This window comes from Pseudomonas sp. NY5710, assembly GCF_013305665.1.
GTDB classification, from domain to species: Bacteria; Pseudomonadota; Gammaproteobacteria; order Pseudomonadales; family Pseudomonadaceae; genus Aquipseudomonas; species Aquipseudomonas juntendi.
The window spans coordinates 1,317,140-1,374,810 of the sequence record NZ_CP045554.1 but is presented as its reverse complement, the minus strand read 5'-3'; the positions used below and the strand labels follow the sequence as shown (position 1 = coordinate 1,374,810).

Below are 57,671 nucleotides of genomic sequence, written 5' to 3'. Positions count from 1 at the left end.
CCCGAGCTCTCACCCATCCCAAATTGGCTATTTGACTATTACTAACTGTTTTAACTTCGGCACTGACTCGCGCACTGCATTCAACAAAGCCGTTAATGAGGTTGAACGGAGCCTTTTGTCCTCTGCAACACAGTTGGTGGCCCGCAAAAAACGCCCCATTCTGTTATGCGGCAGAAGCGTATGGCTAGACACATTACTCAGGTATCTTGGTCAAACCGGCCGCGAAAAACTATCAAAAATCGGCGTCCAGATACTAACAGTGAACGTGCAAGTCGGTCATAGCAAGGACCCAGTGAGGCCGCTTTATAATGGCACTAACTATTGTCGAGTATTTATTTCTGACGACGGTGACCAAAGCAAAATTTCCTCTGACCTACGTCAGAACCTTGCCAGTTACGGAACTGACCGCATCATATCTATCGCTTGGGAAGCGAGTTGTTTCGAGATCATTTCAAAACGAAATGAAACACCTCTCTCTCTGCATGATAAGAACTATTCAAAATCCAACTCCTCTAACTGCATAAGTGTTTTAGATGCCGATACGGAGCTTGGACCCTATGCGTACCCGACCTTCACTGGCCTTTTGAAGCTCTTTGATTCAATTTGATTCTTCTGCCCATCACACTTGTGGAGCTCAATAATATATCTATCCAAATAGCCATGGCCCGCCGAAAGATAGCAGCATGCAAGCTCTATTGTAAGGTTCCGTTTTCAGCTAGCCAGGTGCAGCTTTGTATTTGGAGGACCTGATAATAGCAATGTTCACCCGTCACCCATTATTTGGACGGGGCGACAGAGAGGATTCACCATGCAAGTACGCTTAATTGATCCGCAACCATTGATCGTCCTAGAGGTCAATAAGGTATACTTTTGCGGCAGGTTTCACTGCCGTTGAGGTCATACAAACATGGACATGAGAGCGCGTGGGCTCTATGACAATATCATAAGGTAGGAAAACTAGTGAAAATTTTAGTAACAGGTGGTGCCGGATTCATCGGCTCGGCAGTCATACGCCACATCATCACCCGCACGGATGATTCGGTCGTAAACGTAGACAAACTGACCTATGCAGGCAACCTTGAATCCCTGCACTCTGTGGACCATAACCCGCGGTATGCTTTCGAACACGTCGATGTCTGCGATCGCGCCGAGTTGGATCGTGTGTTCCAACAGCACCAACCGGATGCCGTGATGCATCTGGCTGCTGAGTCCCACGTCGACCGCTCGATCTCCGGTCCGTCCGAATTCATCCAGACCAACATCATCGGCACTTACAACCTACTGGAAGCTGCCCGGGGTTATTGGATTTCGTTGGATGACGATCGCAGAGCAACTTTTCGCTTCCACCACATCTCCACCGACGAAGTCTATGGCGACTTGGAAGGCCCAGAAGACCTCTTCACTGAAACCACCCCTTACCAGCCAAGCTCGCCCTACTCGGCCAGTAAAGCCAGCTCGGACCACCTAGTTCGCGCCTGGGCGCGCACCTATGGCCTGCCTACGCTGGTGACTAACTGCTCGAACAATTATGGACCGTTCCACTTCCCAGAAAAGCTCATCCCGCTGGTGATTCTGAACGCTCTGGAAGGCAAACCACTGCCTATTTATGGCAAAGGCGATCAGATCCGCGACTGGTTGTACGTTGAGGACCACGCCCGTGCACTCTATAAAGTGGTGACCGAGGGCAAGGTAGGTGAAACCTACAACATCGGCGGCCATAACGAGAAACAGAACATCGAGGTGGTACGCACGGTCTGCTCGCTGCTAGACGAGCTGCGCCCTGACTCCAAATTCCGCCCTCATGCTGAACTGCTGACCTACGTTCAGGATCGCCCAGGCCACGATCTGCGTTATGCAATCGACGCGAGCAAGATCCAGCGCGAACTGGGTTGGGTTCCAGAAGAAACCTTCGAATCGGGCATTCGCAAGACCGTGCAATGGTACTTGGACAACCCTGAATGGGTTGCACACGTCAAAAGCGGTAGCTATCAGCAATGGATTGACAATAACTACGCCACGCGTACAGGCCAAGCATGAAAATTCTGCTGCTCGGTAAAAACGGCCAGGTAGGCTGGGAGCTGCAGCGCGCGCTGATCGTCCTGGGTGAGGTTGTAGCGCTCGACCGACACCCAGCCTCCACACCCTACGGTGAACTTAAAGGTGATTTGTCAGATCTCGACAGCCTTCGAGCCGCCATTATCGCTGTGTCGCCTCAAGTGATTGTCAACGCAGCCGCCTATACGGCAGTGGATAAAGCTGAGAGCGAACGCGAGACTGCCCATATTGTGAACGCCTTGGCTAGCCAAGTGATGGCGGAGGAAGCCAAGCGCCTGGATGCATGGTTGGTTCACTACTCAACCGACTACGTTTTCGACGGCACAGGCACTACCCCGTGGAGCGAAACCGACAGCGTTGCGCCGGTTAACTATTATGGCGCTACCAAGCTCGAAGGCGAACAACTGATACAGGCTTCGGGCTGCAAGCATCTGATTTTCCGCACCAGCTGGGTGTACGCTGCGCGAGGTAACAACTTCGCCAAGACGATGGTGCGGTTGGCCAAAGAACGTCCAACGCTCAATGTCATCGCGGATCAGGTCGGTGTTCCCACGGGAGCAGATCTGCTCGCAGATGTGGCCGTTTTGGCGCTGCAGCAGGCGTTGCACAACCCGGATCTGGCTGGGGTCTACCACCTGGCTCCGTCGGGCGAAACAACATGGCATGCCTACGCCAGCTATGTTATTGAGTTCGCGCGGAGTCATGGCGAAGATCTCATGGTCGAAGCCGTGAATCCAATTGCCACTACCGAGTACCCTACCCCGGCCAGTCGCCCGTTGAATTCGCGCTTGGATACCGCCAAGCTTCGCAACTCGTTCACGCTGCACTTGCCAGACTGGCAAAGTGGTGTCACCCGTATGCTCATGGAAGCTCTGAATAAATGAACACAACCAATCGTAAAGGGATCATTCTGGCTGGTGGTTCCGGAACGCGTCTGCACCCGGCAACGCTTTCTGTTTCGAAGCAGCTCTTGCCTGTTTATGACAAGCCGATGATCTATTATCCGCTGGGCACTTTGTTGCTGGCAGGCATCCGCGACATTCTGATCATCTCCACCCCGCAAGATACGCCGCGTTTCGAGCAGCTTCTGGGCGACGGCAGCCAATGGGGCATCAATCTGACGTACGCCGTACAGCCGAGCCCGGACGGCCTGGCGCAGGCATTTACGATCGGGGCTGACTTCATCGGCAATGATCCCTCGGCACTGGTGCTGGGCGATAACATTTTCTACGGTCACGATTTCCAGTCACTGCTGCTGAACGCTGGTAAGCGCAACGCGGGTGCTTCGGTGTTCGCTTATCATGTGCAGGATCCTGAACGTTACGGTGTAGCGGAATTCGACGAGACCGGTCGTGTACTGTCGCTAGAAGAAAAGCCCGCGCTTCCGAAATCCAGCTATGCAGTGACCGGCCTCTACTTCTACGATAACCAAGTTGTCGACCTGGCCCGTGACTTGAAACCGTCCGCGCGGGGCGAGCTTGAAATTACCGATTTGAATAATCTCTACCTGCAGCAAGAGCAACTGCATGTCGAGATCATGGGCCGTGGTTACGCATGGCTGGACACCGGTACCCACGACAGCTTGCTGGATGCGAGCCAATACATCGCAACCATGGAGCGCCGCCAGGGCCTCAAAGTGGCCTGTCCGGAAGAAATTTGCTATCGCGCCGGCTGGATCGACGCCGAGCAGCTTGAGCGTCTGGCACAGCCATTGCTCAAGAACGGTTATGGCCAGTACCTGAAAAATCTGCTTAAAGAGAAGATCTTCTGATGAAAGCGATACCTTTGGCCATCCCCGAAGTTTTTCTGTTCACCCCAACGGTTTTCGGTGATGAGCGCGGCTTTTTTTACGAGAGTTTCAACGCGCGCGCGTTCAATGAAATAACCGGCCAACAAGCAGAATTTGTTCAAGACAACCACTCCCGCTCGACAAAGGGCGTACTGCGCGGCTTGCACTATCAGTTGCCGCCCCATGCTCAGGGCAAGCTGGTACGGGTGGTGCAGGGTGAGGTATTTGATGTCGCAGTTGATATCCGCCGCTCATCGCCCACCTTTGGTAAATGGGTGGGCGCTGTGTTGTCTGCGCAGAACCATAACCAGTTATGGATCCCGCCAGGGTTTGCCCACGGTTTCGTCACGCTAAGCGAGACAGCAGAGTTTCTCTACAAGACAACCGACTTCTATTCACCACAAAGCGAGCGCTGCATCGCTTGGGATGATCCAGAAATCGCAATCGAATGGCCTATTGAATACACACCCTCGCTCTCCGCTAAGGATTGCTTGGGCGTGTCGTTGAGTAAGGCAGAGCACTTCGATTGAGGTGATCGCTTGGCGTGGTCGAGATAACGACTAATCGAAGATTTCGACCACGCCTACCACTGCACCCTCCGCACTGGTGACCGCCAGAGCCCTGATTTTATTGTCCAGCATGTAAGACTCCGCCTCGGAGAGCTGCGCATTTTCAAAAATGGTGTGCGGCTTCCCAGTCATGAACTGAGCAACAGTTTCTTGAGTGATGCCTGGGTTTTCCAGCAGCGCACGGCGGAGGTCACCGTCAGTCACGATGCCTACCAACTGATCCCCTTCCAACACAACAGCCAAGCCGAGACGACTGCGCGTCATCACCAACAGGCAATCGTGGAATCCGGTAGCCCGCGTTACAACCGGGGCCGGTGAATGCATCACATCTTTGACCCGGGTGAGCAGTTTACGGCCAAGGCTACCCCCGGGGTGGTAACGGGCGAAGTCCATAGGTTTGAACTGGAGAGCTTCGATTAACGCAACCGCGAGCGCATCCCCCATGGCCATCGTTGCCAAGGTGGACGTGGTCGGTGCCAGGTTATTTGGGCAAACCTCACGTTCAACCGAGATATCAAGCCAAATGTCGGCGTGCGTCGCCAAGGTGGATTTGCCATTGCCTGTCATGGCAATGATCTTGTTGCCGAATGACTTGAGGCTTGGGATGAGCTTGATTACTTCCTCAGTTTCGCCGCTATAGCTGATGAGAATCAGCACATCCACCGGCTTCAACATGCCCAAGTCCCCGTGGAACGCCTCCGCAGGGTGCAAAAAGAAGCTGGGGGTGCCCGTGGAGGCGAAAGTCGCGACCATTTTTTGACCAATCAGACCTGACTTGCCCATGCCGCACACTACAGCGCGACCTTGACAGCCCAGCAGAAGCTCCACTGCACTTTGAAACTCACCGTTCAAACGATCAGCGAGTTCGTTGACGGCGCGAGCTTGGGCGATGAGTGCTTGTTTGGCAATATTGAGGTGATTCATATTCTTCCATGAAGGATTTGATTAATGGCAAATATGTAAATTTTAAAGGCTTCACTACGCGGTGCAAAGCGGGACAGCTGACATACCCAAGCCCTCGTTCACGCAGGTTTAGCTTAACCTCCGCTTTGGACCCCTGCGCTGCCGTCAGCTGAACTAAAGCCCGTACAACATGAACAGAGCCAGCACCAGTTGGCGCTGGAGGCAGTGCATAACTCCACCAGCTGACGCATGACTGTGCCGCTTAGCTGGCTGAAAACCTGGGCTGCAAGCTAACCACCGCACAGAGCGCGGGGCCGTAAAGGCCCCGCACCGTTATGCTAGCGCGTGGGGGAAAATGCCCAAAGTTTCATGACTATGTAGTTGAGTACCGGCACCACAAAAATCACCATCAGCAAACCAAAGGCGTAATGCCACCCCAGGAACTCCACCAGCGAGGTGATCGCCAGGGTAAGGGCCAACGACACCAAAGAAACCAGCAAAAAGCGCCGATAGCCAAGAAAGCTGGCGGGCGTTTTGAAGGTGAAACGGCTATTGAGGATATACGACATCACGTTGGCAAACATGAACGCCACGCCATTGGCAACATAGGCCGGCGGTGCCAACAGTTCCATCAACGTGACCACGATTCCCGCATGCACTAGAGTGTTGGTCACGCCCACCAGGCCGAAGCGGATGAACTCGTGGTAACGTTGGGGGACTAGATTGATCACTTGATAACATCACGCACTATGTAAACCGGCCGTTTTTTCGACTCGGCAAAAATCCGCCCTACGTATTCTCCCAAAACACCAATGCCAATCAGCTGTACACCACTGGCAAACAATATGGTGATCATGATCGATGCATAACCCGGCGTGTCAGCACCAAAGAAAATGGTTTTGATCAGCAAGTAAGCGGCGTACAAGAATGACAACGCCGACACTGCACAACCGAGGTAGGTCCAGATGCGCAACGGCGCACTGCTGAAGCTGGTGATGCCCTCGATTGCAAAGTTCCACAGTTTCCAGGTATTGAAGCTTGAGGTACCGTGCTCACGCGGGGCTACTTTGTACTCCACGGTGGTGGTCCGGAAGCCCACCCAGGCAAATAAACCTTTCATGAAGCGTCTTGTTTCAGGGAGGGTTTTCAAGGCTTCAACGACCTTGCGGTCCATCAGTCGAAAATCGCCGACATCGGCAGGAATATCAATGTCGGAAATCCGGTTGTGCACACGGTAGAACCAGTTGGCCGTCAGCTTTTGCACAGCGTGGTCAGTGTCACGGTCGACCCGCTTGGCCAGCACCACTTCTGCACCCTCCTCCCACTTCTGAATAAGCTCGAGGATGACCTCTGGCGGGTGCTGCAGGTCAGAATCAATGGGGATTACCGCGTCACCAGTGGCAAAATCAAGGCCCGCAGATATGGCCGCCTCCTTGCCGAAGTTGCGCGACAGGTCGACAACGGTAAGGTAATGGTTTGCTGCTTTGGCTTTGACCAGCTCATCGTACGTGCGGTCACGGCTGCCATCGTTGATACCAATAACTTCGAGCTCGTAGCGGTCGGCGAGCGGTGCGAATACTTCGTTGATCCTGGCGAAAAAAGCTTGTACACCCTTTTCTTCGTTATAAAACGGCGAGACCAGGGAAACTTTTCGCTTTGGCAAAGGGGTCATTGAACTTTACTCCCTGTTGGCTGGAAGCTGCACACATGGGCGAAATCGATTTCTATGCACGCAGGTTGGCGGTCTGCCGGGAACAACGCTTTCACCTGTGCTACTGCAGGGAAATCGCCGCGGTTGAACACATACATCGAATTGGCCATTTGCGAGCCTGCAATTTCGGCCTGGGTGCTTTCCACTGCGCAGTTAGAAGCCGCTCGTGATACATAACCGGTGTTGATCTTCAGGTTATGCACGGAGGCAAAGCGCATGGTTGGCATCAGCGTGTTCAAAATCTGGTCGGCCCGACCGCAACGGAACTTGGGGAAAAAGTACAAGTACTGGGTGTCGGTAGTGAGTTGTTGGTCCCAGGTCGGCTGGGTCAGCACGGCCGCAGCAGGACGTTTGGCGGTATCGACCAGACGGTGGCGCAAGTTGGACAGGTCTGCCAATTGCAGGCCGATCAATACCACCATGCTGACGGCAAATACTTTGGCACCCAAGCGTTTATAGAGGCTCGCAATGGCAAATATCACCACGCAATAACCCACCGGCCAGAAGAACCTGCCCGAGGCACGGAACTGAGAGGTGATACGGTCCATGAACGAAGGATAGTGAAGCGAGACAATTTCATGCACGCCAAGGTAGATGGTGTCTGAAAGCGCGTAGGCGGTGAAGAGGAACATCAGCCATGTCAGTGCCCGGTGTTTGGCGAAGCTGCTCTCGGACGCACTACGGTTCAGCACCCAGGCAAGCGCAAAGGCCAGCAGCACACCCAGGCCAAGATAGTTGAAGCCTTCATACTGGCCAGGCATTTCAGGGTCGGGGAACTTGATGTACTTGCCACCATGAAACGGTGATAGCAAGTTCATTGAATAAGTACCGAAACCGGACTCTGGTGCTACTTCTACCCGCTCCATGGGGAAGATGGTAAGAAACAGGCTGGCACCGATTATCACGAAGGGAATGGCAGCTCGGGCCAATTCACGCGGTGCGCGCCACGACGGCTGGTGAAACAGCCCGGCAACGTAGATGGCGCTGGCCATTACACAGAGATAGATGTTGACGTAGAACGACGATACCAACAGCAACGTCCAGCCCAGCCGCTCTGGCGTGACCGTGCGACGGCTGCGGACATACAACGCCAGTGCGCAAAGGATAATCCAGTGCGACATCAGCGAGATATGCCCCAGGCGGGTAGTTAGCGCCGGGAACGTCAACAGGCACACCACCAAGGCCAACAGCGCCAACCAGGAATGCACCCGCAATTCACGCAGGATCCACCAGCCGCATACAGCCTGGGCGATGAAGGAAAGCGCGACCCACACACCGAACGGGTTGAACGGCGCGAAGCTAGAAGGTACGAAAACCTTTAGCAGCAACGCGTACAACGGGATCGCGTCAACAAAAGTGGCGCGCGTGCCTTGCGGATAGTTGATGCTGTCGAAAGCCAGTAGCGGGTAGCTGAATGGCGCATTAAAGAAGGCGTTGAACCCAGCGAAGTACTGAGTGACATCATCGACCTCGGTTAACCAATACGAGGATGTCCCAGTGATGAAGCCCGCGGGAAAGTAGCGCAGGACAAAAAACACCCCAATAGCCAGCGCGACCGCAAAGCCGGCTCTCCCCGTTGAGTCTAACTTCAAACGCATTTCCCTATATCCCAAATTTTCTGCTGTGTCGTGACTGGCTTATCAAAACTTGTACTTGTCGATCTCGCCAATGAGTTGCTGTGCGCTGGCCTTCCAGGTAAGCCAAGGCATCTGGCTAGACTGCGGGTGCCGCCCTTCGGCATGCAGCAACAACCATTCGCCAATACTGTCGGCAACTGCCTGGGCATCGGCACCCGAGAAGAACCACGCATGCTCACCCGCCACTTCGCGGAACACAGGGAGGTCGCGGGCAATAATGGGCAGTTGGTATTGCGCAGCTTCAATCAACGGCAGGCCAAAACCCTCACCGTAAGAGGCCGCTACCAGGCAATCGCAGTTGTTATACAGATATTCGAGGTATTCGTCGCTAGCCCCTTCCAGCCAGAGCAGCCGTTTGCCGGCCTCCGGATGGTTGCGCAGCTTGGCTGCCAGGTCGTCGACCAGCCAGCCGTGCTTGCCGACAATTATCAGGTTGGCCTCTACGCCGGCCGCCCAGAGGCGCTCGAACGCTTCCAGTGCCTGGGCATGGCCCTTGCGTGGTTCAAGGGTACCGACCATGAGGAAGTTGGTGTTGTCGGCCAAAGCTTCAAGGCGCTTGGCCGGGTCTTGCGGGAGACCGGTGGAAGGCATGGACTGGTCGATGTCCGCCCCCAGGTGGAACGCCCCAATACGGAACGGGCGTTCGCCTGCCAGGTTGTTTTCGGCCAGCCAGTCGCGCAACTCGTCCGCCACAGCGCGGGAGATGCACAGCGCACCATCGTATTCGGCAACGGCATGGATCCACGTGCGGTAGTGAGCTTGCAGGCTGTCGACGAAGCAGTGCGGCAACTGCAGGATCAGCAGGTCGTATACCACGAAGAAAATGTTCACCCCATGGCTACGCAAGGTATCGAGGTAGCTGCGCTTATGCGGCAACACGTCCATCAGCAGGTCAAGGCACAGGTATACATCGCCAGCGCGGTAGCTGATGGCTTCATCTTCGACGTGCTCGAACGCCTGGCCAAGGAACTTGGCGGTAAAGCGCGAGGCATGGCGGTAAAAAGCTTCGCCGGCGACGGTATATACAGGCCGCACGTCATACGCCGCAGGCGGGTTGGTCAACCATTCCAGCAGGATGCTGCGCACTACCCGTTGGATGCCACTCTTGCCGTCGTGCTTGCTCAGCTCGGAGATATCCACGAACAGTTGTGGCTTGCCAGCCGGGCCCTGTAGCGAGTAGTCAATGGCTTTTGCCAGCCGCTTGATATCCACTGCACCGGGCTGCAACAGGGCTCGGCCAGCAAGGCCGTCGATCAGCGCCTGCAGAGCGTCGGTGGCCTGTTCGACCGCGACCGGTTTATCGGCCTGGGCCAGTGCTTTCTCAAAGGCCTCCACGGCAGCCTTGCCGGTAAGATCCCACGAGAAAGCTTCAGCGCGCTGCAAACCATGGGCTGCCAAGCGCTCGCGGAAAGATTCATCGCCCAGTGCCTGACGCAGCTTTGCCACCAAAGACTGGGTATTGAGCGGGTCGAAAGTCGCTTCCTCCAGCCCGATGACCTCGGGCACGCTGGAAGTATTGGCACCGATAACCGGGGCGCCGCACTTCATCGCTTCCAGCGGTGGCAAGCCGAAGCCCTCGTGCCATGAAGGGAACACGTAGAGCTGGCATGCGTTATACAGTGCAACCAGTTCCTCATCGGTAATGTAGCCGGTGAAGACCAAGTCGGTGTCCCCCAGGCCTTGGCTGCGCGCAGCGGCGCGGTACTGGTCGATATGAAACTGCGGCATCTTGCCTGCAAAAACCAGCTGCACATTACCAGCTTCCTGGCGAACCTTGGCGAATGCCTCGATCAGCCTTACCAGGTTCTTGCGTTCATCGGCCCCCCCCGAGTAGAGCACGAAGGGGGTGCGCAAGCCGAAGCGCACGGCCAGGGCCTGACGCTGCGCTGCGTCCAGTTCGATGGGCCGGAATATCTCGTCGGCCGCTGTCGACACATTCACAACCTTGGCGGCCTCCAAAGGCAGCAGGGACAGTGCCTCTTGGCGGGCGAACTGGGAAATCGACAGCAACAGGCCGTACTGTTTGAACGCCTCGACCTTGTCCAGGTAGTGCGCCTTGTAGCCCGGGTTGGGGTCCAGGTACTGCCGGGGGCTGACCAGCGGAATCAGGTCATACAGGGTTGCACTGACCAGCGCCCGCTGATCCAGTTGCGGGCTGCCGATCACGGCATCGTCGATATAGCCTTCCACCGGGCTACAGACATGTACCACATCGGGTTGCAAGTCATCGATGCAGGCCTGGCGGATACGCTCGGCCACCTCGCGCCGCGCGCGGTTGGCCGGGTCGCGTGCAGACACCGGGCCTTCGGCGTACCACACGCGGATGTGGCTTTGCGGCAGCAGGCCGATGAACGCTGTGCGGATGCTGTCGATGCTGTCTGACAGCATGCCGTTGAGCAGCAGGTATACCTCATGGCCGTTACTGTTGCGCACGATGCCCTGCGCCAGGGAAAGGCTGTAGCGCCCGATACCACGGAAACGGCTCTCGGTTTGCGCGCCCTGCAAGTCAATTACGATACGCATTCAGTGCTTGCTCTTAATCATGGCTTCGCTGAGGGCGCTTTCAATCGAGCGCCCACGCGGTGTCAAGGGTGCGTGGTCGATCACGCCGTGTTGTGGGTCACTGGCCATTGCCACGGGTTCGGATGCCAGCACCCGGCGAATCTGCTGCGTCAGCCAAGGGCTACGGTGCAAAGCCGCCAGCGCCAGGCGTTTTACCGCCGGGCGGCGCTCTACCCAAAGCCGCGCATGCGGTGCCACGCGACGCAACGCAGCCTTGCCGTGCCGGGAAGGCCAGTACAGCACCCGGCCTATCAGGCGCAGCGGCGCGCTAACCCGCCACGAGGTGCTGGCAAGTATTGCCTGCAATTGTTGCTCAACGGCCAGGGCGCGCTGGAAGTGATGATGGCAATTTTCCAGCGCCACGTTGCGCTCTTGCTGCACTGCGCCAAACTGCTGCTGCAGGTCATTGAGAGCTGTCTGGTAGCGATCCTGGATCACCAGCAACTGATGGGTTTGCTGGGCCTGGACCTCGGCCATGATTCGCTGGAATTCAGCGGGTTCGAAGAATGTCGCTCGCACCGTTTCCACCGTGTTGTGCAGTTCAGCGAACCGGCGGTCGATCGCGCGATCGTAGCGGTGCGCCAGTTGGTCGAGTGAGATGCCATAAGCCGCCTCGAACATGTCGTCAAAGGGCTGCAACTGGCTTGGGCTAGCGGCTTTCTGCGCTACCACGGCGTAGTCCGGGCTGACGCTGAACAACACGTTCAACACGCCAAGGGGCGCTTGTTCGTCATGGACTTCAGGCGGTTCCTGCAACCGCACAATCTTGGCCCGGGCAAACCCGCTGTAATCCGCCAGAAACGACATCAGCAGGCTGGGCAAAGGTTGTTCGTGGGTTGGGTCAAGGTAGAAATTGTTGGTGCCAACCGTCACGTTTTCAGCGTTGGGGGTTTCCAGAATCAGCAGCCCGGCAGGGCGCAGTACCCGCAAAGATTCGGCAACCAGTTCCTGCAAAACGGCAAACGGCAGGTGCTCGGCGATATGAAACCCGCTTACCGCCACCTGGCTGTTATCGGGCAGCTTGCGCAGCGCGCTCAGCACATCATCCTTGTTCGCCGGCAGCTTGAGCGCTTCGCAGGCTTCCAGCATGCCGTCGTCCAGGTCGACACCCAGTGGTGAAAAGCCCTCGCGCACCATCAGCTCCAGCCACTCTCCACGGCCACAACCTAGATCAAGTACAGGGCAGTCAGCGTACAACGCCTTGAGCGGTTCGAGGAACGGCAGATAGGCCTGGAGCCGCTGTGTGATCGTCTCGCGCGAACCACGGTAACGGTCCTCGAAAGCCCTGTAAAAACCTGCATTCATCAATTGCACTCCACTGTAGGCGGTATCCACGCAAGGCCTACGAAGTTCTGTTCGGACATGTTCACCACATTGAACACCAACGCGAGGTCACGCCACTCATAGTTATCAGCGATATGGCTGTCGGTGGCGTGCAAGGCAACAGCCACCGAATAAGATCCCACCCCCAGGTTTGCCGGGAAGCGGAAGGCGTAGGTCAACCTTGTACCCGCCGCAAGGTCGGTGCGCACGCACTGCAGGTGGTGAGTGTTGGTACCAAAGACGTCCTGGCCAAGGCGGTCCTTGATCACATAACCCACCACCAATTCCGGCAAGCGTGCATGCACCTGGACGCCGATACTCAAGCAAACGGCCTCTCCGACCGTAATGTACTCAACCGGCGCGCCCTCGGCGTTAAGCAGTGCCACCTTGGCAATACTGGCCTTCCCGCTACCTGAACGCGTTTGCACGCTACCATCCTGCAAGGTCTGGACCTCGACCGTGGCGTTTTCTTTCTGTGCGATGATGGCGTTGTAGTAATCCATTACTTCTTCGGGCGGCCCGTCCTTGATCACGGTACCGCCGTCCAGCAGAATCGCGCGGTTGCACAAGGCCTGGATCGCGCCACGGTCGTGGGACACGATCAACAGTGTGGTACCGGCCTTTTGAAATTCCTTGATACGGCTAAAGCTTTTGTGCTGGAAATAGCTGTCACCTACTGACAACGCCTCATCAATGATGAGGATTTCCGGCCGAAACGCGGTCGCCACCGCGAACGCCACGCGCATCTGCATGCCGCTTGAATAGGTACGCACGGCCTGGTCAAAGTACTCGCCAATTTCGGCGAACGCTTCAATGTCGGCTATGACGCCGTCGATCTGCTCCGTGCTGAACCCCATCAGGCCAGCGGCGTGGTAGGCATTCTGACGGCCGGTAAGCTCGGCATTGAAACCCATACCCAGCTCAAGAATAGCGGCGATACGCCCGTGTACCTGCACGCGCCCTTCGGTAGGCTGCAGCGTACCGGTAATCATCTTCAGCAGGGTCGATTTGCCAGCACCGTTCTGCCCTACCAGGCCAATGGCTTCGCCGGCCTCAATGTTGAAGCTGACGTGCTTGAGCACCCAGTGCTCGCTGCTGGCCTTGACCGGCATATAGAACCAGCGTGCGATACGTTGCCATTCCGAGCGATAACTGCGGTAGGCCTTGCCCACGTTGTTGACGGACATGAGTGTCATAGGGAGTCCACCATTTCAGCCGAGGCTCGACGGAACAGGAACAGCCCCAACACCATCAGGCCCAGGGCGATGCCAATGGTGATACCCAACCCGGCGATATTCGGCGCGAGTTTGTACACCATTACATTGTGGTAGGAAGTGACGATGGCATACATGGGGTTGATGTCCAGCGTGCCCTTCAGGTAGTCGGGCACGATATTCACCGAATACACAATCGGGGTGAACCAGAACCACACCTGCAGGATGATCGGTACGACCTGGCCGATGTCGCGCAAGAATACATTCATCACCCCCAATACCAACCCGAGCCCCACGGCAAATGCCACCACAACCAGCGTCAGCGGCAATAACCAGAGCATCTGCAGGTTGGGTGCATGCCCCAGCACTGCAAAAATGATCATCACTGCCACAAACAACAGCAAGTTATTGAGCAGGCACGAGCCCACCACAATCACTGGAAGGGCGATGCGTGGAAAGCGCATCTTCTTCATCAGGTTACCTTGGTCGATGAACACCGTAAGGCAACGCCCGACGATCTCGGCGAACAGGTTCCACGCCAGGATGCCGGCAATCAGGTAGAGCGCATAAGCATACTTGTTGTCGATACCCGGCAGCCGCGCGCCGAGTACATTCGACAAAATCAACGCATAGATGGCTACTTGCGCCAGAGGGTGAATGATCATCCACAGGCCACCGAGCTTGCTGCGCGCGAACCTGGAGATGAATTCGTTTTTGATGGAAGTAAAGATGAAGCCTCTGTAATCCCAGATGCCCCGAAGCATGCCAAACATAGTTATCCCTGGATCAGGCCGGCGATTTCAGTCACGCGTTGCGCTACCAGCGCTTGATCACCGCGGCTTTCAACATTCAACCGCAGCAACGGCTCTGTATTGGAGCCGCGCAGGCTGAAACGCCAGTCGGCAAATTCGACACTGATGCCATCGGTACGGTCCACACTCGGCGCCTGGGGCAGGTAGAAGGCCAGGATCTTGTCGATAGTGCCTGCTACATCGGCCACTTCATAGTTGATCTCGCCGCTACACGGGAATGCCGCAATACGCTCATCCACCAGTTGTGCCAGGCTCTTTCCAGTCACGCTCATCAGCGCGGCTACCAGCAGCCACGGGATGTTCCCGCTATCGCAGTAGGCAAAGTCGCGGAAGTAATGGTGCGCGCTCATTTCGCCCCCGTATACGGCGTCTTCGGCGCGCATGCGTTCCTTGATGAAAGCGTGACCGGTTTTGCTCTGGATGGCCTGGCCACCGGCAGCGCTGACTTGCTCGATGGTGTTCCAGGTAAGGCGAGGGTCATGAATGATCTTGCTGCCTGGGTGCTTGGCCAGCAGCATTTCGGCCAGCAGGCCGACCACGTAGTAGCCCTCGATGAAACGACCTTGGCTATCGAAGAAAAAGCAGCGGTCGAAATCACCGTCGAACGCGATGCCCATGTCTGCCCCAGTGTCCAGAACGGCGTGGCGGGTAAGGTCCCGATTCTCTGGTAGCAGCGGGTTGGGGATGCCGTTGGGGAAGTGCCCGTCCGGCTGGCCGTTAATGATGGTTATCGCCAGCGGCAGGCGCGCCTTCAGCAGTTCCAGCACGGGGCCGACCGCGCCGTTGCCCGGGTCGGCCAGCACCTTCAACGGCTTGAGCGCGGCGAGGTCAATATAGGTCAGCAAGTGGTCGATGTAGGCGGTTTTATCGAACGCTTCGCGCACGCTGCCAGGGTGGGCGGCCTGCGGGCCAAGGTCGCCGGCTTCGACGCGGTGGCGGATATCGGTGAGGCCGGTGTCGCCACTGATGGGGCGAGACTGCTCGCGGACCAGCTTCATGCCGTTGTAGCCCTTGGGATTATGGCTAGCGGTGACCATGATGCCGCCATCGGCCTGGTAGTGGCTGGTAGCGAAATACACTTCTTCGGTACCGCACAAGCCGATGTCGATTACATCGGCGCCGCCTTCGGTCAGCCCTTTTATCAGGGCACGGGACAGGCCAGGGCTTTCCAGGCGCATGTCCCGGCCAACGATATAACTGCGCCCGCCCAACTGGGCCACCAGGGCGCGGCCTATACGGTAGGCGATGTCATCGTTGAGGTCAGCGGGCACTTGGCCGCGGATGTCATAGGCTTTGAAGCAGCGGGTCTGGATAGGTGCGTACATGCATCTCTCTCGGTGCGCAAGCGCAAAACAGGTTCCGACTGGAAGGGGATGACCGGCGAAGAATTGCCGCATGGAAACCAGCCCCGCGCCCGACTGGCAGGGGGCCGACAGCATAACCGGTGTCAGGCGTTGCAACGCCCGTACTTGTCCTCGAAGCGAACAATGTCATCCTCGCCGAGGTAATCACCACTCTGCACTTCGATCAGCACCAGGTCGATGACGCCTGGGTTTTCCAGACGATGCCTGTGGCCTGCGCGAATGAAGGTGGACTCGTTTGTGTTGAGCATCAATTCCTGGTCGTCATTCACCACCACGGCCATGCCGCTGACCACAATCCAGTGTTCGCTGCGATGATGGTGCATTTGCAACGACAAGGAAGCCTTGGGCTTGACCACGATACGCTTGATCTTGAAGCGCTCGCCATTTTCCAGTGTGGTATAGGTACCCCAAGGGCGATGTACGGTCTGATGCAACAGGTGTGCCCCATGGCCGTCGTTTTTCAGGCGCTTGACGATATGCTTCACGTCCTGGGCGTGATCCTTGTGGGCGATGAGCAAGGCGTCGGGTGTATCCACTACCAGCAGGTTTTGCACGCCCACCAGCGCAGCCAGGCGGTTCTCGGAATTGACATAGTTATCGCGCGCGTCGTAGGCCATTACCTCGCCTTCAAAGCGGTTGCCGAACTCATCCGGCGGAGTCAGCTCACTGACCGCGTTCCACGAGCCGATGTCGCTCCAGCCAATATCGCATGGCACGGTAGCCACTTTGCGAGAGCGCTCCATCAAGGCATAGTCGATGGAGATATCTGGCACCTTGGCAAAACTGTCAGGCTCAAGCGCCAGGCAGCTGTAACCGGTGGAGGTGGAGCGGCGGGAAGCCTCCAGGGTGTGCTCCACGGCTTCGAGCACATCGGGGGCATGGGCCCTGAACTCATCAATGACGGCGCCGACCTGGAAGCAGAACATGCCCGCATTCCAGAAGTAGTTGCCGGCAGCAACGTAGGCCTCGGCTGTTTTCATGTCTGGTTTCTCTACGAAACGCTCGACTTTGAGGCCACCTTCCAGCGCTCCGCCGGCAGCGGCCTCGATGTAACCGAAACCGGTTTCGGGATACTGCGGCTTGATGCCGAACGTAACCAACCAGCCTTGCTCGGCCAGGTGCAGAGCTTTTCCGACGGCATCGGCAAATGCCTGTTCATTCTGGATAAGGTGGTCGGCAGCCAGCACCAGCATGTGCACATGAGGGCCGTGGGTCTGGTGCAACTGCAGCGCAGCGGCAGCCACGGCAGCCGCGGTATTACGGCCGAAGGGCTCAAGGATGTAACCCTGGGCATGGCCTTGGGTATTGATGCTGCGGTACTCGTCTTCGGTCTTGAACAACAGTTCCCGGTTGGTGACAGTCAGTACTTCGACCACACCCTCCAAGCGCGCGGCGCGCTGGAAGGTTTTCTGTATAAGATTCTGCCCGTCGGGCAGGGCCATGAATGGCTTGGGATGAGCCTCACGGGAAACTGGCCACAAACGGCTGCCAACGCCACCGGAAAGAATTACCGGGATCAATTCCATAATCGAGTCCTTAACGGCCACTTGAAGTTGTCAACCTCAGGAAACCTGCATCTGTTTTTTATCACTGAACACCACCGCGGCAGCCGCAGCGGCGCATAAATATACGCGTTTAGCGAGTTTAATCCCTAGCCATCCATAGGCTGTAGAGGCAAGCTTCGGCGCTAGAATACCAGAGATTTACCCGCCAGGTTGGGCGCCCCTCCCTGTCCATACGGCTTCCGACGTACCAAGGAGCCAAGCACCTAACCACCTGTAAAGCCCTTGAAACGGATGAGGGCGCGGTTGAGACAACAGAGATCGCCAATGTTCTGAGCGCGACCCGTTTATTTGCCTATAAAAACCGCCATTGGTCGGTTCGCTTCAGCCAGACGATGCTCAAGCGCCTGCTTCAATGCGGTTTTCGCCTGCCGCTCACCATGCACTAAAACAACTTTTGCGGGAGGCGATGGAATACCCTCAATAAAACTTATCAAACCTTCCCTGTCTGCGTGGCCCGAGTAGCCACCAACCGTTAGCACCTTCGCTCTGATCTCATGCGTCTTGCCGCTCAGCTCGATCTGCAAGAAGCCTTCCGCGCCTTCACTGGCCTGTATCACCGCCCCTGGCGTCCCCTTGGCCTGGTGGCCGACAAAAATTATTTCATGCCGAGGGTCGCCGAGCATGGCCTCCAGGTAATTGACGATTCGACCACTTGAACACATGCCATTACCTGCAATCACGATCGCCGGGCGCCCGGTACTCTTGAGGTAATTGACCACCTGTTGGTGGCGGGCATGGGTGTCCACACTGATCAGCTGACTGAAACCGAGCGGGTCGCGCCCTTCAGCCAGGCGAGCTCTGGCTTCAGCGTTCCAGTACTCGTGCAGCTCGCTGTAAACGCGGGTAATACGCTGGGCCAAGGGTGAGTCGAGGATGATGGGCAACTGCGACCAGTTGACGGGATCTTCGTCACCCGGTTCGCCGCGGGCTCCGGTCAATGCCTTGCGGTGCAGAATATCCTCTATTTCGTACAGCAGCTCTTGTGTACGCCCCAGGCTGAAGGCCGGAATCAGAATGGTGCCTTTGTCCGCCAAGGCGCGATCAATTGCCGCCTCCAGTTGCTGCTGCCGACCGCCCTTGACCGGGTGCAGGCGGTCACCGTAGGTACTCTCCAGCACCAGCACATCTGCCCGCTCCGGGGGCCGAAGCGGGCGCAGCAATGGGTTGGCACCATTGCCCAGGTCGCCTGAAAACACGTAACGGGTGTTGATACTTCCATGCAACAGGTCGCACTCGACATATGCCGACCCAAGCAGGTGCCCTGCACGCTGCAAGCGGATACGACACTGCAAACCCGGCTCCATCACCACTTCATGCCACTGCTCGAAGGGCAAAGGCACAATCAGGCTTGTGACCCGTTCAAGGTACCGCGCCACCTGAGCAGGCTCGCGGTTGATGCCCACCCTGTAGGCGTCCTCCAGTACCAGCGGCAATAGCCGCGCCGATGGCTCGCTGCAAATTATGGGGCCGCGGTAACCTGCAGCCAGCAGCGCGGGTATGCGCCCGACATGGTCCAGGTGTACGTGGGTGACGATTAACGCGCGAATGCCCTGAATATCGAAGTTGAGCGGCGCGGATTCTGCACCAGGCGGCGCATCGGTGCCCTGCTCCAACCCACAGTCCACCAGCAAACTGCTACACGAGGCCAAGTGCAACTGGTGGCAGGAACCAGTCACACCCCGGGTGCCACCGTGATGGAAAAGGCAGGGAAACTCCATGCTACGCACACTCAACTTGGCCATAAATGAAGTGGGCTATTACTTCATGGCGGCCAGCCTGTGCATAGGCGGACTATTCCTAGGAAGGCGTAGGAAATTTCCTTAGTTACCGCTCAATGCCGCTTGCCGGGCAGACGCCTTGATCTTGCGCTTGCTGCGTTGAACACCGTATGCGCCCAGTAGCGGGCCTATAGCCAGGCCGATGACCAGCGCTGCCAGCACCAAGACAGCCACGGGCATTTCCGGCGCGGCCCAGCCGAACAGCACCAGCGCAACGGGCTGCTGGTTCTCCAGCACGAAGAACAATACCACCGCCGCCAACAGCAGCACGAAAATAGCCGCCAGGGCGCGCTTCAGGTTACGCATCAGATTGCTCCTTGAGTGCTCAGGCTTCGGCCTCGTCTTCTTCGTTGACCCGGTCGCGCAACTCTTTGCCGGGCTTGAAGTGCGGTACGAACTTGCCTTCGAGGCTGACGGACTGGCCTGTCTTGGGGTTACGCCCTACGCGTGGGGCGCGATAGTGCAGCGAGAAGCTGCCAAAACCGCGGATCTCGATGCGGTCGCCGGTAGCCAGGCATTGTGACATCTGTTCAAGCATGGTCTTGATGGCCAACTCCACGTCCTTGGACGAGAGCAGCCCTTGATGGGTGACAATACGTTCGATCAGCTCCGACTTCGTCATATTTTTCCCTTCGTTATCAAGCAGCTAGATCATTGCTTAAGCAGGTTGTAGCACGCTGGGAAGGATTTGAACAGGGTGCATCTTGACTTAATAAAAAATTTCAAGATTGAAGTAATTCAGGAATGGTCTACCGCGCCAACGCCGGTGTGTGTTTGGGAGCGGGCACAAAAAAAGGGCGACCCGAGGGTCGCCCTTTTTACCGATCAAACAGAACTCAGTTCTGCTTGGCCATTGCTTCGCGCAGCAGCGCAGCCATGGTGGTGTCGGCAGCAGCTTCCGGAGCGTTTTTCAGGCTCTGGATAGCTTCACGCTCTTCAGCGTCGTCTTTCGACTTGATCGACAGGCTGATAACGCGGGACTTGCGGTCAACGCTGATGATCTTGGCTTCGATCTCTTCGCCTTCCTTCAGAACGTTACGCGCGTCTTCAACGCGGTCACGGCTGATTTCGGAAGCTTTCAGAGTGGCTTCGATGTCGTCGGCCAGGGTGACGATGGCGCCTTTGGCGTCAACTTCTTTCACGATGCCCTTGACGATAGCGCCCTTGTCGTTGACAGCAACGAAGTTGGAGAACGGATCGTCTTCCAGCTGCTTGATGCCCAGGGAGATGCGCTCGCGCTCTGGGTCAACCGACAGGATGACGGTTTCCAGCTCGTCGCCCTTCTTGAAACGACGTACGGCTTCTTCGCCGGTTTCGTTCCAGGAGATGTCGGACAGGTGAACCAGGCCGTCGATGCCGCCGTCCAGACCGATGAAGATACCGAAGTCGGTGATCGACTTGATGGTACCGGTGATCTTGTCACCCTTGTTGAACTGGCCGGAGAAGTCTTCCCATGGGTTGGACTTGCACTGCTTGATGCCCAGGGAGATACGACGACGCTCTTCGTCGATGTCCAGAACCATGACTTCCACTTCGTCGCCAACCTGTACGACTTTCGACGGGTGGATGTTCTTGTTGGTCCAGTCCATTTCGGAAACGTGTACCAGACCTTCAACGCCTTCTTCCAGCTCAGCGAAGCAGCCGTAGTCGGTCAGGTTGGTTACGCGAGCCTGTACGCGAGTACCTTCTGGGTAACGGGCAGTGATAGCTACCCACGGATCTTCACCCATTTGCTTCAGACCCAGCGAAACGCGGTTGCGCTCACGGTCGAACTTCAGAACGCGTACGTCGACTTCGTCGCCAACGTTAACGATTTCCGATGGATGCTTGATGCGCTTCCAGGCCATGTCGGTGATGTGCAGCAGGCCGTCGATACCGCCCAGGTCCACGAATGCGCCGTAGTCGGTGAGGTTCTTGACGATACCTTTGACTTGCTGGCCTTCCTGCAGGGTTTCCAGCAGGGCTTCGCGCTCGGCGGAGTTCTCGGCTTCCAGCACGCTGCGACGGGAAACGACAACGTTGTTGCGCTTCTGGTCCAGCTTGATGACCTTGAATTCCAGCTCTTTGCCTTCCAGGTGGGTGGTGTCGCGCACTGGGCGGACATCAACCAGGGAGCCCGGCAGGAACGCACGGATGCCGTTAACGTCGACAGTGAAGCCGCCCTTAACCTTACCGTTGATAACGCCCTTGACCACTTCTTCGGCGGCGAAAGCTGCTTCCAGAACAATCCAGCACTCGGCGCGCTTGGCTTTTTCACGGGACAGTTTGGTTTCGCCAAAGCCGTCTTCGACCGCGTCCAGCGCAACGTGGACTTCGTCACCGACCTTGATGGTCAGTTCGCCAGCTTCGTTGTAGAACTGCTCGAGCGGGATGACACCCTCGGACTTCAGGCCAGCGTGTACGGTAACCCAGTCGCCGTCGATGTCGACAACGATACCGGTGATGATGGCACCCGGCTGAAGATTGAGGGTTTTCAGGCTTTCTTCAAAGAGTTCTGCAAAGCTTTCGCTCATTTTAATTCCTGTAGATTCGGGCGAAACAAACGCCCCTCGCCACATTCCAGACAATGTGGGTCTGTTTTAAGTAAAGGAACGCCGGCAAGACGTTGACTGGTGAACCTGCCTGCTTTCCTGGTGATCAGAGAAGGTCGCGCTGGGCGATCTCGCTCCTGATACGTTGCAACACCTGCTCGATGGACAACTCGGTGGAATCCAGCTGAATGGCGTCTGCCGCTGGTTTCAGCGGGGCCACTGCACGCTGAGTGTCGCGTTCATCACGCGCCCGAATCTCATCCAGCAGACTCGACAGACTAACATCTTCACCCTTGCCCTTCAACTGCAGGTAGCGGCGGCGCGCCCGTTCCTCGGCACTGGCGGTCAGAAACACCTTCAGCGGCGCGTCGGGGAACACCACCGTGCCCATGTCGCGGCCGTCGGCGATCAGCCCGGGCATTTCCCGGAAGGCGCGCTGACGCTGCAACAGCGCCTCCCGCACGGCAGGCAGCGACGCCACCATCGAGGCACCGGCACCGACGGTTTCGGTGCGGATGACCTGGCTGACGTCCTCACCTTCGAGAATGGTCTGCTGCAGCTTACCGGGCTCGGCGGCGATGAACTGCACATCCAGATGGGCGGCCAGCTTGGTCAGCAGCTCTTCGTTGGTCAGATCGACACCGTGGTTGCTGGCATTGAACGCCAGCAGCCGGTACAGCGCGCCCGAGTCCAGCAGGCGCCAGCCCAGTTCGCGCGCCAGCAAGCCGGCGACCGTACCTTTGCCAGAGCCACTGGGCCCGTCGATGGTGATGATGGGGGCCTGCGTATTCACGACTTGCCCTCTTCTGCCACGCGGATGCCCACTTCGGCGCACAGCGCCAGGAAGTTGGGGAACGACGTGGCAACGTTGGCGCAGTCATGAATGCGGATCGGCGCACTGGCGCGCAGCGAGGCCACGCTGAAGGCCATGGCAATGCGGTGGTCACCGTGGCCATGCACTTCGCCGCCGCCCAGCTGGCCGCCGTCGATGATGATGCCGTCCGGGGTCGGCTCGCACTTGATGCCCAGGGCAACCAGGCCGTCGGCCATCACCTGGATTCGGTCGGACTCCTTCACACGCAGCTCTTCGGCACCGCGCAGCACGGTACGGCCTTCGGCACAGGCAGCAGCAACGAACAGCACGGGGAACTCGTCGATGGCCAGCGGCACCAGCTCTTCAGGGATATCGATACCCTTCAGCTTGGCCCCGCGCACACGCAGGTCGGCCACCGGCTCGCCGCCGACTTCACGCTGGTTCTCCAGGGTGATGTCGCCACCCATCAGGCGCAGGATGTCGATGACACCGGTACGGGTCGGGTTGATGCCGACGTGCTCCAGCACCAGCTCGGAGCCTTCGGCGATGGACGCCGCCACCAGGAAGAAGGCTGCCGAAGAGATGTCGGCCGGCACTTCGATGCGGGTGGCGGTCAGCTTGCCGCCAGACTGCAACGAGGCCACCGGGCCATTGCTTTCTACCGCGTAGCCGAAACCGCGCAGCATGCGCTCGGTGTGGTCGCGGGTCGGTGCCGGCTCGGTGACGGTGGTCTTGCCTTCGGCGTACAGGCCGGCCAGCAGCAGGCAGGATTTGACCTGCGCGCTGGCCATCGGCAGCGTGTAGGTCAGCCCCTTGAGCCGGTGGCCGCCGCGAATGGTCAGCGGCGGGCGGCCTTCCGGGCCGGTCTCGACCACGGCACCCATTTCGCGCAGCGGGTTGGCCACACGGTTCATCGGGCGCTTGGACAACGAGGCATCACCGGTCATGGTCACGTCGAACGGCTGGCCGGCCAGCAAGCCGGACAGCAAACGCATCGAGGTACCCGAGTTGCCTACGTACAGCGGGCCGGGCGGCGGCTTCAGGCCGTGCAGGCCAACCCCATGAATGGTCACGCGGCCGTGGTTGGGGCCTTCGATGACCACACCCATGTCACGGAATGCCTGCAGGGTCGCCAGGGCGTCTTCACCTTCGAGGAAGCCTTCGACCTCAGTGGTGCCCTCGGCCAGCGAGCCGAGCATGATCGAGCGGTGAGAAATCGACTTGTCGCCCGGTACACGAATCCGCCCGTTCAGGCGGCCACCCGGTTGGGCCAGGAAAATCAGATCGTTGGCGTTCATAGCGTCCACATAGGCCCGACGGGCCAGGATTTTACTGAAATGCTCGCGGGCAACGCGTGCGCGGGTGAATACACCCAGCAACTGGTGCCCGTCCCCTTCAGCGATAGCGTCGCGCAAGGCGTCGAGATCACTGCGATATGTATCAAGTGTGCGCAGGACAGCATCGCGGTTGGCGAGGAAGATGTCATGCCACATGGTCGGGTCGCTGCCGGCGATCCTGGTGAAATCGCGGAACCCCCCGGCAGCGTACCGGAAGATCTCGAGGTTTTCATTGCGTTTGGCCAGTGAATCGACCAGGCCAAAGGCCAACAGGTGCGGCAAGTGGCTGGTGGCGGCCAGCACTTCGTCGTGGCGCTCGACCGTCATGTGCTCCACATCGGCATCCAGCGCGCGCCACAGGCGGTCGACCAGGGCCAGTGCGGCCGGGTCGGTTTCGGCCAGCGGCGTGAGAATGACCTTGTGCCGGCGGAACAGGGTGGCGTTGGAGGCCTCTACCCCGCTCTGCTCGGAACCGGCGATGGGGTGGCCAGGCACGAAGCGCGGCAGGCGCCGGCCGCTCTCGTTTACAAAAACAGAGCGCGCCTCACGAACAACATTGCCCTTGGCGCTGCCGACGTCGGTGATGATCGCGTTGCCCAGGTCTAGCCGAGCCAGGCGCGCCAGAACTTTCTCCATGGCCAGGATGGGCACGGCCAGCTGGATGACATCGGCGCCCACGCAGGCGGTGGCGAGGTCTTCTTCGCAGCGGTCGACCACGCCCAAGGCTACGGCCTGCTTGCGCGAGGGGGCGTCCAGGTCGACTCCGACCACTTCGCGGCACAGGCCGCTTTCACGCAGGCCCTTGGCGAACGAACCACCGATCAGGCCGAGGCCAACTACGACCAGGCGATTGATGATGGGCGCGGGTTTGGTTTTTGCTGCATTTACCACTGGTGTGAACCCTGTTCAGAAATCGGGACAGCCTGTGAGACCGCTGGGGCTGCGTTGCAGCCCATCGCAGGCAAGCCAGCTCCCACACTTATCGCAGGCAAGCCAGCGCCTACAGGGGCAGCGCAAACCTGCAGGCTTGTGCTGTACCTGTGGGAGCTGGCTTGCCGGCGATGGGCTGCAACGCAGCCCCAGCGGCCCTTGATCAAAGCACCGCCTTCGGATACGAGCCCAGCACCTTCAGCGCCACAGCCTCCTGGCTAATCTGTTCGAGCACCGCCTTGATCAGTGGGTCGCGGTGGTGGCCAACGAAGTCGATGAAGAACACGTAGGTCCACTTGCCGCTGCGCGACGGGCGGGTTTCGATGCGGGTCAGGTCGATGCCGTTCTGGTGGAACGGCACCAGCAGCTCATGCAGAGCGCCCGGCTTGTTGCTCATCGAGACAATGATCGAGGTCTTGTCGTCGCCGGTAGGCGGCACTTCCTGCTGGCCGATCATCAAAAAGCGCGTGGAGTTGTCCGGGCGGTCTTCGATCTTCTCGGCCAGGCGGGTCAGGCCATACAGGTTGGCAGCCATGTCACCGGCGATCGCCGCCGAGTTCCACTCGCCCTTCACGCGCTTGGCTGCCTCGGCATTGCTCGATACCGCCACCCGCTCCACATTCGGGTAGTGCGCGTCCAGCCACTTGCGGCACTGGGCCAGGGACTGGGCATGGGAATAGATGCGGGTGATGCTGTTGGTCTTGGTGCTCTCACCCACCAGCAGGTGGTGGTGGATACGCAGCTCGACTTCGCCGCAAATCACCATGTCGTGTTCGAGGAAGCTATCCAGGGTGTGGCTGACCGCGCCTTCGGTGGAGTTTTCCACCGGCACCACGCCAAAATTGACCGCACCGGCGGCGACTTCACGGAACACCTCGTCGATGGCCGCCATCGGGCGGCTGATCACCGCGTGGCCGAAGTGCTTCATGGCCGCCGCCTGGGTGAAGGTGCCTTCAGGGCCCAGGTAGGCGATTTTCAGCGGCTCTTCCAGGGCCAGGCACGACGACATGATTTCGCGGAACAGCCGCGCCATTTCTTCGTTGCCCAGCGGCCCTTTGTTGCGCTCCATCACCCGCTTGAGCACTGCTGCTTCGCGCTCGGGGCGGTAGAACACCGGCTTCTCACCTTCTTTGAGCGAAGCGGTCTTGACCCGGGCAACCTCTTCGGCACACCGGGCGCGCTCGCTGATCAGCTCGAGGATTTTCTCGTCGAGGCTGTCGATGCGAACGCGCAGGGCTTTGAGTTCCTGTTCCGACATCAGCCGTGCTCCTTCTCGAATTCAGCCATGTAGGCCACCAGCGCTTCCACGGCGTCCAGGCCCAGGGCGTTGTAGATAGAGGCGCGCATCCCCCCTACCGAGCGGTGGCCCTTGAGGTTGAGCAGGCCGCGGGCATCGGCACCGGCGAGGAAGGCCTTGTCCAGGCGTTCATCGGCCAGGCGGAACGGCACGTTCATCCACGAGCGGGCATTGACGCTGATCGGGTTGGTGTAGAACTCGCTGCTGTCGATGAAGCCGTACAGGCGGTCTTTCTTGGCCCGGTTGCGCTGCTCCATGGCCTCGACACCGCCCTGCTCCTTGAGCCACTCGAACACCAGGCCCGAGAGGTACCAGGAGTAAGTGGCCGGGGTGTTGTACATAGAGCCGTTGTCGGCCGACACCTTGTAGTCGAGCATGGTCGGGCAGCTGCTGCGGGCGTGGCCCAGCAGGTCTTCACGCACGATCACCACCACCAGGCCGCTGGGGCCGATGTTTTTCTGCGCGCCGGCGTAGATCAGGCCGAACTGCGACACGTCGATCGGGCGCGAGAGGATGTCGGAGGACATGTCGACCACCAGCGGAACGTCACCGGTCTGCGGCACCCAGTCGAACTGCAGGCCACCGATGGTTTCGTTGGACGCATAGTGCACGTAGGCAGCGTTGCTGGTCAGTTTCCAGTCGTTCTGGCCCGGAATGGCCAGGTAATCGTAGGCCTTGGCGCTGGCGGCGACGTTGACGTTGCCGAAGCGGCGCGCTTCCTCGATGGCCTTTTTCGACCAGATGCCGGTCTCGATGTAGTCGGCAGTGCCGTTTTCCGGCAGCAGGTTCAGCGGGATTTCAGCGAACTGCTGGCTGGCACCGCCCTGCAGGAACAGTACCTTGTAGTTGGAGGGGATAGACAGCAGGTCACGCAGGTCCTGCTCGGCCTTTTCGGCGATGGCCACGTAATCGTCGCTGCGATGGCTCATTTCCATCACCGACAAGCCCTTGCCATGCCAGTCCAGCATTTCAGCCTGGGCGCGCTGCAGAACAGCGGTAGGAAGCGCGGCAGGGCCTGCGCAGAAGTTAAAGGCTCGGTTGCTCACATCCACTCTCGCTCTGCCAAATGGTACAAATTCATTTCTTGCAGGCCGCACGCGCCTCTTTGTGGGAGCGGCCTTGTGTCGCGATAGGGCCGCGAAGCGGCCCCCAGCTTTTTGCAGCGCCGCTGAAATCCTGGGGCTGCTTTGCAGCCCTTTCGCGACACAAGGCCGCTCCTACAAAAAGCTTGCTCGCACCCGGCCAGGCATTGCCTGCAGTTATCAGTCAAACGGGGCGACCTTGGTCGCCCCGTTCGGGTTTTACACCTGCTTACTCCTGCGGGGCCTCTTCGGCGCCTGCAGCTTCGTCATTGTCTGGCACTTCCGCCTCGACACCCTCCTCGCCCGCCTCGACCATATCGTCAAGTTCGTCCTCGGACGGTTCCTGGATCCGCTCCAGGCCAACCAGTGTTTCGTCGGCAGCCAGCTTGATCAAGGTCACACCCTGCGTGTTGCGGCTCAGGCTGGACACTTCGCCAACTCGGGTGCGCACCAGCGTGCCCTGGTCGGAGATCAGCATGATCTCCTCGCCTTCGTGCACCTGGATGGCGCCAATCAGCAAGCCATTGCGCCCCTTGGTACCCATGGCGATCACACCCTGGCCGCCACGGCCGCGGCGTGGGAACTTGGACAGCGGGGTACGCTTGCCAAAGCCACGCTCGGAAGCGGTCAGGATCTGCGCGCCGGACTCCGGAATCAGCATGGAAATGATCTGCTGCCCCTTGCCCAGCTTCATGCCCCGCACGCCACGGGCGTTACGGCCCATTTCACGCACCACGCTCTCGGCAAAGCGAATGACCTTGCCAGCGTCGGAGAACATCATCACTTCCTTGGCGCCGTCGGTGATGGCCGCTGCAATCAGGGTATCTCCTTCTTTGAGCTTCAAGGCAATCAGGCCATTGGAGCGCGGGCGGGCGAACTGCACCAGCGGGGTCTTCTTGACGGTACCCGAAGCGGTGGCCATGAAGATGTACGCGCCGGTCGGCTCTGCCACCCACTCAGGGGTGTCGCCGTCTTCTTCGTCAACTTCCTCGGCCTCGACCAGCTCACCTTCGAGCACGGTGTCGTCGGCGTCTTCCAGCTCTTCGTCAAGGTCGGCGTTCTGCTGCAGGGCCTCGAGGTCCACCTGCAGCATGGCGGTGATGCGCTCACCCTCTTCCAGCGGCAGCAGGTTCACCAGCGGGCGACCACGGGCGGCACGCGATGCTTCCGGAATTTCGTAGGTCTTTTTCCAGTACACCTTGCCCTTGCTGGAGAACAGCAGCAGCGTGGCGTGGCTGTTGGCGACCAGCAGGTGCTCGATGTAGTCCTCGTCCTTCACGCCGGTCGCCGACTTGCCTTTGCCGCCACGGCGCTGGGCCTGGTAAGCGGACAACGGCTGGGTCTTGGCGTAACCACCGTGGGAAATGGTGACCACGCGCTCTTCTTCCGGGATCATGTCGCCGTAGTTGAGGTCGTGGCTGGCATTGAGGATTTCGGTGCGGCGGGCATCGCCGTACTCGGCGCGGATGGCCTCCAGCTCTTCGCGGATCACTTCCATCAGGCGCTCGGCGCTGTTGAGGATGCGGATCAGCTCGCCGATCTGCTCGAGAATTTCCTGGTACTCGGCCAGCAGCTTCTCGTGCTCCAGGCCGGTCAGGCGGTGCAGGCGCAGGTCGAGAATGGCCTGGGCCTGTTCCGGCGACAGGAAGTACTTCCCATCGTGCAGGCCATACTGCTCGGGCAGGTCTTCAGGGCGGCAGGCCTCGGCACCGGCGCGCTCGACCATCACCTGCACGGCACTGGACTCCCACGGCGTGGAAATCAGGGCTTCCTTGGCCTCGGAAGGCGTAGGCGAAGCCTTGATCAAGGCAATGACCGGGTCGATGTTGGACAGCGCAACCGCCTGGCCTTCAAGGATGTGGCCGCGTTCGCGGGCCTTGCGCAGCTCGAAGACAGTGCGGCGGGTCACCACTTCACGGCGGTGACGGACGAACGCTTCGAGCAGGTCCTTGAGGTTGAGCAGCCGCGGGCGGCCGTCCACCAGGGCCACCACGTTGATGCCGAATACGCTCTGCAGCTGGGTTTGCTGGTAGAGGTTGTTGAGCACCACCTCCGGCACTTCGCCGCGGCGCAGCTCGATGACGATGCGCATGCCGTCCTTGTCGGACTCGTCGCGCAGCTCGGTGATGCCTTCGATCTTTTTCTCTTTGACCAGCTCGGCGATCTTCTCGATCAGCCGCGCCTTGTTCAGCTGGTACGGCAGCTCGGTGATCACGATTTGCTGGCGGCCACCGACCTTGTCGATGTCTTCGACCTCGGAGCGGGCACGCATGTAGATGCGGCCGCGGCCGGTGCGGTAGGCCTCGATGATGCCCTGGCGACCGTTGATGATGCCGGCTGTCGGGAAGTCCGGGCCGGGGATGAACTGCATCAGTTCATCGACGGTGACTTCCGGGTTGTCGATCAGCGCCAGGCAACCGTCGATGACTTCACCAAGGTTGTGCGGCGGAATGTTGGTCGCCATACCCACGGCGATACCGCTGGAACCGTTGACCAGCAGGTTGGGGATACGCGTGGGCATGACCGCCGGGATCTGCTCGGTGCCGTCGTAGTTGGGCACCCAGTCGACGGTTTCCTTGTGCAGGTCGGACAGCAGCTCGTGGGCCAGCTTGGTCATGCGCACTTCGGTGTATCGCATGGCCGCGGCATTGTCGCCGTCCACCGAACCGAAGTTGCCCTGGCCATCGACCAGCAGGTAGCGCAGCGAGAAGGGCTGGGCCATACGCACGATGGTGTCGTAGACCGCAATGTCGCCGTGCGGGTGGTACTTACCGATCACGTCACCGACCACACGGGCGGATTTCTTGTACGGCTTGTTCCAGTCGTTGCCCAGTTCGCTCATCGCATAGAGAACGCGACGATGCACGGGCTTCAAGCCGTCACGTGCATCGGGCAGCGCTCGCCCGACAATCACGCTCATCGCGTAGTCGAGGTAGGACTGTCTCAGTTCGTCTTCGATATTGACCGGGAGGATTTCTTTGGCCAGTTCGCCCATGAGAAGCCTGATTCCTTTTTCTGGTGAAACTTCGCAGCTCCATCAAGGGCCGAACGAAGCTCGCCGCCGCAGCGCATAAGGGTGCGACGACTTACGACAAATCAATGAGTTGTGCCATGGATCTGCGCAATGAAGGCCGCCGTGATGGGCGGTCTTGGAAACTGCCGGATGTTACCACAAAGGCGGGTGCGGTGGGGAGATGTGGCGGGCAGCCAGAAGCAGGTTCGAATCTTGATTTGCTGTTGCCTGTGCCGGCCTCTTTGCGGGCTTACCCGCGAAAAGGCCGGCACATTTGTCAATGCAGGCGCTTGCGGCACATCAACTGCGCCAGCTTGGCGGTATCCGGACGTTCGACAATGCCGCGCTCGGTCACGATCACGTCGATCAGGTCTGCCGGGGTCACGTCGAACACCGGGTTGAACACCTCGACCTCCGGGGCCACCCGGGTGCCGGCGTAATCCAGCAGTTCATCGGCCTCACGCACTTCCAGGGGGATATCCTCGCCGGTCGCCAGGTTCAGGTCGATGCTGGTGCTGGGCGCCACCACCATGAAGCGCACGCCATGGTGCATGGCGCTGACCGCCAGCTGGTACGTGCCGATCTTGCCGGCCATGTCGCCATTGGCGGCAATGCAGTCCGCCCCCACCACCACCCAGGTGATGCCCTTGGTCTTCATCAGGTGGGCCAGCGCCGAATCGGCGCACAGGGTGGTCGGGATGCCTTCGTTGGTCAGCTCCCACGCGGTCAGGCGCGAGCCCTGCAGCCAGGGGCGCGTCTCGCCGGCATACACCCGCTCGACCATGCCTTCGAGGTAACCGGCACGGATCACCCCCAGCGCGGTGCCGAAGCCCCCACTGGCCAGCGCACCGGCATTGCCATAGGTGAGCAGGGTCTGGGCGTTGCCTTGGTGGCGGCGGATCAGCTCGGTGCCGTGCTGGGCCATGGTCAGGTTGGCTTCACGGTCGCTTTCGTGAATGGCCAGCGCTTCGGCCTCGCACGCGGCCAGCACGTCTTCGTCCGGGCGCAGGCGCTGCAGGCGCTCGCGCATGCGGTTCAGTGCCCAGAACAGGTTGGCAGCCGTGGGGCGCGCCTCGGCCAGGGTAAGAAAGTCCTCTTCCAGGTCCAGCTCCCAGTCACCACCTTCGGCCAGCCGCTCTTCCAGGGCCAGCACCAGGCCGTAGGCCGCCGCGATACCGATCGCCGAAGCACCGCGCACCGCCATGTCGCGGATCGCGGCTGCCACCTGCGCGACATTGTCGCAGGCCAGCCAGCACTCCCGGGACGGCAGCAGGCGCTGGTCGAGCAGGTGCAGGACGCCGCCCTGCCAGCGGATCGCGGTCACCTTCTCCGCCGCCAATAGTCGCTCGCGCATTGCCTCTCCCTGTCGTTCGGATATCAAAAGCCGGCGATTATAGCGAGCCTGGGGGCCGAGCGCTCGGGTATACTCCGGCCTTTTCGAGCGCAAGCTGCAAGCTACGAGCGGCAGGAAAAAGCGAATGCGTACAAGGTCTGCTTTTTCTTGCTGCCTGGGGCTTGCAGCTTGCAGCTTAATAGCCAAGCTTCTGAGGACTGCCCAATGAGCAACGTCGACCGCGCCGAAATCGCCAAGTTCGAAGCGCTGGCCCACCGCTGGTGGGACCGTGAAAGCGAGTTCAAGCCGCTGCATGAAATCAACCCGCTGCGCGTCAACTGGATCGACGAACGCGCCAGCCTGGCCGGCAAGAAGGTGCTGGACGTAGGTTGCGGCGGCGGCATCCTCAGCGAAGCCATGGCCCTGCGCGGCGCCAGCGTTACCGGTATCGACATGGGCGAGGCGCCGCTGGCCGTGGCCCAGCTGCACCAGCTGGAGTCTGGCGTGCAGGTGGAGTACCGGCAGATCACCGCCGAAGCGCTGGCCGAAGAAATGCCCGAACAATTCGATGTGGTCACCTGCCTGGAAATGCTCGAGCACGTACCCGACCCGTCGTCGGTGATCCGTGCCTGCTACCGCATGGTCAAGCCGGGCGGCCAGGTGTTCTTCTCCACCATCAACCGCAACCCCAAGGCCTACCTGCTGGCCATCGTCGGCGCCGAGTACATCCTGAAGATGCTGCCGCGCGGCACCCATGACTTCAAGAAGTTCATCCGCCCCTCCGAACTGGGCGCGTGGAGCCGTGATGCCGGCCTGCAGGTCAAGGACATCATCGGCCTGACCTACAACCCGCTGACCAAGCACTACAAGCTGAGCAGCGACGTCGACGTCAACTACATGATCCAGACCCTGCGCGAGGAATGAGCATGCGTTTGCGAGCGGTACTCTTCGACATGGACGGCACTTTGCTCGACACGGCGCCGGACTTCATCGCCATCTGCCAGGCCATGCTCGCCGAACGCGGCCTGCCGCCGGTCGATGACACGCTGATCCGCGGGGTGATTTCCGGTGGTGCGCGGGCCATGGTCGCTGCCACCTTCGCCATGGACCCTGCAGCCGAAGGCTTCGAGGCCCTGCGCCTGGAGTTCCTCGAGCGCTACCAGCGCGACTGCGCGGTGCACAGCAAGCTGTTCGACGGCATGGCCGAACTGCTGGCCGACATCGAGAAAGGCAAGCTGCTGTGGGGCGTGGTCACCAACAAACCGGTGCGCTTCGCCGAGCCGATCATGCAGCAACTGGGCCTGGCCGAGCGTTCGGCGCTGCTGATCTGCCCGGACCACGTAAAAAACAGCAAGCCGGACCCGGAGCCGCTGATCCTGGCCTGCAACACCCTGAACCTGGACCCGGCCAGTGTGCTGTTCGTCGGCGACGACTTGCGCGACATCGAGTCGGGCCGTGACGCCGGCACCCGTACCGCCGCGGTGCGCTACGGCTATATTCACCCAGAAGACAACCCCAACCACTGGGGCGCCGACGTGGTGGTGGACCACCCGCTGGACCTGCGCAAGGTGATCGACAGCGCGCTGTGCGGCTGCTGAACCCAGACTGATGCCCGGGCACCACCCCCTGTAGGAGCGGGTTTACCCGCGAATGCGTCAGCCCAGACAACACTGGCGCCTGATCGCACGCATTCGCGGGTAAACCCGCTCCTACAGGGGACGGGGTCGCCCTCACGAACTCGAAGGACAGAACCATGTTCGACTACACCGCCCGCCCCGACCTGCTCAAAGGCCGGGTCATCCTGGTTACCGGTGCCGGCCGCGGCATTGGCGCTGCTGCTGCCAAGGCCTACGCCGCGCTGGGCGCCACCGTGCTGTTGCTGGGCAAGACCGAAGCCAACCTGAACGAGGTCTACGACCAGATCCTGGCCGCCGGGCATCCGCAGCCGGTGGTCGTTCCGTTCAACCTGGAAACCGCGCAGGCACATGAGTACGACGACCTGGCGGTCATGATCGAAGAGCAGTTCGGCCGCCTTGACGGCCTGCTCAACAACGCCTCGATCATCGGCCCGCGCACGCCACTGGAACAGCTGTCAGGCGACCATTTCATGCGCGTGATGCACATCAACGTCGATGCCACCTTCATGCTCACCAGCACCCTGCTGCCGCTGCTGAAGCTGTCGGAAGACGCCTCGGTGGTGTTCACCAGCAGCAGCGTGGGGCGCAAGGGCCGTGCCTACTGGGGCGCCTACGGCGTGTCGAAGTTCGCCACCGAGGGCCTGATGCAGACCCTGGCCGACGAACTGGAAGGCGTGGCGCCGGTGAGGGCCAACAGCATCAACCCCGGGGCCACGCGCACAGCGATGCGGGCGCAGGCTTACCCTGGCGAGAACCCGCAGAACAACCCGCTGCCTGAAGAAATCATGCCCGTGTACCTGTACCTCATGGGGCCGGACAGCAAGGCCGTGAATGGGCAGGCGCTGAACGCCCAGTAACGGCTGGGATTGCCGGGGCCGCAGCGCGGCCCATCGCGGCCTTGCTTCGCAGCGGGCCGGGCCTACCCGGCGGCCAACGCCGGGCGCATACGCCCCTGCTGGCGCCCCTCAAGCTGCATGCACCGTTCCAGGAACAGGAACATGCAGTCGTAGCTCTTGCAGATCGCCCTGCGCAACTCGGTGCGTAAGCCCAGGCTGGGGTTCTCGCCGGCCAGGGTACAGATGATTTCCAGCGCTTCCCACGGGTGCGCATCGTCATACTGGGCGTGCATCTTCAGCCATTTCATCGCCCGCTTGCGCCCTTCCTCCGGGAAGCCCATGGCGTAGGTGTCGGTCGAACACACCACTGCCGACCATTCGCCCGTCGCGCCTTCGATGGCATAGTTGGTCGCGGCCATGGCAATGGCCAGGTTCTCGGTGGCACACACCCGCCAGCACCAGTCGTTCAGGCCGTTGAGCTCCGGCGGCACGTCCTGGGCCTGCAGGTCGTGCAGGTGCACACCATGCGCCTGGCACCAGTTCACCCAGTAATCGGCATGGTTGAGCTCGACCCGGATATTGCGCATCAGCCAGCGCCGTGCCATGTCCTCACCCTGGTGCCGACCGTAGCGGGTCTTGGTCAGGTTGTGGGCCATGTACAGCGAGAACTGCTCCACCACCGGCCAGCCGCCAATCAGGTACTGGCGAATGGTCGATTGCTTCAGCTGGCCATCGCGCAGGCGTGCATAGAACTCATGCTCCACGACCCGGCGCTTGCTCTCGCGGCAATCTTCAATCAGTTGCTGAGCCCATTGGGGGTAACTGGCCGGGTCCATCAACGGCCCGATACGAACGAATGCATCAATCACTTTCAGCTCCTTGGTCCTTGTGATTTCCAGCTAACGAAAGGTGCCAGGTGCACGCTGCAACAGAGGCCGGGCGGCGATCCGTTGGCGCTGCAGACTGTCACAGGTGAACACCTGGGGGCGTTCGATCAGGTAGCCCTGGGCGTAATCCACGCCAATTTCCTGCAGGGCCTGCTCGATCAGGGGCGTTTCGACAAACTCGGCGATGGTGCGCTTGCCCATCACATGGCCGATATGGTTGATGACTTCGACCATGGCCCGGTTGACCGGGTCGTCGAGCATGTCCTTGACGAAACTGCCGTCGATCTTGAGGTAATCCACGGGCAAATGCTTGAGGTAGGCGAACGAGGACATGCCGGCGCAGAAATCATCGAGCGAGAAGCGGCAACCCAGGCCCTTGAGCTCGTTGATGAAGCGGATGGCGCTGCCCAGGTTGGCGATGGCGCTGGTTTCGGTGATTTCGAAGCAGATCATCCGCGGCGGAATGGCGTACTCGACGAATAGCCGCTGCAGGTATTCCAGGAACTTGTCATCGCCGATGCTCGACCCCGACAGGTTGATCGCGCAGGTCGACAGCGGCCCTTCCCGCCCCTCGTCCAGGCACTGGCGGATGACCATGAATACATTGCGTACCACCCAGCGGTCCAGCGCCGTCATCAGGCCGTAGCGCTCGGCGGCCGGAATGAAGCTGCTGGGCAGGATGGTGCGGCCGCTTTCGTCGTGCAGGCGCAGCAGAATTTCGATATGGCCCGGCCCCTCGAAGGTTTTCAGCGGGGCGATTTCCTGCGCGTACAGGCAGAACCGGTTCTCTTCCAGGGCAACATGCAAACGCTGGATCCAGGCCATTTCGCCAAAGCGCATGGACAGCTCGCTGTCGTCGGCGTGGTACACCTGCACGCGGTTGCGGCCTTTTTCCTTGGCCATGTAGCAGGCCATGTCCGCGGCACGTAACGAGGCTTCAAGGGTGCTGGGGGCCTGGGCCATGTGCACCAGGCCTATGCTGACCGTGGTCACGAACGGGCGGCCTTTCCACACGAAGTGCAGGCTTGGCACCAGCTGGCGCAGTTGCTCGGCGATGCGCTCGGCCTGGTCGCTGGGGCAGTTTTCCAGCAACACGCCAAATTCGTCGCCCCCCAGCCGCGCCAAGGTGTCGCCCTCACGCAGGCCAGACTGCAGCACGGCGCAGATGTGCCGCAGCAGCTCGTCGCCAGCGGCGTGGCCGCACGTGTCATTGACCAGCTTGAACTGGTCCAGGTCCAGGAACATCAGTGAATGCCGCCCGGCCTGGCGGGCCAGGCCATTGAGCGCCTGCTCCAGGCGGTATTCGAACTCGCGGCGGTTGGCCAGCCCGGTCAGGGCATCATGGGTAGCCTGCCAGGACAGGTTGGCAATGTACTGGCGCTCCTGGGTCATGTCGTGCAGCACCAGCACAATGCCGGCAACCTGCCCGTCATTGACGATTGGCGAGCCCACCAGGTTGATCGATACCGTGCTGCCGTCCAGGCGCTGGATCAGCCGCGCATGCTCGGCGCCGCCGTTGAGGCTGCCGTTTAGCACCTGTTCGACCAGGCTGGTGCCGTTTTCTTCGGCGTGCTCGTCGACCAGGCTGAACAATGCCGAAAGCGGTAACCCTTGGGCCTGGGCGGCCTGCCAGTGGGTCAGCTGTTCGGCGGCCGGGTTCATGTAGCCGATGCAGCCCTGCACATCGGTGGTTATCACCGCGTCGCCGATAGCCTGCAGGGTAATCTGCGCCCGCTCTTTTTCTTCCTGCAGGGCACTGGCGAAAGCCTGGCGCTGGGCCAGCAGTTTGCTCGAGCGGCGCCAGGCAATACTGATCAGGAACATGGCCGTCAGCAGGTTGGTGAACAGCAGCACCCGCAGCAGCATGCGCGACCCTTCGCCCAGCGCATCGCTGAAGGCCTTGGCCGCCGGCGTTACCCCTTCGTTGATGCTGACGATGCGCGCTTTCCAGGCTGCGACCGTAGCGGCGTCCACCGGGCCCGCAGCGAAACGCTGGTGTATCTCGCCTGCCAGCACATCCAGCTTGTCCAGGTAATCATCACCGACATTCCAGTAGTCGATGGCAGTCTGCATGTAGCTGATGTTGCGGAAGTTGCGGTAGAACCAGATGATCCGTTGCACGTCGTCGGCATGGTTGCCGCCCTGGAGTACCGCCTGGCGCGCGGCTTCCAGGTCGGGGTGCGGCTGGTCGAGCAACTCGCGCACCTTCTGGTCGCCCTGGGGCACGGTTATGGCCTGGCGATAGCGCTGGTAGGTACTCTCGTCGCGGGTCTCGGCGTACAGGTTGAGGTAATAGATGGCATCTTTCTGCGCCTTGGACCACAAACTCTCGCCCGCAACGTAGGCGCGCACGGACGACAGCGTATACAGGCTGAGACTACCCAGCGCCACCTGGAAGACCACGACGGCGATGAAGGGCCAGGTGATGCCCAGCAACTTTGGCGCTTCGAGTGTGCGATGTCCCTTCATGGAGTCCCTGTCACAGAGCAGATAAGGCGCAAATCGACCCAGACAAGCACAGCGTAGGCCATTTGCCATCGCTGTGAAGGGGATTTTTATGACAAGGCAGCGGGGGCTTTGCGCAGCCTGGGTCGGCCCAGGATTCAGCTCTGCTGCAGATGCCCGTACAGCTTGGCATACAACCCGCCTTCGGCAATCAGCTGCTGGTGGTCGCCATCTTCCGCCACATGCCCACCATCGAACACCAGTACCCGGTCGGCCTGTTTCACGGCCGACAGGCGGTGGGCGATGATCAGCGTGGTGCGGCCACTGAGGAAGCGCGCCAAGGCCTGGTGCAGGTTGTATTCGGTGGCCGCGTCCAGCGCCGAAGTGGCCTCGTCGAGGATCACCACCTTGGGCTCGGCCAGCACCATGCGGGCGATGGCCAGCCGCTGGCGCTGGCCACCGGACAAGCGCACACCCGACCGCCCCACCACGCTGTCCAGGCCCTGTGGCAAGGCGGCGATGGTGGCGTCCAGCTGGGCGATGCGCAGCGCCTGCCAACAGGCCTCGTCACTGCAGTCACGGCCCATGGTGAGGTTGGCACGTACGGTGTCATTGAACAGCGATGGGTGCTGCAGCACCACCGCCACATTTTCGCGCAGGGTTTCCAGGCCGATTTCCTGCAAGCTGGCCCCGCCAAAGCGGATGGTCCCGGCCTGGGCGCTGTACAAACCCAGCAGCAGCTGCACCAGGGTGCTCTTGCCGCCGCCGCTGGCACCGACAATGGCCACCTTCTCACCCGGCGCGATCGACAGGTCGAGGTGGTCGAGCACGGGCTCATCGGCATAGGCAAAGCGCAGGTCACGCACCTCGATACCGACCGTGTCACGGCCGGCGAACGGGTCGCTGGCCGCCGGGTACTGCGGCTCGTCGGCCCGCGCCAGCAGCTCGTTGAGGCGGCTGAGGGCGCCGCCGGCGGCATAGTAGGCGTATTGCAGGTTGAGCAACTGCTCGACCGGGCCAATCATGAACCACAGGTAGCTGAACACCGCCAGCATCTGGCCGATCGACAGGTCGGAAAACAGCACGGTCAGCATGGCCGCCGCGCGGAAAATATCGATACCGAACTGGAACAGCAAACCACTGGCGCGGCCACTGGCGTCGCTTTTCCATTGCGAGTCGACGGCATAGTCGCGCACTTCGCGGGCGCGCAGGCCCAACCGGCCGAGGAAATAGCCCTGCCGGTTGCCCGCGCGTATTTCCTGTATCGCATCGAGGGTTTCCGCCAGGGCCTGGGTGAACCGTGCGGTGCTGTCGTTCTCGAGCTTTTTGAGGTGCTTGACGCGTTTGCCCAACTGCACGGTGAAGTAAATCACCAGCGGGTTGAACAGCAGGATCAGCAACGCCAGTTGCCAGTGCATCCAGATCAGGATGGCGGCCGTGCCGGTCAAGGTGAGCATGGCCACCAGGAAGCGGCTGAGGGTTTCGCCCACGAACTTGTCGAGGGTGTCCAGGTCGGTGACCAGGTGCGTGGTGACCGTGCCACTGCCCAGGCTTTCGTATTCCTGCAGCGAAATACGCTTGAGCCGCTCGATCAGGCGGATGCGCAGGCGGTAGACGATGTCCTTGGCCAAGCCGGCGAACAATTTGGCCTGCACCACGTTGAAGGCCAAGGCGGCCAGGCGCAGGCACAGGGTAAGGCACAGCATCAGGCCGATGTAGCCGGCGGCCACCTGCCAGCCCGACGGCAGCAGGTGGTTCATCCACTTCAGTGCCGCATCGCCATGGCCGAGCAGCACTTCGTCTACCAGCAACGGCAGCAACAGCGGGATGGGCACGCTGCAGCAGGCCGCGAGCACGGCGATCAGGTTGGCCGACCAGAGCTGCTTGCGGTGGTGCAGGGCCAGCCGGCGGATTTCCGCCCAGCTCAGCCGATCGGCCGCCGTGCAGGGCTTGCCCGGTACCGGGTCGGGGGACCCAGGCAGGTCAAGCACAGGTGGCCTGCTGCAGCCAGCGGCCGAGCAACGGTTGCAGGCGCTCCAACGGCTGGTAGCCGTTGGTCAACAGCGCCAGTTGGCCGTTGCGCTCGGCGAGCAGGGTCGGAAAACCGGCGATGCCCAGGTCCTGGGCCCACACGAAATCGGCCGCGGTGGCGGCGCGGGTATCGGCCTGGGCGAAGGTGGAGGCGAATTCGGCACGGTCGAAACCGGCCTGTTCAGCCAGCTCGACCAGTTGAGGCGCGGTGGTCACATCCATGCCCTGCTCGTAGAACGCGCGCTGGATCAGCGCCAGCAGCGGCCAGACGCGCTCGCCACCCAGTTCGCGGGCGCTGACCAGGGCGCGGCAGGCCGGCTCGGTGTCGTAGACGAAACCGTCCGGCATGGCCCCTTCAAAGCGGAACGCCTGGCCCGTAGCATCGGCCACCGCCTGCCAGTGTTCGAGGATGTACTTGCGGGTGGCGCTGTCCAGCGCACTGCCGCCCGTGCGCAGCCCGCCCACCACCAGGTGGGTGGGCACACCCGCCTCATGCGCCTGGGCGATCAGGGCCGCGGCCACTGGCGCGAAACCCCAGCACCAGGAGCACATCGGGTCCATCACATAGATCAGGCGGGCAGCCATGCATCAGGCCTCGGCTTTGTAGTTGTAACCAATCGGGTGCGGCAGGTTGCGCGCCTTGGCCAGCTCGATCTGCTTCTGCCGGTCGATGGCGCTGCGGCGGGTCTTTTCGCTCAGGGTGTCCCAGCAATGCGGGCAACTGACACCTGGCGAATAGTGCTCGGACGCGCGCTCCTGGGCATTGATCGGGTGGCGGCAGGCGTGGCACTGGTCGTACTCGCCTTCGCTCAGGTCATGGCGCACCGTGACGCGGTTGTCGAAGACGAAGCAGTCACCATCCCACAGGCTTTGTTCCTGAGGCACTTCCTCGAAGTACTTCAGGATGCCGCCCTTGAGATGATAGACCTCCTCGAAGCCTTCGCCGAGCATATAGCTGGAGGCTTTTTCGCAACGGATACCGCCCGTGCAGAACATAGCTACCTTCTTGTGCTTGCTGGGGTCGAAGTTGGCCTTGATGTACTCGGGGAACTCGCGGAAGGTTTCGGTCTTCGGGTCGATGGCGCCCTTGAAGGTGCCAATGGCCACTTCGTAGTCGTTGCGGGTGTCGATCAGCAGCACTTGCGGGTCGCTGATCAGGGCGTTCCAGTCCTTGGGCTCGACGTAGGTGCCCACGGCCTGGTTGGGGTCCACGCCGGGCACGCCGAGGGTGACGATCTCTTTCTTGAGCTTGACCTTGGTGCGGTAGAACGGCTGTTCGTCGCAGTACGACTCTTTATGGTCGATATCGACCAGGCGAGGGTCGTTGCGCAGCCAGGCCAGCAGGCCGTCGATGCCTTCGCGGGTGGCCGACACGGTGCCGTTGATGCCCTCATGGGCCAGCAGCAGGGTGCCCTTGACCTGGTTGTCGAGCATGGCTTTGAGCAGTGGCTCGCGCAACTCGACGTAGTCTTGCAGGGTAACGAACTTGTACAGCGCCGCGACGACGATGGCTTGGGACATGAAGCAGGTTCTCCAGGTGGTTGCCCTCGTAAGGGGCGGACCGGGTTTGACGGTGTGGCAAAAAAAACAGGGGGCGCTTTGCGCCCCTTTCGCGACACAAGGCCGCTCCTACAGGGATCGCACCCGCCATCAGGCTGTGCAGTCGCTGTAGGAGCGGCCTCGTGCCGCGAAAGGGCCGCAAAGCGGCCCCCGGATCTTGCAGGATTCTACCAGAACAACAGCAAGGTTTCAGTGCCCGCCGCCGGCGCATACCGGCGAGGCCGGTGCAGCGCCGACCTTGGCCCACTCTTCGCCGGTGTAGGTATGGATGGCCAGGGCGTGGATCTGGCCCATCAGCTCACCCATGGTGGCGTACACCTTCTGGTGGCGCTTGACGCTGTTCAACCCGGCAAACTGCTCGCTGACGATCACTGCCTTGTAGTGGGTCTCCTGACCACGACTGTGCATGTGGCTTTCATCGAGCACTTGCAGGTGTTGCGGCGCCAGGCTGGCCAGCTGCTGTTCGATACGCTGTTGCATGGTCATTGCGGCTTACTCACTTCTTAGCTGGGGCGGCGGCCTTGCCAGCGTTCGGGTCCAGCTCTTTGGTCATGTCTTCGAGCAGCTTGTTCACCACCGGTACTGCCGGCTCGAGGCTCTGCTGGGTCAGCTGCGCCGACTGCTGGGTGACCTTGGGCATTTCGCGCAGCACTTTCTTGCCCAGCGGCGACTCGTAGAACTTGACCAGGTCCTTGAGTTCCTGCTCGGTGAAGGTCTGGGTGTACAGGTCGACCATCTTCGGCTTCAGCTTGTTCCAGCCGATGGCGTTGTCCAGCGCGGCGTTGGCCTTGGCCTGGTAGCTTTCCAGCACCGGCTGCTTGCTGGCCGGGGCTTTGGTCTGGGCGAAGCGCTGGGCGAACATCTGCTGGACCTGCATGTACACCGGGGTGCCCAACTTGTCGGCGTTGGCCAGGGTCAGGAATTTCTCGGCAGCAGCGTTGTGGGTGGCGGTGGCAGCGAGTACCTGGCCGCTGGCGCAAACCAGGGCAACGGCGGCACAAAGGACACGGAGACGGGTCATTGCATTTCCTTCAGAGAGAGGGAGGCGGGTACCTCAGAGTAGAGCATTCTGCGCCGTGGTAGCGCGGTGCTCAAGTGGCACGACGAGCGACGGAACCGCCCGGTCGAATCAAGGCCTAAACTGCGAATTCGATCTACACAGGAGTGAGTACAGAATGAGCCGTATCGAGACAGACAGCCTGGGCCCGGTCGAAGTTCCTGAGGACGCCTACTGGGGTGCGCAGACCCAGCGTTCGCTGATCAACTTCGCCATCGGCAAGGAACGCATGCCGCTCGCGGTGGTGCACGCCCTGGCGCTGATCAAGAAGGCCGCGGCACGGGTCAACGACCGCAATGGCGACCTGCCGGCCGACATCGCCCGGCTGATCGAACAGGCCGCCGACGAGGTGCTGGCGGGCAAGCACGACGACCAGTTCCCGCTGGTCGTCTGGCAGACGGGCAGCGGCACCCAGAGCAACATGAACGTCAACGAGGTAATTGCCGGGCGAGCCAATGAACTGGCTGGCCAGGGCCGGGGCGGCAAAACGCCGGTGCACCCCAACGACCACGTCAACCGCTCGCAAAGCTCCAACGACTGCTTCCCGACCGCCATGCACATTGCCGCGGCGCAGGCCGTGCAGGAAAAACTGCTGCCTGCCATCGGCGAACTCTCGGCCGGGCTGGCCGAACTGGCGGCGCGGCACAACAAACTGGTCAAGACCGGCCGCACGCACATGATGGATGCCACGCCGATCACCTTCGGCCAGGAGGTATCGGCCTTTGTTGCCCAGCTGGACTACGCCCAACGTGCCATTCGTGCCACCCTGCCGGCCGTGTGCGAACTGGCCCAGGGCGGTACTGCCGTGGGCACCGGGCTGAATGCCCCGCACGGTTTTGCCGAAGCCATTGCCGCCGAACTGGCAGCAGAGTCCGGGCTGCCGTTCGTCACCGCGCCTAACAAGTTCGCCGCCCTGGCCGGCCATGAACCGCTGACCAGCCTGGCCGGCGCGTTGAAGACCCTGGCAGTGGCCCTGATGAAGATCGCCAACGACCTGCGCCTGCTGGGCTCCGGGCCGCGTGCCGGGTTGGCCGAGGTACGCCTGCCGGCGAACGAGCCGGGCAGCTCGATCATGCCGGGCAAGGTCAACCCTACCCAGTGCGAGGCGCTGTCGATGCTGGCGTGCCAGGTATTGGGCAACGATGCGGCGATCGGCTTTGCCGCCAGCCAGGGGCATTTGCAGTTGAACGTGTTCAAGCCGGTGATCATCCACAACCTGTTGCAGTCGGTCGAGTTGCTGGCCGATGGCTGCCGCAACTTCCAGCAGCACTGCGTGGCGGGTATCGAGCCCGACGCCCAGCAGATGGCCGCACACCTGGAACGCGGGTTGATGCTGGTAACTGCGCTGAACCCGCACATCGGCTATGACAAAGCCGCGGAGATCGCCAAGAAGGCCTACAGCGAAGGCAAGACCCTGAGGGAAGCTGCACTGGAGTTGAAGTACCTGACCAATGAGCAGTTCGACCAATGGGTAAGGCCGGAGAACATGCTGGCACCGGGTGGCAAAGGCTGAGCTATTGATTGCCTGTACTGGCCCCATCGCTGGCAAGCCAGCTCCCACAGGGCGGGCGCGCCCGCTCCCACAGGGGCACCTCGGGCCTGAGCATTGCGCGGTCCTGTGGGAGCTGGCTTGCCAGCGATGGGGCCAGTACAGGCGTTCAAGGGACCTGGGCCAACCGCGCCCTGCGGGCACGCCAGCCGGCCACCAGCGATGGCCCCAACGCCACCAGGGCCGAGCCGAACACCACCGTCACCGCCCCCACATAGCCCAACGCATTGATGTCTTCAGCGTGCACATAGTCAGGCCATACCAGCGCCGCCAGCGCCACTGCAACAAAGGTCACCAGCGGTGTCAGTGCCAGCGTGGCACTCACCCGTGATGCCTCCCAGTGCGCCAGCGCTTCGGCGAACGCGCCGTAGGCCACCAGGGTATTCAGGCAGCACGCCAGCAACAGCCAGCCCTGCACCGGGGTCAGTTGCAACGCTTGCAGCGGGTGCACCCAAGGCGTGAGCAGCGCAGCACAACTGAGGTAGATCACCATCATGACCTGCTGCGAATGCCACACCGTCAGCAACTGCTTCTGACTCAGCGCATAGAACACCCAGATGCTGGTGGCCAGCAATATGGTCAGCACACCCGTGGTGTAGGCCCCCAGCGAGGTCAGCAGTTCGTCCAGGCGCTGGTTGAAGAACAGGCCAAACCCCGCCAGCAGCACCAGCAGCCCTACACCCTGCCCCAGGCTGAAGCGCTCACGGAATACGAACACACTGGCCACCAGCAACAACACCGGGCCAATCTGCACCACCAACTGTGCAGTACCTGGGCTTAGCAGGTTGAGCCCGATCAGGTACAGCACGTAGTTGCCCATCAAGCCGAAGACGGCAACGGCCACCAGGCCCTTGCCCTTTGCTGGCAGCTTACGAATGGAAGGCAATCGCCGCTGGACCGCCAGCCAGGCAAACAGCAGGCCGCCCGAGACCAGCAGGCGGTACCAGGTGACGGTGATCGGGTCGACCACTTGCAGCACCTGCTTGAGCTTGATCGGCAGAATGCCCCAGAGCAGCGCCGTCAAGAGTGCCAGGAACAGGCCATAGCCCCAGCGGCCAGAAGTGGTATGCATAAAGTCCTCGATCAAGCCCGTGGTGGCGACTGCTGGATTCTACGGGCTTGCTGGGTAGGTGCGGGGGAACGTGCCGAGAAAAGAATTCATCAGGTCATTCTTTTGCAGCATGGCTTGAGGTCACACCAGGCAACCTACTTCTTGTGCTTGGCAAACGCCGCCTCAAGCGCCTCGTTGATGGTGCGCAGCACCTTCACCCGGGCCCAGCGCTTGTCGTTGGCCTCTACCAACGTCCATGGCGCAATCTCGCTGCTGGTACGGTCGACCATGTCCCCCACGGCCTGGGCGTAGTCATCCCATTTGTCCCGGTTGCGCCAGTCATCCTCGGTGATCTTGTAGCGCTTGAACGGGATCTGCTCACGCTCTTCGAAGCGCTCCAGCTGGGTCTGCTGGTCGATGGCCAGCCAGAACTTGACCAACACCACCCCGGCGTTCACCAACTGTTCCTCGAAATCATTGATCTCGCTGTAGGCGCGCATCCAGTCAGCCGGCGTGCAGAACCCTTCCACCCGCTCCACCAGCACCCGGCCATACCAGGAGCGGTCAAAAATGGTGAACTTGCCCCGCGCCGGGATGTGCCGCCAGAAGCGCCACAGGTAAGGCTGCGCGCGCTCTTCCTCGGTGGGCGCGGCAATCGGCACGATACGGTACTGGCGCGGGTCCAGCGCAGCGGCCACCCGGCGGATGGCCCCGCCCTTGCCGGCAGCATCGTTGCCTTCGAACACCGCCACCAATGCATGGCGGCGCATGCGCTTGTCCCGCAGCAGCCCGGCAAGGCGGGCCTGCTCGGTCACCAGCTGTTCCTGGTAATCGGCCTTGTCCAGGCGCACGCTCAAGTCCAGCGCCCCCAGCAGGCTGCGGTCATCGATGCTACGCCCCAATGGGGCCACGTTCCCCTGGTGCTTGCCCTTGGGATTGTTGGCCAGCGCGGCCTGCAAGCTTTCCAGCAGGATGCGCCCGACCGCGAGGCTACGGTAGTTCGGGTCGACCCCCTCAACGATGTGCCACGGTGCATAATCGCGGCTGGTGCGGCGCAGCACGCGCTCGCCAAAGCGTACGAAGCGGTCGTAGGTTTTCGACTGCTGCCAGTCCAGCGGGCTGATTTTCCAGCTGTGCAGCGGGTCGTCCTTCAGCGATTTCAGGCGCGCCTTCATCTGTTTCTTGGACAGGTGGAACCAGAACTTGATGATCAGCGCGCCTTCGTCGCAGAGCATTTGCTCCAGGCGTTCGGCACCGGTGATGGCCTGGTCGAGCACGGCATCCTTGAGCACCCCGTGCACCCGCCCCTGCAGCATCTGGCTGTACCAGTTGCCAAAAAACACGCCCATCCGCCCCTTCGGCGGCAAGGCCCGCCAATAGCGCCATGCCGGCGGCCGGGCCAGCTCTTCGTCGGTCTGCTGGTCGAAGGTCAGCACATCGATCATGCGCGGGTCCATCCACTCGTTCAGCAGCTTTACCGTCTCCCCCTTGCCAGCGCCCTCAACGCCGTTGATCAGCACGATCACCGGGAAGCGCGCCTGCTGCTTGAGTTCGTACTGGGCTTCGAGCAGGGCCTCGCGCAACGCGGGCACCTCGGCGTCGTAAGCCTCCTTGTCGATGCTGTGGCCGATTTCGGCGGATTCGAACATGCATGGGCTCCTTCAATGGATAACCAAGACTAGCGGAATTCGAAGCTGCAAGCTGCAAGTCGCAAGTCGCAAGTCGCAAGCTGCAAGCTGCAAGCTGCAAGCTGCAAGCTGCAAGCTGCAAGCTGCAAGAAAACGTAAGCCATGCCACCATCTGCTTTTTCTAGCCACTTGCGACTTGCAACTTGCGACTTGCCGCTTGCCACTTGCGACTTGCAACTTGCGACTTGCCACTCATCTCCAGCGAACCAGCCATGCCTGAACCCACCCTTCTCCAGCACGCCCAGATCGACTGGGACGACCAGGGCCGCCCCCATTCGCGGCAGTACGACGACGTCTATTTCGCGGTCAACGAAGGCATCGAAGAAACCAAGCATGTGTTCCTCGGCCAGACCCGCCTGGCCGAACGCTTCGCCAACCTGCCCGCACACGGCAGCCTGGTGATCGGCGAGACCGGCTTTGGCACCGGCATGAACTTCTTCTGCGCATGGCAATTGTTCGACCAGCATGCGCCCAGCGGTGCGCGCCTGCATTTCGTCAGTGTCGAAAAGTACCCCCTGGGCGCTGCCGACATGGCCCGCGCCGTACGCCTGTGGCCGGAGCTCGCCGCCTACACCGAGCCGCTGCTGGCCCAGTATGTGGCGGTGCACCCCGGCTTTCAGCAGTTCACCTTCGCCGAAGGCCGGGTCACCCTGACCCTGCTGATCGGCGATGTGCTGGAGCAGCTGCCGCAGCTCGATGCCCAGGTCGACGTGTGGTTCCTCGACGGCTTCGCCCCGGCCAAGAACCCCGACATGTGGACCCCGCAGCTGTTCGCCCAGCTGGCGCGGCTGTCCCACGCCGGAACAGTGCTGGGCACCTTCACCACCACCGGCTGGGTGCGCCGCAGCCTGGTCGAAGCGGGCTTCGCCATGAAGAAGGTGCCGGGCATCGGCAAGAAGTGGGAAGTGATGAGCGGCGTCTACGGCGGCGCCCTGCCCGCCCCTGGCGCCCCCTGGTATGCACGCCCGCCAGCCACGCCGGGCCCGCGCCAGGCGCTGGTGATCGGCGCCGGGCTCGCCGGCAGCGCCAGCGCGGCCAGCCTGGCCCGGCGTGGCTGGCAGGTGACCGTGCTGGAACGCCATGCCGCCCCCGCGCAGGAAGCCTCGGGCAACCCGCAAGGGGTGCTGTACCTCAAGCTGTCCGCCCATGGCACGGCGTTGTCGCAGCTGATCCTGTCCGGCTTCGGCTACACCCGGCGCCAGCTCGAACGCCTGCAACGGGGCCAGGACTGGGATGCCTGCGGCGTGCTGCAACTGGCGTTCGACGCCAAGGAAGCCGAGCGCCAGGGCAAACTGGCTGGCGCGTTCGACCACGGCCTGCTGCACGCGCTGCAGCGTACCGAGGCCGAAGCCGTCGCCGGGGTCGCCCTGCCGGCTGGCGGGCTGTTCTACCCCGAGGGCGGCTGGGTCCACCCGCCCGCCCTGTGCCAGCAGCAATTGCAGCACCCTGGTATCCAGCTGGTGACCCACCAGGAAGTCATCGAACTGCGCAAAGTGGCTGACCAGTGGCAAGCATGGGCCGGCGAGCGCCTGCTGGCCAGCGCACCGGTGGTGATTCTGGCCGCAGCCGCCGAGGTCCGCCGCTTCGACGCCTGTGCCGGGTTGCCGCTCAAGCGCATCCGGGGCCAGATCACCCGCTTGCCGGCCACGGCCGGCAGCCGGGCACTGCGCACCGTGGTGTGCGCCGAAGGCTACGTGGCCCCGCCGCGTGGTGATGAACATACCTTGGGCGCGAGCTTTGATTTCCACAGTGACAACCTGGCGCCGACGGTGGCCGAACACCAGGGCAACCTGGCGTTGCTGGACGAGATATCGACCGACCTGGCCCAACGCCTGGGTGTAGCAACGCTGGCCCCTGAACACCTGCAAGGGCGGGCGGCATTCCGCTGCACCAGCCCGGATTACCTACCGATTGTCGGGCCGCTGGCCGATGCACAGGCGTTTGCCGAAACCTACGCGGTACTGGCCCGTGATGCGCGACAGGTGCCGCAAGCCCCCTGCCCTTGGCTGGGTGGGCTGTATGTGAACAGCGGGCATGGCTCGCGCGGGTTGATCACCGCGCCGTTGAGTGGGGAACTGCTGGCCGCGTGGGTGTGCGGGGAGCCGCTGCCGGTGCCTCAAGGGGTGGCGCAGGCTTGCCATCCTAACCGGTTCGCCCTGCGCAGGCTGATACGGGGCAAGTGATGGAGCCGGGGCTGCGGTGCAGCCCGATCGCGACACAAGGCCGTTCCTGCCAGGCAAAACCGGTGTCGCGGTTGGGCAGAAAAGCGCCGCAGGCCACTGCCGCATATAACAGATTGTTCTAAAACTCTCATAAAGCACATAGGTCAGTTCCTTAAGGTGCCCTAATCCGGGGCATCACCTCCCCAACGGAAAAACCGGTAAGGACTTATGTGCGGATTAGCAGGAGAGTTACGTTTCACCCCCATTGGCCAAGCGCCACGCCCAGCCGACCTGGCGGCGGTAGAGCGCATTACCCATCACCTGGCCCCACGTGGCCCGGATGCCTGGGGCTTCCATAGCCAGGGCCCGATAGCCCTCGGCCACCGCCGCCTGAAAATCATGGACCTGTCCGACGGCTCGGCGCAGCCCATGGTCGACAACACCCTGGGCCTGTCCCTGGCGTTCAATGGTGCCATCTACAATTTCCCCGAGTTGCGCCAGGAACTGCAGGACCTGGGCTACCAGTTCTGGTCGGACGGCGACACCGAGGTGCTGCTCAAGGGCTACCACGCCTGGGGTGCGGCGCTACTGCCGAAACTCAACGGCATGTTCGCCTTGGCCATCTGGGAACGCGATAACCAACGCCTGTTCCTGGCTCGCGACCGCCTGGGCGTCAAGCCGCTGTACCTGTCACGCAACGGCGAGCGGCTGCGTTTTGCCTCGACCCTGCCAGCGCTGCTCAAGGGCGGTGACATCGACCCGATGCTCGACCCGGTCGCGCTCAACCACTACCTGAACTTCCATGCCGTAGTGCCGGCACCGCGCACCTTGCTGGCGAACGTGCAAAAGCTGGAACCCGGCACCTGGATGCGTATCGACCGCCACGGCGAAATCGAGCGCCAGACCTGGTGGCAGCTGCAATACGGGCCCAACGCCGATGAGCGTGAGCTGGACCTGGAAGGCTGGACCACCCGCGTACTCGACGCAACCCGCGAAGCTGTGGCCATCCGCCAGCGTGCCGCGGTGGACGTGGGCGTGCTGCTGTCCGGCGGTGTCGACTCCAGCCTGCTGGTCGGCCTGCTGCGCGAAGTCGGCGTGGACGACCTTTCGACTTTCTCCATCGGCTTTGAAGATGCCGGCGGCGAGCGCGGCGACGAGTTCCAGTACTCCGACCTGATCGCCCGGCACTACGGCACGCGCCACCACCAGTTGCGCATTGCCGAGCACGAAATCATCGACCAGCTGCCTGCCGCCTTCCGCGCCATGAGCGAGCCGATGGTCAGCCACGACTGCATCGCCTTCTACCTGCTGTCGCGTGAAGTGGCCAAGCATTGCAAGGGCGTGCAAAGCGGCCAGGGCGCCGACGAACTGTTCGCCGGCTACCACTGGTACCCACAGGTGGACGGCGCCGACGATGCCTATGCGGCATACCGCAACGCCTTCTTCGACCGCAGCCACGACGAGTACCGCGACACCGTGCAGGCACCGTGGTTGCTGGATACCGATGCCGCTGGCGATTTCGTGCGCGAGCATTTCGCCCGCCCCGGCGCGCCGCAGGCGGTGGACAAGGCCTTGCGCCTGGACAGCACCGTGATGCTGGTCGACGACCCCGTCAAACGGGTCGACAACATGACCATGGCCTGGGGCCTGGAAGCACGTACACCGTTCCTCGACTACCGCCTGGTAGAGCTGTCGGCACGCATTCCGGCGCGCTTCAAGCTGCCAGACGGCGGTAAACAGGTGCTCAAGCAAGCCGCACGGCGAGTGATCCCGCATGAAGTCATCGACCGCAAGAAGGGCTACTTCCCGGTACCGGGCCTGAAGCACCTGGAAGGCGCCACCCTGGGTTGGGTACGCGAACTGCTGACCGACCCCAGCCAGGACCGTGGGCTGTTCAACCCAGCCATGCTCGACCGCCTGCTTAGCAACCCGCACGGCCAATTGACGCCACTGCGCGGTTCCAAGCTGTGGCAACTGGCCGCACTGAACCTGTGGCTGAGCGAACAAGGACTCTGACCGATGAAACCCCAAGAAATCGCCTACGGTCAGCGCTTGCTGCGTGGCCAGGCGCCGTCCTACGAGCGCCTGCAGGCGCGCCTGGCCGGCGACGGCAGCCAGCCCCATCAACAGCCGCGTGCCGTGCACTGCGGCTGGGGCCGGCTGCTGATTGGCCACACCTATGCCGAGCCGGCCGACCTGGCCGATGACCTGTTGGGCGAATGCCCAGGCGAACGCGATATCGCCCTGTATGTGGCAGCACCGCAGCAGGTGCTGGCGCAGGCGCCACAACAGTTGTTCCTGGACCCATCCGACACCCTGCGCCTGTGGTTCACCGATTACCGCCCGGCGCAGCGGGTATTCCGCGGCTTTCGCGTGCGGCGGGCGCAGAACCCGGCCGACTGGCAGGCCATCAACACCTTGTACCAAGTGCGCGGGATGCTGCCGGTCGATGCTGACCTGCTCACCCCTCGGCACCTGGGCGGCCCGGTCTACTGGCTGGCTGAAGACGAGGACAGCGGCGCGGTGATCGGCAGCGTCATGGGCCTGAACCATGCCAAGGCTTTCGATGACCCTGAGAACGGCAGCAGCCTGTGGTGCCTGGCAGTCGACCCGCACTGCACCCGCCCCGGCGTGGGTGAAGTGCTGGTGCGCCACCTCATCGAGCACTTCATGAGCCGTGGCCTGGCCTATCTCGACCTGTCGGTGCTGCACGACAACCGCCAGGCCAAACGCTTGTACCAGAAGCTCGGCTTTCGCAACCTGCCCACCTTCGCCGTCAAGCGCAAGAACGGCATCAACGAGCAACTGTTCCTCGGCCCCGGCCCACAGGCCGACCTCAACCCCTATGCACGCATCATCGTCGACGAGGCATTGCGCCGCGGCATCGAGGTACAGGTGGATGACGCCGCCGGCGGGCTGTTCACCCTCAGCCTGGGCGGCCGGCGCATCCGCTGCCGTGAGTCGCTCAGCGACCTGACCAGCGCCGTGACCATGACGCTGTGCCAGGACAAGCGCCTGACCCAGCATGCCCTGCGCACTGCCGGGTTGCAGGTGCCGGCGCAACAATTGGCCGGTAATGCCGACGACAACCTGGCCTTTCTCGAAGAGCATGGCGCGGTGGTGGTCAAGCCCGTTGACGGCGAACAAGGCCAGGGCGTAGCGGTGAACCTGACCTGCATCGACGACGTGACCCAGGCGGTCGCCCATGCCCGCCAGTTCGATAGCCGGGTGTTGCTGGAGAGCTTCCATGCCGGCCTCGACCTGCGCATCGTGGTGATCGGCTACGAAGTGGTGGCGGCCGCCGTTCGCCACCCAGCCCAGGTGCTGGGTGACGGCAAGCACAGTGTGCTTCAGTTGATCGAGGCTCAAAGCCGTCGTCGCCAGGCTGCTACGGCGGGTGAAAGCCGAATTCCGCTGGATGACGAAACCGAGCGTACCCTGCGCGCTGCTGGCGTGGGTTACGACGATGTGCTGCCCCCCGGCCAGCGCCTGGCTGTGCGGCGAACCGCCAACCTGCACACCGGCGGCACCCTGGAAGATGTGACCGCCCGTCTGCACCCGGTGCTGGCCGACGCTGCCGTGCGCGCTGCCCGGGCCCTGGAAATTCCGGTGGTCGGGCTGGATTTCATGGTGCGTGATGCCGAGCAGCCCGAGTACGTGATCATCGAAGCCAACGAGCGCGCCGGGTTGGCCAACCACGAACCACAGCCAACGGCCGAGCGTTTCATCGACCTGCTGTTCCCGCATAGCCGGCCTTTGGCGTAAACCAGTGCCGCCCGCTTTGCAGCGAACCCGCCCCCACCGGTAAGACGCGCCCCTCAGGTGCGCTGATAGCCCTGTGGGGGCGGTTCCCCCGCAAAAAGGCCGGCACAGGAGCAAGGAGTACTCAACCATGTCCGAGCGACACCCCGAACCCGATCTCGAATACCTCAAGCGCGTGCTGCTGGAGATGCTGGCCATCCCCAGCCCGACCGGTTTCACCGACACCATCGTGCGCTACGTGGCCGAACGCCTGGACGAACTGGGCATCCCCTTCGAGCTGACCCGTCGCGGCACCATTCGGGCGACCTTGAAGGGCCGGCAAACCTCGCCCGACCGCGCCGTATCCGCGCACCTCGATACCATTGGCGCCAGCGTGCGCCAACTGCAGGACAACGGCCGGCTGGCCCTGGCGCCGGTTGGCTGCTGGTCCAGCCGCTTCGCCGAGGGCAGCAGGGTCAGCGTGTTCACCGACACCGGCGTGTTCCGCGGCAGCGTACTGCCGCTGATGGCCAGCGGGCACGCCTTCAACACCGCCATCGACCAGATGCCGGTCAGCTGGGAACACGTGGAAGTCCGCCTGGACGCCTATTGCGCCACCCGCGCCGATTGCGAGGCGCTGGGGGTGAGCATTGGTGACTTCGTGGCCTTCGACCCACTGCCCGAGTTCACAGACAGCGGCCACATCAGCGCCCGTCACCTGGATGACAAGGCCGGTGTCGCGGCGCTGCTCACCGCGCTCAAGGCAGTGGTGGAGAGCGGCCAGCAACCGCTGATCGACTGCCACCCGCTGTTCACCATTACCGAGGAAACCGGCTCGGGCGCAGCGGGTGCCCTGCCTTGGGATGTCAGCGAGTTCGTCGGTATCGACATTGCACCGGTGGCGCCCGGGCAAGCCTCCAGCGAGCACGCCGTGAGCGTGGCCATGCAGGACTCGTCGGGGCCCTACGATTACCACCTGTCGCGGCACTTGCTGAAACTGGCCGGCGACCACGACCTGCCCGTACGCCGCGACCTGTTCCGCTACTACTTCAGTGATGCCCATTCGGCGGTAACGGCCGGGCACGACATTCGCACCGCGCTGGTGGCGTTCGGCTGCGATGCCACCCATGGCTATGAGCGGACTCACATCGACAGCCTGGCGGCCCTGAGCCAGTTGTTGTCGGCGTACTTGCTCAGCCCGCCGGTGTTTGCCAGCGATTCACAGCCGGCCAATGCCTCGCTGGAGCGCTTCAGCCACCAGCTGGAACACGATGCGCAGATGGAGAGCGACACGCGCGTGCCGGCGGTCGACAGCCTGGTCGGTAACAAGGCCTAAGGCCCTGGGGCCGCTTTGCGGCCCATCGCCGGCAAGCCAGCTCCCACAGGGATCGCATCAGGGCTGACAGGTGTTTGTCAGAAGATATGCAGCGGCGAGCACCTGGTTGCACGGTCGTTGTAGGAGCGGCCTTGTGTCGCGATGGGCCGCAACGCGGCCCCAAAAGCCCCAATGTTTCGCGTAGCATGACCCCACCGTAACCCGAGACACCGCCCCATGCTGATCCCCTACGAGCACCTGCAAGCCGAAACGCTGACCCGCCTGATCGAAGACTTCGTCACCCGCGACGGTACCGACAATGGTGACGATACCCCGCTGGAAACACGGGTACTGCGGGTACGCCAGGCATTGGCCAAGGGCCAGGCCTTCATCCTGTTCGACCCCGAAAGCCAGCAGTGCCAGTTGCTGGCCAAGCATGACGTGCCGCGGGAACTGCTCGACTAGCCGGCCTCGGCTTTCTTGGCTTCCTTGATGCGCTTGTACACCTCGGACCGGTGCACCGGCACTTCCCGTGGGGCGTCCACGCCAAAGCGCACCACCCCGTCACGGGTTTCGACCACCACGAGGCGGATGTTCTCACCGATCATGATGACCTCGCCCACTTCGCGCCCTATCACCAGCATGTTCCGGTCCTCCTGCACAAGGTAAAACCGGAGACTGCATCGTCAGGATCAGGCTACTCAATAGCTCCGCAGCGATTCAGAAGCGCCCTACATCTACTGGTAATTCGCCCTACAGATATTTCATCGCGAAACCGCTTTGGCACACATTTTCACGGCCATTTCGGCCATTTCCTGGTAGAGCCGCTCGGGGGCTTGCCGCTTCAATTCCCAAGCCTGCCGCCCGGCCTCATGCGGCAGGATCAGGAACTCGCCGGCAGCGACCTGCCGGTGGATGTAGTCGGCAATGTCCGCCGCATTGATCGGCGACCCTTCCAGCAACTTGCCGACCTGCGCCTTCATGGCCGGGTTCGGGCCGCGGAACGAGTCCAGCAGATTGGTCTGGAAGAATGACGGGCACACCACATGCACCGCCACCTCCACCTGGCGCAATTCCACCAGCAAGCTCTCCGACAGCGCCAGCACGCCGGCCTTGGCGACGTTGTAGTTGCTCATGCCCGGCCCCTGCATCAGGGCGGCCATCGACGCGACGTTGATGATGCGCCCCTTGCTGCGCTCCAGCAGGGGCAGGAAGGCCTTGCAGCCCTTGACCACGCCCATCAGGTTGACGGCAATCTGCCAATCCCAGTCTTCCAGCGACAGCTCGGCAAAGAACCCGCCCGAGGCAACCCCGGCGTTGTTGACCACCACGTCGATGCCACCGAACTGCTCGGTGCAGGCCTGAGCCAGGGCCGTGAGCTGGCTGTAGTCGCGCACGTCGCAGCGCTGGACGAAACCCTCGCCGCCAGCCGCACGGGCCAGCTCCAGCGTTTCGCGCAGGCCGCTTTCGTTGACATCGGCCAGCGCCAGGCGCCACCCCTCACGCGCCCAACGCAGGGCAATCTCGCGCCCGAGGCCTGAGCCGGCTCCGGTAATCATGATGCGGTTGTGCATGGTGGCTGGCCCTGTCTCGTTAAGGAATGCAACGAGTCTAAACAAGGGCCTGGCCAACGGCAGGGTTCATCAGGGTAGTGAATGTGGGGGCATGAACCGGCACAAAATGGAATCTTTCACATTGCCCACCAGTCCGAACTTACAAGAGGCCGGCAAGCCGAGGCCCTTGACCCCCAACCACGCAAGGACACGTACATGACCACGATCCTCATCATCATCCTGATTCTTCTGTTGATTGGTGGCTTACCGGTCTTCCCACACTCGCGCAGCTGGGGCTACGGCCCGTCCGGCATCGTCGGCGTGGTACTGGTGGTCCTGCTGGTGTTGTTACTGCTGGGCAGGATCTAGACGCGCCACGCTAGGCATAAAAAAACCGCGCTTCGGCGCGGTTTTTTATGGGCAGGCGGGCTCAGTGCGACACAGCGCCCGAAGCACCCAGGCCAGTCTGCGAACGGACGAACTGCGGGAAGAACAGCGCGCGTTCGTTTTCTGCGGCCTTGGACTTGTCGGTGACCGAGAAGAACCAGATGCTGACGAAGGCAATGGCCATCGAGAACAGCGCCGGGTACTCGTACGGGTAGATCGGCTTTTCATGGCCCAGGATCTGCACCCAAATGGTCGGGCCAAGGATCATCAGCGTCACTGCGCTGACCAGGCCCAGCCAGCCGCCGATCATGGCGCCACGGGTGGTCAGCTTTTTCCAGTACATCGAAAGCAGCAGGACCGGGAAGTTGCAGCTGGCGGCGATGGAGAACGCCAGGCCGACCATGAAGGCGATGTTCTGCTTCTCGAACAGGATGCCCAGGCCGATCGCCAGTACGCCCAGGGCGACGGTGGTGATCTTCGACACGCGGATCTCGTCCTTGTCGTTGGCCTTGCCCTTGCGCCACACGCTGGCGTACAGGTCGTGGGACACTGCCGAGGCACCCGCCAGGGTCAGGCCGGCGACCACCGCCAGGATGGTGGCGAACGCCACTGCCGAGATGAAGCCGAGGAACACGCTGCCACCCACGGCATTGGCCAGGTGCACCGCGGCCATGTTGTTGCCGCCCAGCAGCGCGCCGGCGGCGTCCTTGAAGTCAGGGTTGGTGCTGACCAGGAGGATGGCGCCAAAGCCGATGATGAAGGTGAGGATGTAGAAGTAGCCGATGAAGCCGGTGGCGTACAGCACGCTCTTGCGGGCTTCCTTGGCGTCACTGACGGTGAAGAAGCGCATCAGGATGTGCGGCAGGCCGGCCGTACCGAACATCAGCGCCAGGCCCAGCGAGAACGCCGAGATCGGGTCTTTGACCAGGCCGCCCGGGCTCATGATGGCCTCGCCCTTGGCGTGCACCTTGATCGCTTCGGAGAACAGGGTGTTGAAATCGAAGCCCACGTGTTTCATCACCATCAGCGCCATGAAACTGGCACCGGACAGCAACAGCACGGCCTTGATGATCTGTACCCAGGTGGTGGCGAGCATGCCGCCGAACAGCACGTACAGGCACATCAGGATACCCACCAGGATCACCGCCACATGGTAGTCCAGGCCGAACAGCAGCTCGATCAGCTTGCCGGCACCGACCATCTGCGCGATCAGGTAGAACGCCACCACCACCAGCGAGCCGGAAGCCGACAGGGTACGGATTTCCTTTTGCCCGAGGCGGTACGAAGCCACGTCGGCGAAGGTGTACTTGCCCAGGTTGCGCAGGCGTTCGGCAATCAGGAAGAGAATGATCGGCCAGCCAACCAAAAAGCCGATCGAGTAGATCAGGCCATCATAGCCAGAGGTGAACACCAGTGCGGAAATGCCCAGGAACGAGGCTGCCGACATGTAGTCGCCGGCAATCGCCAGGCCATTCTGGAAACCGGTGATCTTGCCGCCGGCGGCGTAGTAGTCCGACGCCGACTTGTTGCGTTTGGAGGCCCAGTAGGTAATGCCCAGGGTGAAGGCGACGAACGCCACGAACATGGCGATGGCAGAGACGTTCAGCGGTTGCTTCTGCACCTCGCCGGTCAGGGCATCGGCGGCCCACACGGCGGGTGCGAAGGCTCCGCAGGCCAGTATGGCCAGGGCTTTGGCGTGGCGAATCATTGTTGCGCCTCCTTCAGGATGGCCTTGTTCAGCTCATCGAACTCGCCGTTGGCGCGGCGCACGTAGATGGCGGTAAGGACGAATGCCGAGACGATCAGGCCGACGCCAATGGGGATACCCCAGGTGATCGACGACTCAGGGCTGAGCTTGGCGCCCAGTATGTGAGGACCGTAGGCAATCAGAAGGATGAAAGCGCAGTACAAGCCGAGCATGATCGCCGAGAGAATCCAGGCGAACCGTTCGCGTTTGCTGACCAGCTCCTTGAAGCGAGGGCTGTTTTGTATCGAGAGGTAAATGCTGTCGTTCATTGTTTTTGTCCTAGCAGCACAAGTAGGGAAACACCCACACCCTTACTTTATGCTGCCGATGGACGCCAACCAGACGACCTTAGTCTTAGATGCAACGGTGTTTTACCGTTTGCGTAACAAAGTGCCGGCCCATTCAC

The 57,671-nt window shown here is 61.4% G+C and carries 48 protein-coding genes (1 of these 48 cut by a window edge); 15 read left to right on the top strand and 33 right to left on the bottom strand.

All coding sequences use genetic code 11. From position 1 onward, the window contains the following. The 5 genes from GEV39_RS06235 to rfbC all read left to right on the top strand — a co-directional run. On the top strand, positions 1-607 hold the 3' end of the coding sequence (locus GEV39_RS06235; protein WP_156326535.1) for an alginate O-acetyltransferase AlgX-related protein. The gene continues 1,556 nt to the left of window position 1, outside the view; 607 of the gene's 2,163 nt are visible here — the last part of the coding sequence; the start codon falls outside the window, past its left edge; the stop codon is at positions 605-607. Positions 608-960: 353 nt separating this feature from the next. Then, a complete protein-coding gene (gene rfbB / locus GEV39_RS06230; protein ID WP_173887900.1) occupies positions 961-2,037 on the top strand; it encodes a dTDP-glucose 4,6-dehydratase in 1,077 nt (358 codons plus the stop codon). Continuing rightward, on the top strand, positions 2,034-2,939 hold the full coding sequence (rfbD, locus tag GEV39_RS06225; protein WP_054913315.1) for a dTDP-4-dehydrorhamnose reductase: 906 nt from the start codon (positions 2,034-2,036) through the stop codon (positions 2,937-2,939). The genes rfbB and rfbD overlap by 4 nt, the downstream gene beginning before the upstream one ends. Beyond that, positions 2,936-3,826 carry a glucose-1-phosphate thymidylyltransferase RfbA gene (rfbA, locus tag GEV39_RS06220; protein WP_054913316.1) on the top strand — a complete coding sequence of 297 codons (891 nt, stop codon included), beginning with the start codon at positions 2,936-2,938 and terminating at the stop codon, positions 3,824-3,826. Before rfbD ends, rfbA begins: the two co-directional genes overlap by 4 nt. Next, a complete protein-coding gene (gene rfbC, locus GEV39_RS06215) occupies positions 3,826-4,374 on the top strand; it encodes a dTDP-4-dehydrorhamnose 3,5-epimerase (protein ID WP_054913317.1) in 549 nt (182 codons plus the stop codon). Before rfbA ends, rfbC begins: the two co-directional genes overlap by 1 nt. Positions 4,375-4,404: 30 nt before the next feature. Here the strand turns inward: rfbC and GEV39_RS06210 are convergent, their stop codons facing one another. The 20 genes from GEV39_RS06210 to mtnA form a co-directional block, all read right to left on the bottom strand. Next, positions 4,405-5,337, bottom strand: a complete 933-nt coding sequence (locus GEV39_RS06210; RefSeq protein ID WP_054913318.1) for a KpsF/GutQ family sugar-phosphate isomerase — start codon at positions 5,335-5,337, stop codon at positions 4,405-4,407. Positions 5,338-5,654: 317 nt separating this feature from the next. Next, positions 5,655-6,047: a GtrA family protein gene (locus GEV39_RS06205; RefSeq protein ID WP_054913319.1), complete on the bottom strand. Its 393-nt coding sequence runs from the start codon at positions 6,045-6,047 to the stop codon at positions 5,655-5,657. Further along, positions 6,044-6,988 (bottom strand): glycosyltransferase family 2 protein, encoded by a 945-nt coding sequence (locus GEV39_RS06200; RefSeq protein ID WP_054913320.1) that lies wholly within the window; start codon positions 6,986-6,988, stop codon positions 6,044-6,046. Before GEV39_RS06200 ends, GEV39_RS06205 begins: the two co-directional genes overlap by 4 nt. Next, positions 6,985-8,625 (bottom strand): DUF6311 domain-containing protein, encoded by a 1,641-nt coding sequence (locus GEV39_RS06195; RefSeq protein WP_173887899.1) that lies wholly within the window; start codon positions 8,623-8,625, stop codon positions 6,985-6,987. Before GEV39_RS06195 ends, GEV39_RS06200 begins: the two co-directional genes overlap by 4 nt. Before the next feature lie 42 nt (positions 8,626-8,667). After that, on the bottom strand, positions 8,668-11,187 hold the full coding sequence (locus GEV39_RS06190; protein WP_173887898.1) for a glycosyltransferase: 2,520 nt from the start codon (positions 11,185-11,187) through the stop codon (positions 8,668-8,670). Next, on the bottom strand, positions 11,188-12,531 hold the full coding sequence (locus tag GEV39_RS06185; protein WP_173887897.1) for a class I SAM-dependent methyltransferase: 1,344 nt from the start codon (positions 12,529-12,531) through the stop codon (positions 11,188-11,190). Next, a complete protein-coding gene (locus tag GEV39_RS06180) occupies positions 12,531-13,745 on the bottom strand; it encodes an ABC transporter ATP-binding protein (protein WP_110677883.1) in 1,215 nt (404 codons plus the stop codon). The genes GEV39_RS06185 and GEV39_RS06180 overlap by 1 nt, the downstream gene beginning before the upstream one ends. After that, a complete protein-coding gene (locus GEV39_RS06175; protein ID WP_054914164.1) occupies positions 13,742-14,536 on the bottom strand; it encodes an ABC transporter permease in 795 nt (264 codons plus the stop codon). The genes GEV39_RS06180 and GEV39_RS06175 overlap by 4 nt, the downstream gene beginning before the upstream one ends. A gap of 2 nt (positions 14,537-14,538) precedes the next feature. After that, on the bottom strand, positions 14,539-15,900 hold the full coding sequence (locus GEV39_RS06170) for a phosphohexomutase domain-containing protein (protein ID WP_173887896.1): 1,362 nt from the start codon (positions 15,898-15,900) through the stop codon (positions 14,539-14,541). A gap of 122 nt (positions 15,901-16,022) precedes the next feature. Next, on the bottom strand, positions 16,023-17,465 hold the full coding sequence (locus GEV39_RS06165; protein ID WP_110677878.1) for a mannose-1-phosphate guanylyltransferase/mannose-6-phosphate isomerase: 1,443 nt from the start codon (positions 17,463-17,465) through the stop codon (positions 16,023-16,025). Positions 17,466-17,788: 323 nt separating this feature from the next. Next, positions 17,789-19,222: an MBL fold metallo-hydrolase RNA specificity domain-containing protein gene (locus GEV39_RS06160; RefSeq protein ID WP_173887895.1), complete on the bottom strand. Its 1,434-nt coding sequence runs from the start codon at positions 19,220-19,222 to the stop codon at positions 17,789-17,791. A gap of 102 nt (positions 19,223-19,324) precedes the next feature. Next, positions 19,325-19,588 (bottom strand): lipopolysaccharide assembly protein LapA domain-containing protein, encoded by a 264-nt coding sequence (locus tag GEV39_RS06155; protein ID WP_009685995.1) that lies wholly within the window; start codon positions 19,586-19,588, stop codon positions 19,325-19,327. 19 nt (positions 19,589-19,607) lie between these two features. After that, positions 19,608-19,904, bottom strand: coding sequence for an integration host factor subunit beta (gene ihfB / locus GEV39_RS06150; RefSeq protein ID WP_003252675.1), 297 nt, complete (start codon positions 19,902-19,904; stop codon positions 19,608-19,610). Between the two features lie 214 nt (positions 19,905-20,118). Next, on the bottom strand, positions 20,119-21,795 hold the full coding sequence (gene rpsA / locus GEV39_RS06145) for a 30S ribosomal protein S1 (RefSeq protein WP_003252673.1): 1,677 nt from the start codon (positions 21,793-21,795) through the stop codon (positions 20,119-20,121). Between the two features lie 124 nt (positions 21,796-21,919). Continuing rightward, complete coding sequence (cmk, locus tag GEV39_RS06140; RefSeq protein WP_054914135.1) at positions 21,920-22,606, bottom strand: (d)CMP kinase; 687 nt, start codon at positions 22,604-22,606, stop codon at positions 21,920-21,922. Then, on the bottom strand, positions 22,603-24,822 hold the full coding sequence (locus GEV39_RS06135) for a bifunctional prephenate dehydrogenase/3-phosphoshikimate 1-carboxyvinyltransferase (protein ID WP_249414353.1): 2,220 nt from the start codon (positions 24,820-24,822) through the stop codon (positions 22,603-22,605). The genes cmk and GEV39_RS06135 overlap by 4 nt, the downstream gene beginning before the upstream one ends. Before the next feature lie 235 nt (positions 24,823-25,057). Next, the gene (gene pheA / locus GEV39_RS06130) at positions 25,058-26,152 is read right to left on the bottom strand and encodes a prephenate dehydratase (protein WP_009686000.1); all 1,095 of its coding nucleotides are present in this window, start codon (positions 26,150-26,152) and stop codon (positions 25,058-25,060) included. Further along, a complete protein-coding gene (gene serC / locus GEV39_RS06125) occupies positions 26,152-27,237 on the bottom strand; it encodes a 3-phosphoserine/phosphohydroxythreonine transaminase (protein WP_009686001.1) in 1,086 nt (361 codons plus the stop codon). Before serC ends, pheA begins: the two co-directional genes overlap by 1 nt. Positions 27,238-27,502: 265 nt before the next feature. Further along, complete coding sequence (gyrA, locus tag GEV39_RS06120; protein WP_173887893.1) at positions 27,503-30,268, bottom strand: DNA gyrase subunit A; 2,766 nt, start codon at positions 30,266-30,268, stop codon at positions 27,503-27,505. Between the two features lie 295 nt (positions 30,269-30,563). Then, complete coding sequence (mtnA, locus tag GEV39_RS06115; protein ID WP_029886219.1) at positions 30,564-31,640, bottom strand: S-methyl-5-thioribose-1-phosphate isomerase; 1,077 nt, start codon at positions 31,638-31,640, stop codon at positions 30,564-30,566. A 204-nt stretch (positions 31,641-31,844) separates the two neighbouring features. On the opposite strand from mtnA, the gene ubiG reads away from it, so the two are divergent. The 3 genes from ubiG to GEV39_RS06100 all read left to right on the top strand — a co-directional run bounded on the left by ubiG (position 31,845) and on the right by GEV39_RS06100 (position 34,113). Next, a complete protein-coding gene (gene ubiG / locus GEV39_RS06110) occupies positions 31,845-32,543 on the top strand; it encodes a bifunctional 2-polyprenyl-6-hydroxyphenol methylase/3-demethylubiquinol 3-O-methyltransferase UbiG (protein ID WP_009686004.1) in 699 nt (232 codons plus the stop codon). Positions 32,544-32,545: 2 nt separating this feature from the next. Continuing rightward, positions 32,546-33,217, top strand: a complete 672-nt coding sequence (gene mupP / locus GEV39_RS06105) for an N-acetylmuramic acid 6-phosphate phosphatase MupP (protein ID WP_029886220.1) — start codon at positions 32,546-32,548, stop codon at positions 33,215-33,217. 155 nt (positions 33,218-33,372) lie between these two features. Beyond that, positions 33,373-34,113 (top strand): YciK family oxidoreductase, encoded by a 741-nt coding sequence (locus GEV39_RS06100; protein ID WP_054912794.1) that lies wholly within the window; start codon positions 33,373-33,375, stop codon positions 34,111-34,113. A 62-nt stretch (positions 34,114-34,175) separates the two neighbouring features. Here the strand turns inward: GEV39_RS06100 and GEV39_RS06095 are convergent, their stop codons facing one another. The 7 genes from GEV39_RS06095 to GEV39_RS06065 all read right to left on the bottom strand — a co-directional run bounded on the left by GEV39_RS06095 (position 34,176) and on the right by GEV39_RS06065 (position 42,036). Then, complete coding sequence (locus GEV39_RS06095; RefSeq protein ID WP_054890379.1) at positions 34,176-34,961, bottom strand: iron-containing redox enzyme family protein; 786 nt, start codon at positions 34,959-34,961, stop codon at positions 34,176-34,178. Between the two features lie 30 nt (positions 34,962-34,991). Beyond that, positions 34,992-37,448: an EAL domain-containing protein gene (locus GEV39_RS06090; protein ID WP_173887892.1), complete on the bottom strand. Its 2,457-nt coding sequence runs from the start codon at positions 37,446-37,448 to the stop codon at positions 34,992-34,994. 134 nt (positions 37,449-37,582) lie between these two features. Beyond that, a complete protein-coding gene (locus GEV39_RS06085) occupies positions 37,583-39,415 on the bottom strand; it encodes an ABC transporter ATP-binding protein (RefSeq protein ID WP_173887891.1) in 1,833 nt (610 codons plus the stop codon). Further along, a complete protein-coding gene (locus tag GEV39_RS06080; protein ID WP_173887890.1) occupies positions 39,408-40,040 on the bottom strand; it encodes a DsbA family protein in 633 nt (210 codons plus the stop codon). The genes GEV39_RS06085 and GEV39_RS06080 overlap by 8 nt, the downstream gene beginning before the upstream one ends. Positions 40,041-40,043: 3 nt before the next feature. After that, positions 40,044-40,976, bottom strand: coding sequence for an oxygen-dependent tRNA uridine(34) hydroxylase TrhO (gene trhO / locus GEV39_RS06075; RefSeq protein ID WP_173887889.1), 933 nt, complete (start codon positions 40,974-40,976; stop codon positions 40,044-40,046). 228 nt (positions 40,977-41,204) lie between these two features. Next, entirely contained in the window at positions 41,205-41,501 is a 297-nt protein-coding gene (locus GEV39_RS06070; RefSeq protein ID WP_009686014.1) for a BolA family protein, read from the bottom strand. A gap of 10 nt (positions 41,502-41,511) precedes the next feature. Further along, the gene (locus GEV39_RS06065) at positions 41,512-42,036 is read right to left on the bottom strand and encodes a DUF2059 domain-containing protein (protein ID WP_054912799.1); all 525 of its coding nucleotides are present in this window, start codon (positions 42,034-42,036) and stop codon (positions 41,512-41,514) included. A 154-nt stretch (positions 42,037-42,190) separates the two neighbouring features. Here GEV39_RS06065 and GEV39_RS06060 point away from each other — a divergent pair, with 154 nt between their 5' ends. Then, positions 42,191-43,585: a class II fumarate hydratase gene (locus tag GEV39_RS06060; RefSeq protein ID WP_173887888.1), complete on the top strand. Its 1,395-nt coding sequence runs from the start codon at positions 42,191-42,193 to the stop codon at positions 43,583-43,585. A 145-nt stretch (positions 43,586-43,730) separates the two neighbouring features. Here GEV39_RS06060 and GEV39_RS06055 read toward each other — a convergent pair whose 3' ends face one another. Both GEV39_RS06055 and pap read right to left on the bottom strand, forming a co-directional pair. Next, positions 43,731-44,693 (bottom strand): DMT family transporter, encoded by a 963-nt coding sequence (locus tag GEV39_RS06055; RefSeq protein ID WP_173887887.1) that lies wholly within the window; start codon positions 44,691-44,693, stop codon positions 43,731-43,733. Positions 44,694-44,827: 134 nt separating this feature from the next. Next, positions 44,828-46,321 carry a polyphosphate:AMP phosphotransferase gene (gene pap, locus GEV39_RS06050; RefSeq protein ID WP_009681696.1) on the bottom strand — a complete coding sequence of 498 codons (1,494 nt, stop codon included), beginning with the start codon at positions 46,319-46,321 and terminating at the stop codon, positions 44,828-44,830. A gap of 251 nt (positions 46,322-46,572) precedes the next feature. Here pap and mnmC point away from each other — a divergent pair, with 251 nt between their 5' ends. The 5 genes from mnmC (at position 46,573) to GEV39_RS06025 (ending at position 54,043) form a co-directional block, all read left to right on the top strand. After that, complete coding sequence (gene mnmC / locus GEV39_RS06045) at positions 46,573-48,543, top strand: bifunctional tRNA (5-methylaminomethyl-2-thiouridine)(34)-methyltransferase MnmC2/FAD-dependent 5-carboxymethylaminomethyl-2-thiouridine(34) oxidoreductase MnmC1 (RefSeq protein WP_173887886.1); 1,971 nt, start codon at positions 46,573-46,575, stop codon at positions 48,541-48,543. A 207-nt stretch (positions 48,544-48,750) separates the two neighbouring features. Then, positions 48,751-50,538, top strand: a complete 1,788-nt coding sequence (locus GEV39_RS06040; protein WP_173887885.1) for an N-acetylglutaminylglutamine amidotransferase — start codon at positions 48,751-48,753, stop codon at positions 50,536-50,538. 3 nt (positions 50,539-50,541) lie between these two features. Beyond that, on the top strand, positions 50,542-52,287 hold the full coding sequence (ngg, locus tag GEV39_RS06035; RefSeq protein ID WP_173887884.1) for an N-acetylglutaminylglutamine synthetase: 1,746 nt from the start codon (positions 50,542-50,544) through the stop codon (positions 52,285-52,287). Positions 52,288-52,414: 127 nt separating this feature from the next. After that, positions 52,415-53,599, top strand: a complete 1,185-nt coding sequence (locus GEV39_RS06030) for an osmoprotectant NAGGN system M42 family peptidase (protein WP_054912166.1) — start codon at positions 52,415-52,417, stop codon at positions 53,597-53,599. A 216-nt stretch (positions 53,600-53,815) separates the two neighbouring features. Then, on the top strand, positions 53,816-54,043 hold the full coding sequence (locus GEV39_RS06025; protein ID WP_039603187.1) for a YheU family protein: 228 nt from the start codon (positions 53,816-53,818) through the stop codon (positions 54,041-54,043). On the opposite strand, the gene csrA is transcribed toward GEV39_RS06025, so the two are convergent. After that, positions 54,040-54,222 (bottom strand): carbon storage regulator CsrA, encoded by a 183-nt coding sequence (gene csrA, locus GEV39_RS06020; protein ID WP_009682863.1) that lies wholly within the window; start codon positions 54,220-54,222, stop codon positions 54,040-54,042. The two genes, GEV39_RS06025 and csrA, sit on opposite strands and share 4 nt — an antisense overlap. Before the next feature lie 120 nt (positions 54,223-54,342). Then, positions 54,343-55,152: an SDR family oxidoreductase gene (locus GEV39_RS06015; RefSeq protein ID WP_173887883.1), complete on the bottom strand. Its 810-nt coding sequence runs from the start codon at positions 55,150-55,152 to the stop codon at positions 54,343-54,345. A 195-nt stretch (positions 55,153-55,347) separates the two neighbouring features. Between GEV39_RS06015 and GEV39_RS06010 the strand changes: the two genes are divergently transcribed. Further along, positions 55,348-55,500, top strand: coding sequence for a DUF3309 family protein (locus GEV39_RS06010; RefSeq protein ID WP_009682861.1), 153 nt, complete (start codon positions 55,348-55,350; stop codon positions 55,498-55,500). A 61-nt stretch (positions 55,501-55,561) separates the two neighbouring features. Here the strand turns inward: GEV39_RS06010 and GEV39_RS06005 are convergent, their stop codons facing one another. Together GEV39_RS06005 and GEV39_RS06000 are read right to left on the bottom strand one after the other, a co-directional pair. Beyond that, on the bottom strand, positions 55,562-57,226 hold the full coding sequence (locus tag GEV39_RS06005) for a cation acetate symporter (RefSeq protein WP_009682860.1): 1,665 nt from the start codon (positions 57,224-57,226) through the stop codon (positions 55,562-55,564). After that, on the bottom strand, positions 57,223-57,534 hold the full coding sequence (locus tag GEV39_RS06000; protein ID WP_009682859.1) for a DUF485 domain-containing protein: 312 nt from the start codon (positions 57,532-57,534) through the stop codon (positions 57,223-57,225). Before GEV39_RS06000 ends, GEV39_RS06005 begins: the two co-directional genes overlap by 4 nt. Positions 57,535-57,671 lie beyond the last annotated feature (137 nt).

What these genes read in the sequence shown, in the direction of transcription:
- rfbD (WP_054913315.1), top strand. Translation starts at nt 2,034, where the DNA reads ATGAAAATTCTGCTGCTCGGTAAAAACGGCCAGGTAGGCTGGGAGCTG.
- rfbA (WP_054913316.1), top strand. Translation starts at nt 2,936, where the DNA reads ATGAACACAACCAATCGTAAAGGGATCATTCTGGCTGGTGGTTCCGGA.
- rfbC (WP_054913317.1), top strand. Translation starts at nt 3,826, where the DNA reads ATGAAAGCGATACCTTTGGCCATCCCCGAAGTTTTTCTGTTCACCCCA.
- GEV39_RS06210 (WP_054913318.1), bottom strand. Translation starts at nt 5,337, where the DNA reads ATGAATCACCTCAATATTGCCAAACAAGCACTCATCGCCCAAGCTCGC.
- GEV39_RS06200 (WP_054913320.1), bottom strand. Translation starts at nt 6,988, where the DNA reads ATGACCCCTTTGCCAAAGCGAAAAGTTTCCCTGGTCTCGCCGTTTTAT.
- GEV39_RS06195 (WP_173887899.1), bottom strand. Translation starts at nt 8,625, where the DNA reads ATGCGTTTGAAGTTAGACTCAACGGGGAGAGCCGGCTTTGCGGTCGCG.
- GEV39_RS06190 (WP_173887898.1), bottom strand. Translation starts at nt 11,187, where the DNA reads ATGCGTATCGTAATTGACTTGCAGGGCGCGCAAACCGAGAGCCGTTTC.
- GEV39_RS06185 (WP_173887897.1), bottom strand. Translation starts at nt 12,531, where the DNA reads ATGAATGCAGGTTTTTACAGGGCTTTCGAGGACCGTTACCGTGGTTCG.
- GEV39_RS06180 (WP_110677883.1), bottom strand. Translation starts at nt 13,745, where the DNA reads ATGACACTCATGTCCGTCAACAACGTGGGCAAGGCCTACCGCAGTTAT.
- GEV39_RS06175 (WP_054914164.1), bottom strand. Translation starts at nt 14,536, where the DNA reads ATGTTTGGCATGCTTCGGGGCATCTGGGATTACAGAGGCTTCATCTTT.
- GEV39_RS06170 (WP_173887896.1), bottom strand. Translation starts at nt 15,900, where the DNA reads ATGTACGCACCTATCCAGACCCGCTGCTTCAAAGCCTATGACATCCGC.
- GEV39_RS06165 (WP_110677878.1), bottom strand. Translation starts at nt 17,465, where the DNA reads ATGGAATTGATCCCGGTAATTCTTTCCGGTGGCGTTGGCAGCCGTTTG.
- GEV39_RS06160 (WP_173887895.1), bottom strand. Translation starts at nt 19,222, where the DNA reads ATGGAGTTTCCCTGCCTTTTCCATCACGGTGGCACCCGGGGTGTGACT.
- GEV39_RS06155 (WP_009685995.1), bottom strand. Translation starts at nt 19,588, where the DNA reads ATGCGTAACCTGAAGCGCGCCCTGGCGGCTATTTTCGTGCTGCTGTTG.
- ihfB (WP_003252675.1), bottom strand. Translation starts at nt 19,904, where the DNA reads ATGACGAAGTCGGAGCTGATCGAACGTATTGTCACCCATCAAGGGCTG.
- rpsA (WP_003252673.1), bottom strand. Translation starts at nt 21,795, where the DNA reads ATGAGCGAAAGCTTTGCAGAACTCTTTGAAGAAAGCCTGAAAACCCTC.
- pheA (WP_009686000.1), bottom strand. Translation starts at nt 26,152, where the DNA reads ATGTCGGAACAGGAACTCAAAGCCCTGCGCGTTCGCATCGACAGCCTC.
- gyrA (WP_173887893.1), bottom strand. Translation starts at nt 30,268, where the DNA reads ATGGGCGAACTGGCCAAAGAAATCCTCCCGGTCAATATCGAAGACGAA.
- mtnA (WP_029886219.1), bottom strand. Translation starts at nt 31,640, where the DNA reads ATGCGCGAGCGACTATTGGCGGCGGAGAAGGTGACCGCGATCCGCTGG.
- ubiG (WP_009686004.1), top strand. Translation starts at nt 31,845, where the DNA reads ATGAGCAACGTCGACCGCGCCGAAATCGCCAAGTTCGAAGCGCTGGCC.
- mupP (WP_029886220.1), top strand. Translation starts at nt 32,546, where the DNA reads ATGCGTTTGCGAGCGGTACTCTTCGACATGGACGGCACTTTGCTCGAC.
- GEV39_RS06100 (WP_054912794.1), top strand. Translation starts at nt 33,373, where the DNA reads ATGTTCGACTACACCGCCCGCCCCGACCTGCTCAAAGGCCGGGTCATC.
- GEV39_RS06090 (WP_173887892.1), bottom strand. Translation starts at nt 37,448, where the DNA reads ATGAAGGGACATCGCACACTCGAAGCGCCAAAGTTGCTGGGCATCACC.
- GEV39_RS06080 (WP_173887890.1), bottom strand. Translation starts at nt 40,040, where the DNA reads ATGGCTGCCCGCCTGATCTATGTGATGGACCCGATGTGCTCCTGGTGC.
- trhO (WP_173887889.1), bottom strand. Translation starts at nt 40,976, where the DNA reads ATGTCCCAAGCCATCGTCGTCGCGGCGCTGTACAAGTTCGTTACCCTG.
- GEV39_RS06070 (WP_009686014.1), bottom strand. Translation starts at nt 41,501, where the DNA reads ATGACCATGCAACAGCGTATCGAACAGCAGCTGGCCAGCCTGGCGCCG.
- GEV39_RS06065 (WP_054912799.1), bottom strand. Translation starts at nt 42,036, where the DNA reads ATGACCCGTCTCCGTGTCCTTTGTGCCGCCGTTGCCCTGGTTTGCGCC.
- GEV39_RS06060 (WP_173887888.1), top strand. Translation starts at nt 42,191, where the DNA reads ATGAGCCGTATCGAGACAGACAGCCTGGGCCCGGTCGAAGTTCCTGAG.
- GEV39_RS06055 (WP_173887887.1), bottom strand. Translation starts at nt 44,693, where the DNA reads ATGCATACCACTTCTGGCCGCTGGGGCTATGGCCTGTTCCTGGCACTC.
- pap (WP_009681696.1), bottom strand. Translation starts at nt 46,321, where the DNA reads ATGTTCGAATCCGCCGAAATCGGCCACAGCATCGACAAGGAGGCTTAC.
- mnmC (WP_173887886.1), top strand. Translation starts at nt 46,573, where the DNA reads ATGCCTGAACCCACCCTTCTCCAGCACGCCCAGATCGACTGGGACGAC.
- GEV39_RS06040 (WP_173887885.1), top strand. Translation starts at nt 48,751, where the DNA reads ATGTGCGGATTAGCAGGAGAGTTACGTTTCACCCCCATTGGCCAAGCG.
- ngg (WP_173887884.1), top strand. Translation starts at nt 50,542, where the DNA reads ATGAAACCCCAAGAAATCGCCTACGGTCAGCGCTTGCTGCGTGGCCAG.
- GEV39_RS06030 (WP_054912166.1), top strand. Translation starts at nt 52,415, where the DNA reads ATGTCCGAGCGACACCCCGAACCCGATCTCGAATACCTCAAGCGCGTG.
- GEV39_RS06025 (WP_039603187.1), top strand. Translation starts at nt 53,816, where the DNA reads ATGCTGATCCCCTACGAGCACCTGCAAGCCGAAACGCTGACCCGCCTG.
- csrA (WP_009682863.1), bottom strand. Translation starts at nt 54,222, where the DNA reads ATGCTGGTGATAGGGCGCGAAGTGGGCGAGGTCATCATGATCGGTGAG.
- GEV39_RS06015 (WP_173887883.1), bottom strand. Translation starts at nt 55,152, where the DNA reads ATGCACAACCGCATCATGATTACCGGAGCCGGCTCAGGCCTCGGGCGC.
- GEV39_RS06010 (WP_009682861.1), top strand. Translation starts at nt 55,348, where the DNA reads ATGACCACGATCCTCATCATCATCCTGATTCTTCTGTTGATTGGTGGC.
- GEV39_RS06005 (WP_009682860.1), bottom strand. Translation starts at nt 57,226, where the DNA reads ATGATTCGCCACGCCAAAGCCCTGGCCATACTGGCCTGCGGAGCCTTC.
- GEV39_RS06000 (WP_009682859.1), bottom strand. Translation starts at nt 57,534, where the DNA reads ATGAACGACAGCATTTACCTCTCGATACAAAACAGCCCTCGCTTCAAG.